Raw genomic sequence first — 49,151 nt, forward strand, 5'->3', positions numbered from 1 at the left:
CGTCCCCGGTGCCGGCCGTCCCCGGTGCCGGCCGTCCCCGGTGCCGTGCCGTGCCGGGCCGTGCCCGGCGCCGGCTCACCCCGCCGCCGGCTCCGGCGGGTTCGCCGCCAGGTCGACGAACAGGGCGGCCGACCAGCCGAAGCCGGAGGTCGCCCGGGGCGCGCGGGCGCCGGTCAGCGGGTTCCAGTACTCGTAGAGGCCGCCGGCGTCGCGGACCATCGCCAGCGTCCGCCGGTGGAGCTCGTCCGCGGTGGCGGTGAAGCCGGAGCGGCGCAGGCCCTCGATCAGCAGGTAGTTGATGTTGAGCCAGACCGGCCCGCGCCACATCGCCTCCGGGTCGAAGGCCGGATCGTCGAACGCCACGGTGGGGACGGGGTGTTCGCCCCAGAAGGCAGCGGACCGGAGGGTCTGCTCCAGGGTGGCGGCGACCTCGGCGGGCAGGCGTCCGGTGAACAGCGGCATCAGGTCCAGCGCGGTCCGGACCGGCACCGGCGTGTCGTCGGCCAGGGTGACGAACCGGGTACCGTCCCAGCGTTCGGCGACCAGCAGGTCGGCGTGGGCGGCGGCGCGCTCGCGCCACCGGGCGGCCTCCGCCGGCCGGTCCAGGGCGTCCGCGATGTCGGCCAGCCGGTCGGCCTGGTGGATCAGGTAGGCGTTGAGGTCGGGGGGTTCGGCCCGGGGACCGTAGTCCCAGACGGGGCTGTCGTCCAGGCCGGACGAGTACGGGTGCAGATAGGCGGGGAGCCCGTCGCCGTCCGGGTCGGAGGCGGTGAACCACCAGGTGTGGGCGCGGACCAGCCCTGGGTAGACCGCGGCGAGGAAGGCCAGGTCCGGGTCCGCCTGGTGGATCTTCCAGACCGCCCACGCGGCCAGCGGCGGTTTGGTGACCGGCACCGGGTCCGGGGAGGGCTCGGTGCCGTTGGCCCGGCCGACGTGTTCGCTCAGCCGGGCGTGGTCCGCGCGGGGCAGGTCGGTGGTGGCGGCGAGCACGCCCCGGTCGTGGACGACGTCGGGGAGCCGGCCGTCGGGGAGCTGGTGGTCGAGCAGCAGCAGGACCTGGTCGCGGGCGAGCGCGGGCGAGGCGTGCCGCAGGGCCACGGCGTGGAAGAGCGCGTCCCAGTTCCAGACGCCGACGTAGCCGTACTTGGACGGGACGAGCCCCTCGCGGCCGCCGATCGGCAGCAGGTTGACGGCCAGCGTCCACCAGGCCGTCCGGGCGGGTGCGGCGAGGTCGGCCGGCACCGGCGGCATCCGCGCGAACCAGGCGTCCCACCGGGCCTCGGCGGCGGCGCGCACGGCCGGCTCCGACCAGGTTCCCGGCGGGCCGGTCAGCACGTGGCACCCGGTGAGCGCGAGCGACTGCTCCGCGCCGTCGGGCCGGCGCCAGAAGGCCTGGGCGCCGTGGCCGGTGATCACCAGCGTCGAGGAGTCGGCGAACAGCAGCGACACCCCGCCGGCGAAGGCCACCTCGGTGGGCGTCGCCCGGACCACCGGCAGCCCCCGCCCGCCGCGGTCGCGCACGACCAGCCCGCTCAGCTCCACGGTCTCGGCGAGCGGGGTCTCGTACTCGGCCCGGGCCACCCGGAGCCCGTCCGGGTGGGCCGTCACCAGCAGGCGGGAGCCGCGCTCGGTGAACGGCCGCTCCACGAGGTCCAGCGTGAACATCAGCGCCCTCCCAGGCCCGAGGAGGCCATGCTGTCGAGGATCTTGCGCTGCCCGACCAGGAAGGCGATCAGCATCGGCACCACGGTCATCGCCGACAGGGCGGCGGTCATGCCGTAGTCGATGCCGCCGTGCTGGGCGTTGAAGGAGTCGAGCAGCAGCGGGATGGTGAACAGGTCCGGGGTGTTGAGGAACACCAGCGGGAAGAAGTAGCTGTTCCAGCTGGCCAGGAAGACGATGATGCCCAGCGTCCACAGGCCCGGGCGGATGTTGGGCAGGATGATCCGCCAGAAGATGGTCCAGCGGTTCGCGCCGTCGATCCGCGCCGCGTCCTCCAGCTCGACCGGAACGGCCCGGATGAACTGGCGCAGCAGGAACACCGCGAACGGGTTGGCCACGGCCGGCAGGATCAGTGCCAGGTGCGAGTCGATGAGCTGGAGCTTGGCCAGCATGATGTACAGCGGCACGATGGTGACCTGCGCCGGGACCATCTGGGTCGCCAGGAAGAGACCGAACACCGGCCCCGAGCCGCGGAACGGTATCCGGGCGAAGGCGTAGGCCGCCATGGCGCCCGTGAACAGGGTGGCGGCGACGGTGATCGCCGCGATGTACATGCTGTTCCAGTAGGCCCGCCCGATCGGTACCTGCCGCAGGACGTCCGGGTAGTTCCGGGTGCGCCACGGCCCGGGCAGCCAGGCCAGCGGCTCGTTGATCATCTGGCTGACGCCCTTGAAGGAGGTCAGCATCATCCAGATGAACGGGAAGAGCATGAGCAGTCCGCCGAGAGCGAGCGCGGCGTGCAGGAGGAGCTGCTTCCGGATGGTCATGCCGGCCTCACGACTCGTAGTGGACGAAGCGCTTCTGCGCCTTGAACTGGACCGCCGTGACCAGGAGCGTCAGCACCAGGAGGATCAGCGCGGCGGCGCTGGACAGGCCGAACCGGAACTCGCGGAAGCCCTGTTGGTAGACCTTGTAGACGATGGTCTGGGCGCCTTCGTTGTGGTCGGGATTGACCAGGACGTAGATCAGGTCGAAGGCCTGGAAGGAGCTGATCACCGACACCACGACGGTGAAGAAGACGGTCGGCGAGAGCAACGGCAGGATGACGGAGCGCAGCGTCTGCCACGGCCCGGCCCCGTCGATGCGCGCGGCCTCCAGCAGGTTCGACGGGACGGTCGCCAGCCCCGCCAGGAAGATCACCACGTTGAGGCCGAGCGAGGACCAGATCGTCACCACCGCGATGGCGGGCACCACCCAGTCCGGATCCGCCAGCCAGTTCGGCAGCGTGACGCCGAAGAGGTCCCGCACGGTGCCGTTCAGGATGCCGTCGGTGCCGCCGCCGAGGATCATCTGCCAGATCACCGACACCGCGACGGAACTGGTCACGACCGGCAGGAAGTAGATCACCCGGTAGGCGGTCCGGCCGCGCACGCCGTGCAGGGCGAGCGCCAGCAGCAGGGCCAGGACGAGCCCGCCCGGCACGGTGATCAGGCCGATCTTGAGGGTGTTCCACACCGCGCGGCCGAAGTACGGGTCGGTCAGCTGGGTCCGGAAGTTGTCCAGTCCGACCCAGGTGGCGTCGCCGAGGCCGTCCCAGCGCATGAAGGACAGCACGATCGCGAAGCCCAGCGGGCCGACCAGGAAGGCCAGCAGCCCGAGCAGTTGGGGGGCCAGGAAGAGCGCGGCCCACCAGCGCTCGCGCCGGCGCCAGAGCGGCTCGCGGCCGGTCCGGGCGGCGCGGGCCCACCGCCGCGCCGGGGCCTGGGTGACGGCGCTCACCCCTGTCGGCCCGTCATGTCGCCGACCAGCTTCCGGAGCTGGGTCATGCCCTCGTCGAAGCCGGTCTTGCCCTCCCAGATCTTCATGAGCTGGTCGTTGATGGCCTTGGTCAGACCGGGGACGGCCACCTCGTCGGGGTAGTTGGCGTAGCCCTTGTCGCGCAGGTCGAGGAAGGTCCGGGCGTGGGCCGGGTAGCCGCCGGCCGTCACCACGCTCTCGGCGCCCCTGATCGACGGCACGGCGCTGCCGCCCTTGAGCCGCAGCTCCTGGCCCTCCTTGCTGACGAACTCGGTCAGGAAGGTGAAGGCCTCCTTCATGTGCCCGGTGTCCTTGTTGATGGTCAGGTAGGAGGCCGCGACCGCGCCCGGGAGCGGCTCCCCGGACTCGGAGGGGAAGGGCACGATGTCGTAGTTCTGGAGGTCGCCGCCCTTCTGGACGCCCTCGACGACCCAGCGGCCGCCGGCGTAGAAGCCGGCCTTGTGCTTCACGAACTGGGTGGCCGCGCTGTTGCCCTCGGGCAGCAGGTCGGCGGAGGCGAAGGTCTTGTCCCGGTACCCGTCGTAGAGGGTCTTCAGGGCCTGCCGGGCCTTCGGGTCGGACGGCGCGACGAACCTGCCGCCGTCCCAGACCTTGCCGCCGAAGCCGTTGACCAGGCTGTAGTTGGCGCCGTACCAGTTCCAGAAGATGGAGCCGTACTTGTCCGCGGCCTTGAGCTTGGCGTTCATCTCCAGGTACGTCGCCATCGTCCACCGGCCGGCCTCGTTCAGTGCGGCCGGGTCCTCGGTGATCCCGGCGGCGGCCAGCGCCTTCTTGTCGTACCAGAGGACCTCGGGGTTGGTGTCGTTGGGGACGCCGAAGGTGACGCCGCCCTTCTTCGCGCCGCCGTAGATGCCCTCGAAGAAGTCCGCCGGCCGGCTCTTGCTGGTCGGTCCGGCGAGCTGCTCGTCGAGCGGGGCGAGCACACCGTCGGCGACGAGCTTGCCGATGTAGTCGTCACCGACGTAGAAGACGTCGGGCGCGGTCTTCGAGGTGAGCTGGGTGAGCAGCTTGGGGTGGTAGTCCTCGTAGGAGGCGACCGGTTCGAGCTTCAGGGTGATGTTCGGGTGCCGCTTGGTGAAGTCCTCGGTGAAGGTCTTGAAGACCTCCATGTCCTCGGCCGATCCCCAGGTGGACCAGCGCAGGGTGACCTTGCCGTCCTGGGAGCCGCCGGCGGAGCCCGCGCCGCCGGTGCCGCCGCACGCGGACGCGGACAGCGCGATCGCCACGGCGACCAGGAGTGCTCTGCTCTTCACAGCCGACATCGGGTGCCTCCGGGAGAGTTCATGAGGGTGGGGGAGTGGTGGAGCGGGGTCGGGCGGGGGTGGAGCTCGGTGGAGCGGGGTCGGGCGGGGGTGGAGCCGGTGCGGCGGGGTCAGGCGAGGCCGCCGCCGTCGACGACGAGCGCGGAGCCGGTGACGTAGCTGCTGGCGTCGCCGGCCAGGAACAGCACCGCTTGGGCGATCTCCTCCGGTGAACCCGCGCGCCCCATCGGCCGGTCGGCGGCGTCCTTCTCGAAGGCCGCCCAGTCGGCCCGGAGCTGGCGCGCCTCGTCGCGCAGCATCGGGGTCATGGTGTCGCCGGGGTTGACCGAGTTGACCCGGATGCCGGCGGCGGCGTGGTCGATGGCCAGGGCGCGGGTCATGTTGACGACGGCGGCCTTGGAGGCGCAGTAGGACAGCGCGTTGGCGCCGCCCTTCAGGCCCCAGCCGGAGCCGGTGTTGATGATGGAGCCGCCCTCCGTCATCGCCGGGACGGCGAAGCGGCACATCAGGTAGACCGACCGGACGTTGACGGCCATCACGTGGTCCCAGTCGTCGGCGGAGATCTCCAGCGCGCTCTGGCGGCGGATGATCCCGGCGTTGTTGAACAGGACGTGCAGGCCGCCGTAGGTCTGTACGGCGGTGTTCACGATCCGCTCGCAGTCGGTCTCGGAGGAGACGTCGGCGCGCAGGGCGGTGGCCCGGCCGCCGGCGGCCTCGATCTCGCGGACGAGGCCGGTGGCGTCCGCCAGGTCGGCGACCACCACGGCCGCGCCCTCGGCGGCGAACCGCCGTGCGGTGGCCCGGCCGATGCCCGAGGCACCGCCGGTGACGACGGCGACCTTGTTCTGCAGGGTGTTCATAGGTCCTCACTCGCTGACTGGATGCGGTACATCACGGAGGTGCGGTGCCCGGTGACGACCCGGGCGGGTCCGTTGAACGCGGCGTCGGCCGCGGCGTCCCCGCTGTCCACCAGCAGGGGCCGGCCGCCGAGCGCGGCGAGTTTCTGGGGGGTGGCGACCACCACGAGCCCGGCCAGCCGGTCCAGTACGCGCGGACTGAACTGCTGGTTGCCGCGGCCGAGCAGGAAGCCCTGCCCGCCGATGACGGACAGCACGCCGTACGTGACCTGTGACATGGCAAGGGTGAGCAAGCGGTGCTCGGTCACGTCGGAGGCGAGCAGGGCGCCGTCCCGGACGACGTCCACCCCCAGCGGGGTCAGCTCCAGGCCGAGCGCGCGCCCCACCGCGAGGGTGGTCGCGCCGGGCCCCAGCGCGTAGGCCGCGCCGGGCAGCATGGCGGCCACCACCGCCCGGGCGATCGACTCGGCCGACCCCGGCGGCTCCGCCGAGGAGCCGGTCTTGCGCCCGCTGAGCCGCGCCCTGGCCGCCGGCACCCGGAGGGTCCCGTACAGCCGGACGCCGACCGGTCCGGACCGGTGGGCCGCCTCGTCCAGGTCGACGACCTCCGCGTCGAGCGTCCTCCCGTCGAACCCGGCGGCGGTCGCCCCCGCGGCGAACGGGCTGAGGGCGAAGCAGCCGGAGTAGACCTTCACCCCGGCCGGGATCCCGAGCACGGCGCCCGCCGGCCCGGCGTCCAGGACGTCGCGCGCCGTCCCGTCGCCGCCCGCGAACAGCAGCAGGTCCACCCCGCCCAGGGCCCGCACCGCCGCCCGGGTGTCCGCCGCGTCGGTGCCCCGCGCCCCGGGCCGGGGGCGGTACGCGATCTCGTGGGGAACACCGGCCGCGACGGCGCAGTCCTCGCCCATCGGGCCCGCGACGGTGCGCAGCCGGATGCCGGGGCGCCGGCCGTGCAGCGCCCGCAGCGCGGCGGCCGCGCGGGCCGCCGCCCGTGGCTCCGCGCCCAGGGCGAGGGCCCTGGCCTGGATCTCCGGCCCGTCGCTGCCCTTGAGGCCGGCGGGTCCGCCCAGGCCCGCCACCGGGTTCACCAGCAGGCCGACGATCACCGGCGGTGCTTGCGGCAGTAGGCGCGCCAGGTGGGGGACCACTGCCCGGGATCGTCCAGGGAGGTCGGGTCGATCCGGTGGACGGCCTGGCGGTAGGGGGCGTTCCTGACGAACTCCGGGTCCTCGCGGGCCTCGGAGGCGACGTGCGCGAGGATCGCGGCGTACTCGTCGAGGTCCTCGCGGGAGTAGGACTCGGTCGGCTCCAGGGTGAACGGCTCGGGGACCACGTAGGGGTGGTGGCTGGTCCAGTAGTGCACCCCGAAGTCGGCGGCGCGGACGCCGATCTCCTCGGAGTGGACGCCGGTGTCCTCGGCGAGCCCCTGCCAGGAGTAGCGGACCTGTTCCACCCGTCGCCGGTCCGCCCACGGCACGGAGGCGCCCGGGATCCGCAGGACCTGGTGCATCAGGTAGTTGTTGTTGAGCACCGCCGTCTCCGCGACCTCCCGCAGACCCTCCGCGCCGAGTGCCATCACCCAGGCGTAGGCGCGCACGACGTTGGGCGTGACGCCGAGGAACGGGCGGATCTTGCCGACCGAACGGGCCGGGGCGGCCAGCGTGTACGCGTCGCCGTCGCGGTCGACGACCGGGCCGGGCAGGAACGGGACGAGCGCCTCGGAGACGCCGCACGCGCCCGCCGCCGGCCCGCCGCACGCGTGCGGCGTCGAGAAGGTCTTGTGCAGGTTGAAGTGGCAGAGGTCGAACCCGGCGTCCCGGGCCCGGGTGATGCCGAGGATGCCGTTCGCGTTGGCCTGGTCGTAGCAGGCCAACCCGCCCGCCCGGTGGACCAGTTCGACGAACTCGCGGATCCTCGGGTTGAAGATCCCGGTGTCCTCCGGGTTGGTGATCATGAGCGCGGCGGTGCGTGGGCCGACGGCCGCGCGCAGCGCCTCGATGTCGGGGCAGCCCTCGGCGTCCGGCATCAGGGTGATGACCTCGTACCCGGCGACCTTCGCGCAGGCCGCGTTCGAGGGGTGCGAGAACATCGTGGTGATGACCTGGTCGCGCTGTTCGCCCTCGCCCCGGGAGGCGTGGTAGGCGCGGATCATGGCGATGTTGGCGTAGATCGCCGCCGAGCCCGCGCCGGGCTGCAGCGAGACCCGGGCCATGCCGGAGATCTCCTTGAGGATCTGCTCCAGGCGCCAGTAGATCTCCAGCACGCCCTGCACGGAGTCCTCGGGCTGCAGCGGGTGCAGCTCGGCGATCCGCGGGTCGCGCACGAAGGTGTCGTTGACCTTCGGGCTGTACTTCATGGTGCAGGTGCCCTGGCCGACGTCGATGTTCAGGTCGGCGCCGAGGGTCTCCTGCGAGAGCCGCAGGTAGTGCCTGACCACCTGGTTCTGCGACAGCTCGGGCAGCGCGGGCGGGGTGGCCCGGCCGACCCCCTCGGGGAGTTCGACCAGCGGTGCGTCCGGGGCCGGGACGCCGATGCCGCGCCGGCCGGGCCGGGAGAGTTCGAAGATGATCTCCTCGTCCCAGCGGGCCTGGTGGTACCGGCGCAGGGCGGGCTTGGGGGCGACCGGCAGTTGTGCGAAGGATTCCTGCTGCGCGCTCACTTGGTGACTCCGGTGGCTGAGAGGGCGTCCTTGACGGCCGCCGCGAGGGTGTCGATGTCGGCGATGGAGTGCCGCTCGGTGACGCAGACCAGGACCACCCGGGGCCCGAGGCGCACGCCGCCGAAGATGTTCGCGAGGCGCAGCGCCGCGAGCAGGGCGTCCGCGTCCGGCACCTCGACGGCGAACTCGCGGAAGTGCGGCGCGTCCGGCTCCCGGACCACGGCGCCGGCGGCGGCGAGCGCCCGCATGGCGTAGCGGGTCCGGGCCAGGATCGTCTCGCCGACCTCGCGCATGCCCTGCGGACCCATCAGCGCGAGGTAGACGCCGGCGGTGATGCCCCACAGCGCGGCCGCGGTGCCGACCCACTCCTTGCCCTCCTCGCGCAGCGCGAAGGACGTCCGGTCGTAGAAGACGTCGCCGAACCCGTACTCGCCCGCGACCGAGGTCGGGGCGATGCCGAACAGCCGGGACGGGAACTCCGCGACCAGCCGCTCCTCGTCGTGGCTCGCGATGAACCCGGCCTGCCCGCCGCCGTACTGCTGGTGCATGCCGAGCGACTGGATGTCCCCGCAGACGAGGTCGGCGCCGTAGGACGCGGGCGGCGCGAGCACACCGAGCGAGATCGGGTCCGTCCCCACCACCAGCAGGGCGCCGACACCGTGCGCGAGCTCGGCCAGTTCGCGACCGCGGGTCTCGATGACGCCGTGCACGTCGGGCGTCTCCAGGTAGAGGGCGGCGACGGTGTCGTCCAGGGGGAGATCCCGGGCACCGCCCGGGGCGAGGACCACCTCGACGTCCGGGGTCAGGTAGTCGCGGATCTTGGCCAGCTTGTCGGCGGCGATCGCGCTGCCGATCACCACCCTGGCCCGGCCGGTGCGGCGGGCGGCCATCCGCAGCGCCGTCCCGGCGGCCTGGAAGCCGTCGTAGGTGGGCACGTTGACGACGTCCATCTCCAGGAGCTCGGCCATCATCGAGACGTACTCGAAGAGCGCCTGGAACCGGCCGTGGTCCTCGTAGGGCTCGCCCGCGTACGCGGTCAGGAACTCGCCTCGGCCGTTGACCTCGTCGCACACCGCCGGCACGTGGTGCGGGTAGCAGCCGTGGCCGAGGAAGCTCAGCGCCTCCGTCGTGTCGGTGTTGCGGGCCAGCAGGCCGCGCAGGTGCCGGACGAGGCCCTGCTCGTCGGCGAAGGGCGCGGGCAGGTCGAGCGGTCGGGCCGGCCGGAGGTCGGCGGGGATGTCGCCGTAGAACTCGGCGACGCTCGAAGCCCCGATCGCGGCGAGCATCGCCGCCCGGGTCTCGGGCCCCGCGTTGGGGATGTAGGGATGGGTCACGGGTGCTCCTCGGTACTTCGGAACGTCAGAAGGTCGGAAAGCCGGAGTGTCGGAATGTCGGAATGTCGGAGAGCCGGAGTGTCAGAGCCTCAGGACGACGGCGTCGCGCGGCGCGATGGCCACCGAGCCGCTCAGGGGACGACCGGTCAGCAGGTCGGCCCCGGGGGCGGGCAGGGTGACGGTGGCCGGCGCGGCCCCGTGGTTGAGCAGGAACAGGTGGTCGCCGCGTCGGCAGGCCTCGACCCCCTCCGGCAGCGGCGCCCCGGTGACGCCGGTGACGCCGGCCGCGTCGAGCACCTCGTCGAGCACCGGCGTCGGGTCGTCGAGCACGCAGCCGAGGTAGGTGACGGCGCCGCGTCGGGTGACGGCCGGCCGGCCGTCCAGCGGGCCGCCGCGGTAGCGGGCCAGGACCTGCGCGTCGTCGAGCTCCAGCCATTCGCTCCAGGTCCGGGCGACCAGCCGGGTGCCGTCCTCGGCCAGGACGTCCTGGGCACGGCCGTCGGGGATCGGCCAGCACTCCTCGGTGCGCAGCCCGAGCAGCTCCCGCAGCGGCCCGGGCGCCCCGCCGGGGTGGACCTGGTCCGCGGCGTCCACGACCCCGCTGAACGGTCCGACGACCAGCCGCCCCGGGAAGGCGGCCAGATCGGCGGCCTGCTCCGTGGTGCACAGGTAGAGGTTCGGGGCGATGACGACCCGGTAGTCGGACAGGTCACGGCCGTGCGGTGCCAGGTCGACGGCGATGCCGCGCCGGTGCAGCGGGGCGTACCAGGAGAGCAGCAGCTGGTGCAGCCGCAGCCGCGCGGACGGCAGGGACTCCGGCGCTTCGAGCCCCCACCAGCTCTCCCAGTCCAGCAGGAGCGCGACCTCGGCCCGGGTACCGGTCCCCGCGACCCCGGCCAGCCGTCGCAGGTCCGCGCCGAGGGCGAGCGTCTCCCGCCACTGGCGGGTGTCCGTCCCGCCGTGCGGGAGCATCGCCGAGTGGAACTTCTCCGGGCCGTACCGGGCCTGGCGCCACTGGAAGAACATCACGCCGTCCGAGCCGTGGGCCAGTGCCTGCAGGCTGTGCAGGCGCATCACCCCCGGTTCCTTGGGGACGTTGACCTCGCGCCAGCTGACCGCGCTCGGCGCCGACTCCAGGAGCAGCCAGGGCCGCCGCTTCAGCGAGCGCATCAGGTCGTAGCTGAGCGCGGCCTTAAGCGGGGCCAGCGGGTCGGCCGGGTCGGGGTAGGCGTCGTCGCTGACGAGGTCCTCGGCGGCGGCCCACTTCCAGTAGTCGAGGTGGTGCAGGAGACTCATGAAGTTGGTGGTCACCGGGATGTCCGGGGTGACCTCCTTGAGCACCTCGCGCTCGGCCTCGAAGCAGGCGAGCAGCGCGTCGCTGGAGAACCGGCGCCAGTCCAGGACCTGGGCGGGGTTGACCGGGCCGGGGGCCTTGCGGGGCGGTGCGGGCTGCGTCCAGTCGGTGTAGTGCTGGCCCCAGCAGGACGTCCCCCAGGCGGCGTTGAGGCCCTCCAGGGTGCGGTACCGGGCCTGCAGCCAGCGCCGGAAGTCCCGGGCCGACTCCTCGCAGTAGCACTCGACCGTGTGGTCGCCGTACTCGTTGCCGACGTGCCACAGGACGAGCGCGGGGTGGTCCCGGTAGCGCTCGGCCATGGCCCGGGCGAGCCGGACGGTGGCCTCCCGGAAGACGGGGGAGGAGGGGCAGTACCCCTGCCGGGAGCCGAACTCCAGCCGGGTGCCGGCCGCGTCGACGGGCTGGATCTCGGGGTGGCGCCGCACCAGCCAGGGCGGCGGCGTCGCGGTCGCCGTCGCGAGGTCGACGGCGATCCCGTGCGCGTGGAGCAGATCGAGGACCCGGTCGAGCCAGCCGAAGTCGAGGACGCCGGGCGCGGACTCCAGCCGGGACCAGGAGAACACCGCCACGGTCACCACGTTGACGCCCGCCTCGGCCATCAGCCGGACGTCCTCCTCCCACACCTCCTCGGGCCACTGTTCGGGGTTGTAGTCCCCGCCGAACAGCAGCCCGGGCACCCGCGTCGGACCCATGTCGACTCCCTCGCCCAGTCGCTGGCATTTTGTATTCAGAATGCATAGTGCAGTACTCTGTAGGTGGTCAAGGGCTGTGGTGGAGATTCGGAGAAGGGGGCCGCGGTGGCGATCGAACGTCGTCCGTTGCGCGAGCAGATCCGCGACGAGCTGATGGAGCGGCTGACCCGCGGCGAGTTCGCCGCCGGTACCGACGTCAACGAGGCAGTGCTGGCAGCCGAGTTGGGCGTCAGCCGGACCCCGCTGCGGGAGGCGCTGATCACCCTGGCGGGCGAGGGCGTGCTGGAGAGCAGTCAGGGCCGCGGCTTCCGCTTCGCGCCCGTCAGCCGCAAGGAGTTCCGCGAACTGGTCGCGATCGTCGCGGCGTTGGAGTCCCTGGCGCTGGAGTCCTCCGACCCGGTGCACCTGCGCGGGATCGCCCCGGAACTGCTGCGGATGGCGCAGGGGTTCCCCGACGCGGTGGCCGAGCACGCGACCGTCGACCGGCGCGACGACGAGTGGCACGGCCTGCTGCTCAGCGGCTGCCCGAACGAGCGCCTGCTCGACCTGCTGGCCGGCGTCAAGGCCGGGATGCGGCGCTACGAGAACCTGGTCGTCGCGGAGGACGAACCGGTGGCCCGCGAGTCCGAGGAACACTGCGAGATCGCCCGCAGACTGCTGGAGGACGACCTGGCCGGCGCGATCGAGGCGCTCAGGGCCAACTGGGTGGGCGGCATGGAGCGCATGCTCGCGCACCTTCCGGAGGAGTGACGGACCCCGCCCCGCCCGGGCCGCCGTTCTCGCCGTGCCGTGCCGTGCCGTGCCGGGGTCGTGCCCGGCCGGGCGAACCCCCGTGACTACCGGGCGTCGCCCCGGTCGGGTTCGCCCTCGCCGGTGGTCCCCTCGGCGGCGCGGTAGGCGGGAGCCAGCAGGTCGAGGAGCGCCGCCACACTGAGCCCGGTCTCCGCCGGGTGCCGGAGCCAGGTGCCGGAGGCGATGCGGTAGCGGTTGCGGCGCCCGGCGCGGGAACGGGTGAGGTACCCGGCCTGTTCGAGGTCGGTCACGATGGCTTGGACGGCGCGCTCGGTCAGCTGGACCTCCACCGCGACGTCCCGCAGCCGCACGCCGGGGTCCCGCGCGATCGCCGCGAGCACCCGGGCGTGATTGGTCACGAACGTCCAGCCCGTTCGCGCCGGTTCGTCGAGGGCCATGCCCCCATCGTAGGAGCGCCGGTTCGCGCCTCGCCACCTACGAATTGTCATTCCCGTATCTGTTGACGTGAGAAGTAATGCGTTCCACGCTGGAGACGCCCGCCTTCGTCGCTCGGAGGAGGAGATCATGCCTGACGATCCGCGTGCGAGCCGCTCCGGCACCCCGCCCTCCCCGCCGACGGTGGTGGACGGGAGCCGGCCGCCCGGAGCCCGGCGCCTGGCCGACGACCTGTGGATGGAGTCGGAACCCGTACGGGACCGGGTCCGGGTGCGGGTGTACGGCGAGATCGACCTCGACATCGCCGGGGCCTTCCACGACGCCCTCGACGAAGCCCTGCGTGCCAGCCGCACCGGTCTCGACCTCGATCTGTCCGCCGTCACCTTCTGCAACAGCACCGGGCTCAACACCCTGCTGCGCCTTCGCCTGGCCGCCCGCGGTTCCGGCCGCGACGTGGTGGTCACCGCGGTCAGCGCCCCGGTGGAGCGCCTCCTCGCCGTCACCGACACCGGCGGACTCTTCGCCCCCGGCGGCGGCGGGGGCGCCGGGCGCCCGGGCGGCGACGAGACCGGCTCTCCCTGACCTCGGACCCCGTGGCGCCCGGGAGCCGTGGCCTCGTCCGGTCGGGGCACGGTTTCGTCCCGCCGCGCGTGTGTAACGGCGCGTGGGCGGGGAACCCGCCGGACCAGGAAGATGAGAAGGGCGGACCGGGTGGCACCGGCCGGCGCCGTCGTGCGGAGCGCGACCGTCGCCGAGACCAGGATCCGGCCGCCCGACAGGGTCCTGCGGTGCCGAGTGAGGGCGTGCGATGGCTGTTCCCCCCGAGCCCCGGCCGGCCGGCGCGCGGCAGGTCAGAAGGCTGGCGCTGTACGGCAGCGACGGCGCGGTGCGCCGCTGCCGGGACTTCACCCGCGGCGCGCTGGCCGACTGGGAGTGGTTGCCGGCCCACGACGAGGACCGGCGGGCCGCCGCCGAGGACGTCCTGCTGATGGTCTCCGAACTGGTCACCAACGCCTGTCTGCACGTCGCGGGCGGACCGCGGGAGCTGCGGCTGTGCTGGGACGGCGTCGTGCTGCGGGCGGAGGTGGTGGACCCGAGTCCGGTGGCGCCCCTGCTGCGGCACCCGGCGGACCCGGGGCGCCCGGGCGGGTACGGGCTGCGGGTGGTGAACAGGCTCGCCCGGGCCTGGGGTTCGCTGCCGGAGGGGGAGGGCAAGACGGTCTGGCTGGAGGTGCTCGCACCGCCTGCCCCTCGCGAGGGGCGCTGACCGTTCCGTCCCGGGCTCCGCGGGTCGGGTCCCGCGCCGGGCGGTGCCGGTTCGTCGGCCGGGCCTGTCCGCGCCACGTCCTGGCCACTCCTCATCAGCGGACGACGAGCACTTCCGGGTGGGTGGGGGACGGTCCGCCGAAGAGGGGAGTGGGTCGGTGGCGGAGCTGGAGGTCGAAGTAGGCCGCGAGGTAGGTGCGTTGGGCGGCGAGGGCGCGGGAGCCGTCGAGGGTCCCGAGGAAGTGGTCGAACTGGTCGGCGGGCCAGGAGACGGCCGACCGGGCGGCGGGGAGGAGTAGTTCGAGGTCGGTGAACGACCCGTGGCCGGAGCCGTCGAGGGTGAGCTGGCGGCGCCAGGAGGAGAGGCGGGGCCAGAGCGCGTCCCACATGGCGTCGCGGGCGGGTCGCACGTCGGAGGCTCCGAAGAGGAGCAGCGGGCGGTCGAGGCCGTCGGCGGCGGAGCCGAAGACCGGGCCGTCCAGGGTGGCGGCGGCCAGCACGCGCGGGTCGTCGTGCAGGGTCTGGACGGCGGTGGCGCCGCCCATGGAGTGGCCGACCATGCCCACGGCGGCGAGGTCCAGGGAGGTGCCCAGGCCGGGCGGGAGGGGGCGCTGTTCGGCGTCCGGGTCGACGCCGGCCGCGAGGTCGGCCAGCCGGTCCAGGACGAAGCGGGTGTCGGCGGCGCGGTAGGCGACGATCTCCTCGTCGGTCATGGCGAACACGGCGGGCTTGTTGCGGACCTCCAGCCGTCCGTCAGGGAAGGCGACCTCGCCGGAGTCGAAGGTGTGGTCGATCGCGACGACCACGTACCCGCGCGAGGCGAGGTCCTCGGCGGCGAGGGTGCCGAAGGAGCGGTCCGCGCGCGAGCCGGGGGAGTAGAGGATCACCGGGTGGCGGGCGGTGCGATCGGCCGGCGCGTCCTGTCGGGAGTGGGTGAGCGGCCAGACCAGCCGGCCGGGGGCGGCGCCGAGGTAGTCGGATTCGAGGTGGGCCCGTTCGGCCGCCCCGATCCACGGCGCGAGCCGGTGGCCGGGGGAGCCGCAGGCGGCGGACGGGTACCAGACCTGAGCCATCAGCTCCCGGGGACGCGGGGTGGGCGCCCAGCGGTCCGGGCGCCGGGGATCGACGAGGTGCAGCGTGGTGGTGCCGACCGGCTGCGGCCCGGTCGGCGCGGGCAGCGTGAGCGCGATCGGCGCCGGCGTGGCCGTCGCGGCGGGCACGGTGGGCGCGGGTGCGGCGTGCGCGGCCGGGGCGGCGGTGGCGAGCGCGCCGGCGGCGAGCAGCGCGGCGAGCGCGGCGACGCCCGGACGGGGGCGGGGACGGGTGGTCATACGGGGGCCTCCGGTGGGTGACGGTGTGTCGGCGGGTGCCGCTCCACGGTCGCCGTCCCGCCCGCCCGGCGCGTCCGCCCGCGGGCAGACGACCGTGGACACCCCTCCGAAGGCGTACGACCGGGGGCATACGACCGTAGGTGGATGCCCGGCCGCCGCACCCGTGGCTAACCTGGCCGCGTGCAGACCGACCCACCGGGCGACGTGGCCCCGCCCCCCGCCCGGGCGCCGTGGACACGGCGGTTGGCCCCCACGCACTGGCTGGTGGCCGACGCGGTGGCCGGGGCGGTCGGCGCCGCCGTGACGGCCGCCCGGGTGGTCGCGGCCGCCCGGGAGTTCGACCCGCACGGGCGCGGGAACCCGCCGCCGGACGGTCCTGCGGCCCTCGCCGTCGCGCTGCTCGCGGTGGCGGCGCTCGGCGCCGCGGTCGCGGTCCGGCGCCGCCGCCCGGCCGGGGCGTGCGTGCTCGCGGCGCTCGCCTGGACCGGTCTGTCGGTCGGTTGCCGCCAGCCCGCGATGGGGCTGGTCGCCGGGTTCTGGGCGGTCGTGGCCGGGATGCTGGTGGCGTACACGGCGGCGGCCCACGGGCGGCGGGCGGCCCGGACGGCGCTCGGCGCGGCGGTGTTCGGCTGGGCTGTGACCCTGGCCGCGCCGGGCGAGGTGCGGGGCAACGTGCTGCTCGCGGTGGTCGGCCAGGCGGCGGCCTGGGCGGTCGGGGACGCCGTCCGCCGCCACCGCGCGCACCTGGCCGGCGCGGCCGCGTACCGAGCGGCGCTGGACCGTGCCGCGCGGGACGGCGAACGCCTGCGGCTGGCCCGGGAGGTGCACGACATCGTCGCGCACGGTCTGGGCGTGGTCAGCGTCCAGGCGGGCTTCGGTCGGTACGCGTTGGCGCGGCGCCCGGAGGAGGCCGATGCCGCGCTGGCGGCGATCCGGGTGGTGAGCGGGGAGGCGCTGCGGGAGACCCGGGCGCTGCTCGCCGTCCTGCGGGAGGACGCCGCTGCGGTGCCCGCCGTGCCGCCGCCGGCGCCGGGTCTGGCGCCGGCCGACCTGGAGCGGCTGGCGGCCCGGACAGCGGCCGCCGGGGTCGCGGTGGCCGTGACGGTACGCGGGCCGGTGCGCGCCCTGCCGCCCGGTGCCGGCCTGGCGGGCTATCGGGTGGTGCGGGAGGCGCTGGCCAACGTGATCCGGCATTCGGGCGCGGCGCGGGCCACGGTGGAGGTGGAGTACCGGGAGGCGGAGGTGTGGCTGGAGATCACCGACGGCGGCGGTGGCGACCCCGGCCAGTCGGGCGGCGGGAGCGGAGGCACCGGTCTGGCCGGGATGCGCGAACGTGTCGCGCCGTACGGGGGCTGGTGCGTCGCGGGGCCGCTGCCCGGCGGCGGGTTCCGGGTCACGGCGGTGCTGCCGGTGGAGCTGGAGGGGGTGGGCGGGGCATGACCGTTCGGGTGCTGGTGGCCGACGACCAGGCGCTGGTCCGGGCCGGGTTCGCCGGCATCCTGCGGCTCGCCCCGGGCTTCTCGGTGGCCGGGGAGGCGGCGGACGGTGCGCAGGCGGTCGAACTCGCCCGCCGGAAACGGCCGGACGTGGTCCTGATGGACATTCGGATGCCCGGCCTGGACGGCATCGAGGCGACCCGCCGGATCACCGCCGGCGCGTCCGGTAGCAAGGTGCTGATCCTCACCACCTTCGAGCTGGACGAGTACGTGCGCGGCGCGCTGCGGGCGGGGGCGAGCGGCTTCCTCCTCAAGGACGCCGAGCCGGTCGAACTGCTGGCCGCGACCCGCGCGGTGGCCGCCGGCGGGGCGGTGCTCGCGCCGAGCGTCACCCGGCGGCTGATCGACGGCCTGCTCGCCGAGGGCACCCCGGCACCCGCCGACCGGGAGCCCTTGGTCCCGTTCCCCGGCTGGCACTCGGACGGTGACCCGGATCCGGTTCCGGACCCGGCGAGGGAGCGGGCCCGGGCCGCCGTCGCGGCGCTGACCGGCCGGGAGCGGGAGGTGCTCGCCCTCGTCGGCGACGGCCTCACCAACCAGGAGATCGCCACCCGCCTGCACATCACCGAGGGCACCGCCAAGACCCACATCGGTCGGCTGCTCCACAAGGTGGCCGCCCGTGACCGCGTCCGCCTCGCCATCCTGGCCCACCGCGCGGGCCTCTCACGCTGACCGGCCGGCGGGCGACTCCTGGTCCACCGTCGGCTCTGCGGTGCCGGGCGTCTCCCCGGAGCTCCGGTAGCACCGGGCGGAACAGAAACGGTCGCGCCGCCGGACGCCCGGGTGGTGGTAGGCGTGTCCGCAGTGCACGCAGATCCGTGCGGTGTCCTGGCCGGGGTCCGGGGTTTCGGCGTCCTCGCCGTCCAGGCCGAGCGCCTGGAGCAGGGCCCTGCAGTCCTCACGGTCGTGGGAGCGGGAGGCCACCAGGAGCCGTGCCCGGGTCCGGACGGAAGCCGGGGCGACCTCGGTCACCGGCTCGATGATCTCTCCGAGGGTCGTCAGATCTCGATCAGCATGTTGCACGGGACTGCACCCCCTGGGACACCGGGACGCGACCGAACTCTCCAGTGTACTGCGGCGGCGGGGCGGACGCGTCCCCGACGTGGCGCCGGCCGACCGGTGCGCCTGGTGGGTGGGCGCCGCACCGTTCTCGGCGGTGCTCAGTCGGGGCGCTGGACGGGGTGGCGGGTGGCGCCGAAGCCCGTCTCGTGGTCCCAGACGTGGGTGCAGGAGGGGCACTGGAGGTGGAGCACGCTGCCGGTGTTGGACAGCAGGTAGCGCCAGTGTTCCCGGCAGTTGCGCCGCTCCGCGCAGCCGGCGCAGCCGCGGGAGTCGTCGCAGCCGGGGCAGGCCGCCCAGGCGCGGCGCCCGACGTCGGCCTGCGGGTCGATCGGCAGGCGTCCCGGGCCCGGTCGCAGGCGTCGTGCGAGGGCGGTCGGGTGGGTGGCGGCGGGCAGGTTGCGGAACATGGACGTGAACTTAGGTAAGGCTTGCCTATCTGTCAAGCGTGCTGGGTGCGGTCCGGACCCGGCGGTGGCCGGAGTGGTGTCAGTGGGGGTGGGCGGGAGCGGCCCGTGCGGAGCCGTGGACCCGGGCCAGGTCGTCCAGCAGCCCGGTCAGCCAGAGGGTGATGTCGACGGTGTGCAGCGAGGCCGGGTCGGCGGGTGTCCGGGTGGCCGTCACGCGGTCCTCGTGCAGCGCGGCGCGGACGTCGGCCAGTGCGCGCTCCGCGCCGCCGAGCCGGGCGGGTTCGAGCAGTGCCGCGCCCTGGCGGCGGAAGGCGGCGGCGACCTGGTCCGCGCGCCGCACCAGGTCGGCCGCCCCCTGCGGCCCGGTGGCGGCGGTCCCGGGCCGGACGCGGGCGAGCAGGGGTTCGGCGCCGCGTACGGTGTGTTGGCCGGTGAGCACGGCGGCCTGCCAGTTCGGTCCCTCCCCGGCCCGTTGATGCCGCTCGCTGCGGTACTGGGCGTACAGCGCCTCGGTGAGCAGCGCGCAGTGCCGGGCCTGTTGCAGGGCGCCCCGGGCGGGGCCCGAGCCGGTGAGCACGGCGACGGTCTCGGACAGTGCCGCGGCACTGCGGTCCAGCAGCTCGGCGGCGCGGCGCCGCAGGTCGTGGCCGCCGCCGCGCGGCCAGGCGCAGAGCCCGGCGAGGATGCCGATCGTCGCACCGGTGGCCACGTCGATCAGCCGGGCCTCGGCCAGTTGCCAGCCGGCCGGGGTGAGCTGGGTGAAGACCATGGCGATCACGACGGTGAACGTCCCCTGCGCCCAGGCCAGTCCGAGGACCGGGCTGACGGTGAACGCGAACAGCATCACCGGCGGCAGCGCCGCCGCGTAGAAGACCGGGTGGTCGCCGACCGCGAACAGCAGCAGAGCGGTCACGGCGGCGCCGCCGGCCGTGCCGGCCAGGGCCGGGCGCAGCGTCATCCGGGTGTCGACGGCGCTGGTCCGCATCAGGGTGAGGGTCGCCAGAAGGACCCAGAAGCCGTGGGTGAGGTCGAGAGCGCCGGCCACCAGGCGGGCCGCGCTGAGGGCGCCGGCGGTGCGCAGGGCGTTGCGGAAGTACACCGAGCGGGTGGTCAGGTTCCCGCGGACCCGGCGCCACCAGAGCATCGGCGCCGACTCGTAGGCGTACCAGAACGGGCCGGGCCGCTGCTCGGGGGGCGTGCGGTCGGGCGGTGGCGGCAGGCGGCGGGCGGTGCGGGTGGCGAGGGTGAGGAACCGGGTGCCCTCGGCGGCGCTCAGGGCGAGGGTTCCGAGCGCCAGCCGGGCCACCGTCGTTCGCGGGGGGCGCCGCGCCGCGGTGGCGCGGGGTTCGGTGGTGCCGGGTTCGGTGGGGTCGGCGGGGTCGGTGGCGCGGTCGGCGTCGAAGGCGGCGATCCGCGCCTCGATCGGCGCGACGGAGGGGACCGGCCCGTCCGTCCGTACCCCGGCCCCGGCCGCGCGCAGGGCGTCGGCGGTGGCTGCGGCCATGCCGGCCACCTCCGGGTAGGGGCCGCCGACGGGCCCGAGCCGGCGGACCCGCAGCAGTTCGGCGGCGGTGAAGTGCAGGGTGGTGGCGCAGTGGGTGAGGGCGCGGTCGACGGCGCCCGGTCCGGCGGGCCGTTCCATCATCGGGATCCGGGAGAAGCGCAGGTCGTCGAGGAGGGTCAGGGCGTGCTCCTCGGCGGGGGTGCCGGGCGGCGCAGGTCCGGGCCGGTCCGGCGCCGCCGTGGGCGGGCGGCCGGCGCAGTCGACGGCGGCGAGATCGGCCAGCCCGGCCACCGCCCCGGCGGCGCGGGCCAGGCGGTCGCGGTAGTCGGTCGGTGGCGGCTCGGGCCACAGCAGCCGCTCCGCCGCGGCGAGCAGCAGCAGGCCCGCGGTCACCCCGCCGAGTCGCTGCGGCAGGGTGTCCGGGGCGTAGGGCGGGAAGCACGGCAGGATGTAGAAGAGCTGGAGCCCGTTGGTGAGCCCGACCAGCCGCGGCCCGCCCACCGAGGCGAAGGCCACCACGAATCCCACGCCCGCCATCCCGAGCGCCGCCGTCCAGGCGTGCACGGCCAGGGCGGTGCCCAGGCACACCAGCACCCAGGCGAACGGCAGGGTCCGCAGCAGCGTGCGCACCCGGGTCCGCGCGCCGCCCTCCACCCGGGCCAGCAGGCCGACCGCGACCGCCCCGAACAGCGCGTAGGTCGCCGTCACCGGCTGGTGCAGGCCGTAGCGGAAGGTGTAGAAGCCCGCGCACGCGGCGGCGGTGACCCGGACCGCGCGGTGCACCACCGTCGCGTCGGGACGCGCCCGGCGCGGGGGCGCCGGCCGGTCGGGCAACTGCCGCATCGCACCTCGCTCCGGTGGGGAGTTCGGAACCGGGTGGGCCTGACCTCCCGGGGCCCGGCCGACCCGGTGGCGCGCGCCGTGGGCGAGGCGGTCCGGACGCGACCGGCCCGGTCACCCGTCGCTGCGACGTTCGTCCGGGTGGCGCCGCACACCTCCACCCTAGGGCCCGTGGTCGAACTCCCGCCTGCGGGACGGACAGCGGGTGTGTGGCGGACGACGGGTACGCGGAGGACGACGGGTGTGTGCGGACGACGGGCGGGGCTGCGGCGGGGTCGGCCCGGAGCGCTGCGCGGTCCGGCCGGTGGGTGGATCCCGCCTGCCGAGGGGTGCGCCGCCGCCCGGGCGCGCCGCTGTCGCCCGGGCGTGTGCGGTGTTCGGGTCCGCAGACCTTCGGCCCTTCGGCCCTTCGGCCCTTCGGCCCTTCGGCCCCTCAGACCTTCAGGCCGTGGCGGGTGACGTACCGGTAGTGGAAGACGAACAGCGCCGCCAGCACGACCGGCCACTGCAGGCCGTTGACCAGCGGGACGGAGTCGACCGGCAGCGTCTGGGCGAGGACCACCCTGATCACGGCGTCCACCGTGAACCCGGCGCCCCAGACCGCGGTGATCACGCGGATGTGCCGGCGGAAGTCGGCCTCCCGGTGCCAGCGCTCCATCCACTCGCGCGCGCCCTCCTCGCCGATCTTCGAGGCGACGACCGTCCGTCCGGCGCTGAGCATGAACGGCCGTTGGGTGGCCAGCGTGCCGAGCACCCACAGGCCCACCACGCCGAACAGCCAGCTGTCCCGGACGAGCAGGGTCCTCGGGTCGCCGGTGACCATCGACATGAGGGCGCCGACGACCAGCAGCGTCAGGGTGAACACCGGCATCGCCTCGACCCTGCGGCGTTTCACCATCCCGTACGCGATCCACGGGGCGAGCAGCAGACCGCTCACGGCCAGGGCCGCCCACTGGCTCGCCCCCAGGCCCTTCAGCACGTAGTAGCCGGCGAGCGGCACGGCCAGTTCGAGGACCAGTGCCCGGGCCGCCGCCAGGCGCCCGGCGCGGGTGGCCCGCGCCTTCGGCGGCGTGGGCGCTGATCCGGGTGCCGCGATGTCCCGCACGATGTCCCCCTCGGTGGTGCTGACGACGGTCGCCATGTCCTGTTCCCCCACAGTCCTTCGGTGTCCTCGCGGTCGTGGCCGCGCTGTCGTGCCCGGCGGGCGGGCGCTACGGTGTCCGGCGGGTGGCCCGGTCGAAGATGTCGGCCAGCTCGCGCCCGCAGGCGGCCACGTCCAGCCCGGGGTCGGCGGCCGCGCGCAGGACCACCCCGTCGACGGCTCCGCGCATCGCGGTGACCATCACCCGGACGTCGAACTCCCGGAACTCCCCGGCGGCCTGGGCCTCGCGCATGCGCTGCTCCTGGACATCCATGATCGACTTCAGGGAGTCCGAGAACCCGACGCGATGCGGGTCGTCGCCCTTGAGGTTGGTGACGACCTCGGTCAGGGCCGGCAGGTGCTTGGGGTGGGCCGCGAGCAGCTCGACGTTCGACTCCAGGTAGGCCCGGAGCCTGCCCGAGTACCCGTCGGCGGCGCCGATCCGGGGCAGCATGAATGCTTCGGACACCCGCATGACCTCGGCGACCACCTCGTGCATCAGGTCGTCCTTGCCGGCGAAGTGGTACGAGATCATCCCGGTGCTGCTCAGTCCGGCCTGCTTGGCGATCTTCGCGAACGAGGTCTTGGCGAAGCCGACGTCCGCGAGCACCACGATGGCGGCCTGGACGATCTGGGCGCGTCGCGCCGATTCGGTGAAGGTGCGTCCCGACCCGGAGCCATCCTGCTCGCTCGTGCTGCTCTTTGCTTGCATGAGCAAAACTGTAGAGCTTCTTGCTCGGCTGAGCAAGACCCCGGAGGCCGTGGTGGGCCCCGCTGCCGTGGAAGCGGTTCCGGTCGGCGGTGGGCTCCTTGGGGGTGGAAGGTCGAAACGGCCTGCGAGGAGGCACTATGGCCAGTTCATGCCAAGATTCTGGATGGGGTTCGTCCCACCCCGACCGCGCGGAGCGGTCCCGGACGACGGGGCGGTTGCACAACGCCGTCGCGCTCTCCGCCGCCCTGCTGTTGCTCGCCCTCACGGTCGCCGTCGTCCTGTTCGTCGCCAGGATCGGCCAGGCCGTGCAGCACTCCCGCTCCCCGGTCTGTCTCGGTCTCACGATCGGCGGCACGACGACGGGGGACGGGCCGAGGGTGGGGGGCGGCACGACGACGGGGGGCGTGGCGAGGGCGGCGGAGGTGGCGGGGTGAGCGCGCGGGTGGGCCCGGGCGACCCGCGCCGCGGTGCGCGGGCGGGGTTCGCTAGGTTGGGGAACCGACGTGCGCGATCCCGGCTCCGCGGAGGGGTATTCACGATGGTCGATCAGACGGCCCACCAGCTGTTCTCCTACGGGACGCTGCAACTTCCCGAGGTCCAGCTGGCCCGGTTCGGCCGGCTCCTGGAGGGACGCTCCGACGCGCTTCCGGGCTTTCGCCTGACCTGTGTCACCATCACCGACCCGGAGGTGATCGCGGCCAGCGGCAGCGATCGCCACCCCCTCGTGGTCGCCTCCCCGCAGGGCGCGGACGCGGTGCCGGGCAGTGTCTTCGCGATCACCGACGCCGAGCTCGCCGCGGCGGACGACTACGAGGTCGACGACTACGCCAGGACCGAGGTCGTCCTGCGGTCGGGTGCCCGGGCCTGGGCCTATCTCGCCGCGCGCCCGGAGGAGGGCGCGGCGAGATAGGGCCTCGCCCAGGCGGGAGGCGCGGCAGGTGGGGGAGCGCGGGAGGCGCGGGAGGCGCTCACCACCCTCGTGGGCGGGCCGTGCGATCCGGTTAACTCCCCGATCCACCCACTGTGACGGCACCGAAACGCGGGCTTCCTAGGGTCGCGACCGTGGGATCCTCCCACCACGTGATCCCTGGGAGGGAGTCCCGGTGACGGCACCAGGTTCGAAGGCGGACGGCGTGCGGACGGTCTGCTCGTACTGCGGTGTCGGCTGCGGCATCGTGCTCGACATCGGCCGGGACGCCGCGACCGGCAGGCGCACCGTCGGCAAGGTGTCCGGGGACCGGAGCCACCCGACGAACGCCGGGCGGCTCTGCACCAAGGGCGCCACCGGTGCCGAACTGATGGCCGCTTCCGGGCGGGCCGGTACGGCGCTGATCCGCACCGAGCGGGGCGCCGAGCCCGCCGAGGTGGACGTGGACGCGGCGATCACGGCGGTCGCCGGGCGCCTGCGGGCGATCCTGGACGAGCACGGCCCCGACGCGCTCTCCTTCTACGTCTCCGGACAGATGTCCCTGGAGGCGCAGTACCTGGCGAACAAGCTCGCCAAGGGGTTCGTGCGCACCGGCCGGATCGAGTCCAACTCCCGGCTGTGCATGGCGTCGGCCGGCTCCGGCTACAAACTGTCGCTGGGCGCGGACGGGCCGCCGGGCTCGTACCGGGACTTCGACCACGCGGACGTCTTCTTCGTCATCGGGGCCAACATGGCCGACTGCCACCCGATCCTGTTCCTGCGGATGATGGACCGGATCAAGTCGGCCGGGGCGAAGCTGATCGTCGTCGACCCCCGGCGCACCGCCACAGCCGCGAAGGCCGACCTGTTCCTGCAGATCAGGCCGGGCACCGACCTGGCGCTGCTGAACGGGCTGCTGCACCTGCTGGTGGCGGACGGTCACCTCGACGAGGCCTTCGTCGCCGAGTACACCGACGGCTGGGAGGACCTGCCGGCCTTCCTGGCGGACTACCCGCCCGCGACGGTCGCCCGGATCACCGGGATACCGGAGGAGGACCTCCGGCGGGCCGCGCGGTGGATCGGCGAGGCGGGCGAGTGGATGAGCTGCTGGACGATGGGCCTCAACCAGTCCACCCACGGCACCTGGAACACCAACGCGCTGGTCAACCTGCACCTGGCCACCGGCGCGATCTGCCGCCCCGGCTCCGGCCCGTTCTCGCTGACCGGCCAGCCCAACGCGATGGGCGGCCGCGAGATGGGCTACATGGGACCGGGCCTGCCCGGCCAGCGCTCCGTCCTGGTGGACGAGGAGCGTGCCTTCGTCGAGGAGCTCTGGGGCATCGAGGCGGGTACCCTGCCCACCGAAACCGGGCGCGGCACGGTGGAGATGTTCGAGCGGATGGCCGCCGGCGAGATCAAGGCCTGCTGGATCATCTGCACCAACCCGGTCGCCTCCGTCGCCAACCGCAGGACCGTCATCGCCGCCCTGGAGGCCGCCGAACTGGTCATCACCCAGGACGTGTTCACGGAGACCGAGACCAACGCGTACGCCGACGTGCTGCTGCCCGCCACGCTGTGGGCCGAGTCCGACGGCGTCATGATCAACTCCGAGCGGAACCTCACCCTCGTCCAGGGCGTCGTGGACCCGCCCGGACAGGCCCTGCCCGACTGGCAGTTGATCGCCCGGGTCGCCTGCGAGATGGGCTTCGCCGACGCCTTCGGCTACGCGAGCGCCGAGGAGGTCTTCGAGGAGCTCAAGCGGGCCTGGAACCCGAAGACCGGCTGGGACCTGCGCGGTGTGAGCTACCGGCGGCTGCGCGAGGCACCGGTGCAGTGGCCGGCCGCCGCCCCGGACGGCCCCGACCGCAACCCGATCCGCTACCTCAACGACGGCGTCAGCCAGAGCCTGCTGGAGCGCGCGGACGGGAGCAGGCCCCGGCTGGCGTTCCCCACCGCCACCGGTCGCGCGCGGTTCTTCGGCCGGCCGCACCTGCCCGTCGCCGAACTCCCCGACGACGACTACCCGTTCGTCCTCAACACCGGCCGCCTCCAGCACCAGTGGCACACCCTCACCAAGACCGGCAGGATCGCCAAGCTCAACCGGTTGGACCCGGGCCCCTTCGTCGAACTCCACCCCGAGGACGCCGCCGCGATGGGGGCCGAGGACGGTGACCGCGTCGAGGTCGCCTCCCGGCGCGGGCGCGCCGTCCTGCCCGCCGTCGTCACCGACCGGGTCCTCCCGGGGACGTGCTTCGCGCCGTTCCACTGGAACGACCTCTTCGGTGAGTACCTCGGCATCAACGCCGTCACCAACGACGCCGTCGACCCGATCTCCTTCCAGCCCGAACTCAAGGCGTGCGCCGTCGCGTTGCGCGTGGTGCCCGCCGCGGCGCCCGAGGAGACCGCACCCGTGCCGGTGCACGCGGGCCCCGCCGTGCCGTCCCGCCGGCGGCCGGAGGCGCCCGTACCGCCAGGGGCGGCCGGTTCCGCCGTCGGCGGTGGGCCCGAGGCCGTGCCCGCCCTGGCCGCCCTGTTCGGCATCGCCGATCTGACCCCGCCGACGCTCGCCGAAGCGGAGCGCCGCTACCTGGCCGGGTACCTCTCCGGCATTGCCGGCGGTACCGTCCCGGTACCGCCGGGCGTGGTCCCGGTGCTGCCGGCGGGCGCGCCGTTCGCCCCGGGGACGGCGCTGTGGGTGAACGGTGTGCTCGCCGGCATGTTCTCCCGCGCCGCCGCGCCCGGCGCCATGGGCGAGCCGGCCGGGGGCCCCGCCGCCGCTGCCGCCCCCGGGCCCGCGCCGGCCCGGGACCTGCTCGTGCTGTGGGCCTCGCAGACCGGCAACGCCGAGGAGTTCGCGGCCACCGCGGCCGCGCGCCTGACCGAAGCCGGACGCGCCCCGACCCTGCTCGCGATGGCCGACACCACACCCCGACAGCTCACCGCCGGCACCGATCTGCTGATCGTCACCAGCACCTTCGGCGACGGGGACGCGCCCGACAACGGCGCTGCGTTCTGGCAGGGCCTCAGCGCCGCCGACGCCCCGCGGTTGGAGGGCCTGCGCTACGCCGTCCTCGCCTTCGGCGACTCCAGCTACGACGACTTCTGCGGGCACGGCCGACGCCTGGACGAGCGCCTCGCGGACCTCGGCGCCACCCGGCTGCACCCCCGGACCGACTGCGAGCCGGACGACGACGAGCCCGCCGGGAAGTGGCTCACCCAGGTCGCCGGCACCCTCGCCGCGCCGGTCGCGCCCGCTCCGGCGGCGCCCCCCGCGCCCCGGGCCGCCGGGCCCGCCGGTCAGGCGAAGACGTCCCCCTTCGCCACCCTCCTGATCGGCAACCGGCTGCTCAGCCTGCCCGGATCGCAGAAGGAGGTGCGGCAGTTCGCCTTCGACACCCGCGCCGGCGCGCTCGCCTACGAGGCCGGTGACGCCCTCGGCGTCCAGCCGGCCAACAGCTCGGCACTCGTGGCCGAATGGCTGGCCCTGACGGGCCTCGACCCCGGGGAGCGGGTCCGGGTGCCCGACGGCGGCGACCTGCCCCTCGTCGAGGCCCTGCGGACCCGTCTGGACATCGCCCGGATCACCCCGGACCTGCTCGGGTTCGTCGCCGAGCGCACCGGTGACCGCGCCCTGAAGCGGCTGCTGCGCCCCGACAACAAGGGTGAGCTGGCGAAGTGGAGCTGGGGCCGGCAGGCCGCCGACGTGGTCGGCGCCTTCCCGCTCCGGGCGTCCGCCGCCGAATGGGCCGGGGTGCTCAGACCGCTCCAACCCCGGCTGTACTCCATCTCCTCCAGCCCGCTGGCGCACCCCGGAGAGGTCCGCCTCACGGTGTCCGTCGTCCGGTACACCAACGACCTCGGCCGGGACCGCGCGGGCGTCTGCTCCTCGTACCTGGCCGACTGCGCCGACGACGGCCCGGTGCCGGTGTTCGTCCGGCGTTCCCCGCAGTTCCGTCCGCCGACGGGCTCCGCCACTCCGATGATCATGGTGGGCCCCGGCACCGGCGTCGCGCCGTTCATCGGCTTCCTGGAGGAGCGGCAGGCGCGCGGTCACACCGGCCCGAACTGGCTGTTCTTCGGCGAACAGCGCTCGGCCACCGACTTCTACTACCGCGAGGACCTGGAGACCTTCCGCGCCTCCGGTCACCTGGACCGCCTCGACCTCGCCTTCTCTCGGGACCAGCGCCGCAAGGTCTACGTCCAGGACCGGATGCGCGAGCAGGGCCCGCGCCTGTGGCGCTGGCTCCAGGACGGCGCCCAGCTCTACGTCTGCGGCGATGCCGGCCGGATGGCCAAGGACGTCGACCGGGCCCTGCGGGAGGTTGTCGCCGCGCACGGCGGGATGGACGAGGAGTCCGCCGCCGGGTACGTCCGGCAGCTGGCGAGCGACAAACGCTACGTCCGGGACGTCTACTGAGCGGGGGCCGGCCCGGTCAGACCGCGGACAGCCGCAGCGTGAACGGCGAACCGGCGGTGCCGGGCGTCCAGCCCTTCGACCGCGCGTCCCTGTCCGTCGCCAGTCTCCCCGCCCGGCCCCACGCGTGTCACCGGGTCTCGCCCGGTGGTTCGGCGCGGTCCCGTGGCGTCCGGCGGCGAGATCGGCCGGACCACGGCCCAACAGCTTGCACCTGCGAGGCCACGATGAGTAGCGGGCTCGCAGATGCAAGCCCGGAATGAGTCCACTCCCGTTGGTTGATCATCCAGCCCGGACGTGGATCACTGGTGTTCAGCACCACTCGTCCCCACCGTCACCCCGTTGCTTCAATCACCGTATCGAGCTACCCGGACGGTGGAAGAGCATGGATCTGAACACGGTGACGGAGGTACGCGATGCCCGCCGTCGCGAGGCATGGCAGCAGGGTGACGCCTGGCTGGGCGGAGGCACCTACCTGTTCTCCGAGCCGCAGCCGCACATCCGTCGGCTGATCGACCTCAGCCGGACCGGCTGGGAGCCGCTGGAGGTCACCGCCGACGGGGACCTGGAGATCGCCGCCACCTGCACGATCGCCCAGCTCTCCCGCCTGCCGAAACCGTGGACGGCCGGCCCGCTCTTCGAACAGTGCTGCCGGGCCTTCCTGGCGTCCTGGAAGATCTGGAACATGGCCACCGTCGGCGGCAACCTGTGCAACGGGCTGCCCGCCGGGCCGATGATCTCCCTCACCGCCGCACTGGACGGCGTCTGCGAACTGCTCTCCCAGAGCGGCTCGGTGCGCAGGGTGCCGGTCGCGGACTTCGTGATCGGAGCCGGCGTCAAGGTCCTGCAGCCCGGTGAACTGCTCCGCTCGATCACCCTGCCGGCCCGCGCGCTCGCGAGCCGTACGGCCTTCCGGCAGGCGTCGCTGTACGGGCTGGGCCGCTCGGGTGCGCTGCTCATCGGTGCGGTCGACCCGCTCGACGGCACCCTGACGCTCACCATCACCGCCTCCACCGTCCGGCCGATCCAGCTGCGCTTCCCGCTGCCGCCGAACGCGGAGGCGGTCCGGGAGGCGGTCGAGTACGCCGTCCGGCCCGAGGAGTACTACGACGACATCCACGGGCTGCCCGCCTGGCGACGGCACATGACGTTCCGCTTCGCCGAGGAGATCCGCCGCGAACTGATCGATCCCGCGCCGGCCGGTTCCCGGTCGGCCACGTCCTCGCCGGCCGCGTCGGCGCCGGCCCGTTCCGCACCGACCGAGGAGGCCGGACGATGAGCTTCGAGATCCGTGTCAACGACCAGGACTTCGACGTCGAGCCCCGCCCGGGCCAGTGTTTGCGGACCTATCTGCGCGACCGGGGCTGGTTCGGGGTGAAGAAGGGCTGCGACGCCGGTGACTGCGGCGCGTGCACCGTCCAGGTCGACGGCAGGCCCGTGCACAGCTGCGTCTACCCGGCGGTGCGGGCCCGGGGGCACGCGGTGACCACCGTCGAGGGGCTGGCCAAGGACGGCGAACTGCACCCCATGCAGCAGCGGTTCCTGGATGCCCAGGGCTTCCAGTGCGGCTTCTGCACCGCCGGGTTCCTGATGACCACCTCGGCCCTCGACGCGGAGCAACTGACCGATCTGCCCCGGGCGTTGAAGGGCAACCTGTGCCGCTGTACCGGCTACCGGGCGATCGAGGACTCGGTGCGCGGGGTCAAGCACACCGAGCGGCCGTGCGCCGGGCAGGCCGTCGGGCGCAGCCTCGGGGCGCCGGCCGGACCGCAGGTGGTCACCGGCACCGCCCGGTACACCTTCGACGTCGAGGTGGAGGGCCTGCTGCACATGAAGCTGCTGCGCTCCCCGCACCCGCACGCCCGGATCGTCTCGATCGACACCTCGGCCGCGCTGCGGGTGCCCGGTGTCCAGGCGGTGTTCACCCACCACGACGTGCCGGACAAGCTGTACTCCTCGGCCCGGCACGAGCACCCCACCGAGGACCCGGACGACACCCGGGTCCTGGACGACGTGGTGCGCTTCGTCGGGCAGCGGGTGGCCGCCGTGGTCGCCGACAGCGAGGGGGCCGCCGAGGAGGGCTGCCGCCGGATCGTCGTCGCGTACGAGGAACTCCCCTACGTGGTCGACCCGGAGCTGGCGATGCTGCCCGGCGCGCCGGTGATCCACCCGAAGGGCCCGGAGTCGCGCATCTTCCGCGCCCGGGACAACGTCTGCGGCGAGGTGCACGGCGAGCTGGGCAACGTCGAGCAGGGGTTCACCGAGGCCGCCGTCGTGTACGAGGAGACCTTCCAGACCCAGCGGGTGCAGCACGCCAGCCTGGAGACGCACGGGTGCGTGGCGTGGTTCGAGGAGAACGAGGAGAGCGGCGAGGAGCGGATCGCGGTGCGCTCCAGCACCCAGGTGCCCTTCCTGACCCGCCGGGCGCTGTGCGACCTGTACGACCTGCCGATGGAGAAGGTCCGGGTGGTGGCCGGCCGGGTCGGCGGCGGGTTCGGCGGCAAGCAGGAGATGCTCACCGAGGACATCGTGGTGCTGGCCGCGTTGAAGCTGCACCGGCCGGTGAAGCTGGAGTTCACCCGGCCCGAGCAGTTCTACGGCGCCACCACCCGGCACCCGTTCAAGGTCACGGTGAAGGTCGGCGCCCGGCGGGACGGTGTCCTGACGGCGCTGCAGTTCCGGGTCGTCGCCAACACCGGCGCGTACGGCAACCACGGCCCGGCGGTGATGTTCCACAGCGTCGGCGAGTCGATGGGCGTCTACCGGGCGCCGAACAAGAAGGTGAACGCCTACTCGGTGTACACCAACTGCGTGCCGGCCGGGGCGTTCCGCGGCTACGGGCTCGGCCAGGTGACCTTCGCCCTGGAGTCGGCGATGGACGAGCTGGCCCGCCGGCTGGACCTCGACCCCCTGGTCCTGCGCGAGCGGAACGTCATCGGCCCCGGCGAGCACATGGAGGGCCCCCTCGGCGAGGAGGAGGACCTGCACGTCGCCAGCTACGGCCTGGACCAGTGCCTCCAGGTGGTCCGGGACGCCCTCGCCGACGACCGCAGCGCCGAGCTGGCCCCGCCGGGCTGGCTGGTCGGGCAGGGCTTCGCGATGTCCGCCATCGCCACCGGCCCGCCCGGCGGCCACTTCGCGGACGCCACGGTGAAGCTGCTGGAGGACGGCACCTACGACATCGCGGTCGGGACCGCGGAGTTCGGCAACGGCACGACCACCGTCCACAAGCAGATCACCGCCGGCGCCCTGGGCACCACGGTGGACCGCATCGCCATCCGGCAGTCCGACACCGACGTGGTCAAGCACGACACCGGCGCGTTCGGCTCGGCGGGCACGGTGGTGGCGGGCAAGGCCGTGATGAAGGCCGCCAACGCCCTCGCCGAGCAGATCCTCTCCTTCACCGCCGAGTACGCCCGCACCCCGCGCAGCCTGGTCCGGCTGAACGCCGAGGTGGTGGAGTGCGACGGCCGGTCCGTCCCGCTCAAGGAGGTCTTCGAGGCCGCGCGCGGCCAGGGGGTCGAGCTCACGGCCGACGGTCACTGGGGCGGCTCACCGCGCTCGGTGGCGTTCAACTCGCAGTGGTTCCGCGTCGCCGTCGACCCCGACACCGGGGAGATGCGGATCCTGCGCAGCGTCCACGGAGCCGACGCCGGCAAGGTGATGAACCCGCTGCAGTGCCGCGGCCAGGTCGAGGGCGGCGTGGCCCAGGCGCTCGGCGCCACGCTGTTCGAGCAGGTGCTGGTCGACGAGCGGGGCGAGGTGACCACCGCGGCCTTCCGGCGCTACCGGCTGCCCGCCTACGCCGACGTGCCGCGCACCGAGGTGCACTTCACGGAGACCTCCGACGCGATCGGCCCGCTCGGCGCCAAGTCGATGAGCGAGAGCCCGTTCAACCCCGTCCCGCCGGCCTTCGCCAACGCGCTGCGCGACGCCACCGGCATCCGCTTCACCGAGGCGCCGTTCCTCCGCGACAAGGTGTGGCAGGCCATCGCCCGCTACGGCGGGGGGACGGGTCCGGCCCGCGCGTGAGCGGCGGGCGGGCCACCCCGGCCGCGCACCCGTCCGTGCGCGGCCGGGTGCGCGGGGCCGAACCGGGCTTCCCGGTGGCGTAGTTCGGCCGCGACCGGTCTTGTAGGATCGACGGTCATGGTTGATCTCTACCCTCCCACCGATCCCTACGACAGCGGATTCCTCGACACGGGCGACGGCAACCGCGTCTACTACGAACAGCTGGGCAACCCCGGGGGCAAGCCCGCCCTGTCCGTCCACGGCGGCCCGGGGGCGGGCGCGTCGCGGCAGCCGATGAGGGCGTGGGACCCCGCGTGCTACCGCCTGGTCCGCTTCGACCAGCGCAACTGCGGTCGCAGCACCCCGCACGCCAGCGACCCGGCGGCGGACATGAGCCTGAACACCACACGGCACCTGATCGACGACATCGAGCGACTGCGTGAACACCTCGGCATCGAACGCTGGTTGCTGGCCGGCGGCTCCTGGGGCGCGACCCTGGTCCTGGCGTACGCGCAGCAGCACCCCGAGCGGGTCAGCGAGATCTCCCTCCAGGCGGTGACGATGACCCGCCCCTCCGAGACCTACTGGCTCTACCGGGGCGCCGGGCGCTTCTACCCCGAGGCGTGGGACCGGTTCCGCGACGGCGTCCCCGCCGACGAGCGGGACGGTGACCTGGTCGCGGCCTACGCGCGGCTGATGGAGCACCCCGACCGGGCGGTCCGGGCGAAGGCCGCCGCCGACTGGCTCGCCTGGGAGGACGCGGTCATCTCGAACGAGCCCAACGGCGTGCCCGGCATGTACAGCGATCGCGAGGTCGACGCGCAGATCGCCTTCGTCCGGATCTGCGCCCACTTCTTCAGCCACGGCGCCTGGCTGGAGGAGGACCAACTGCTGCGCGACGCCCACAAGCTGGCCGGCATCCCGGGCACGCTGGTGCACGGCCGGCACGACATGGGCAGCCCGGTGGAGTCGGCCTGGGCGTTGGCGAAGGCGTGGCCGGACGCGCGGCTCCAGATCTTCGAGGACGCCGGGCACACCGGGAGCGAGGCGATGAAGGTGGCGGCCAGGGCGGCCGTCGAGGCGTTCAAGCACCGGTGACCCCGGGGGCCGCGACGGCCCGCCCACACGAGGGTCCCGCCGCCGCGACGGCCCGCCCACGCGAGGGTCCCGCCGACCGCGCGATCGGGCCGGCGGGACCGGGCGGTCCGTCAGCGCGACCGGGCGGCACCGAGAGCGAAGCGGCTCGCGGCCGGGTGGCCCTCGACCAGGTCCGCGGCCAGCTCGCCGAGCACCGGCGCGAACTTGAAGCCGTGCCCGGAGAACCCGGCCAGGACGGTCACCGGGCCGCGCCGGTCGATGACGAAGTCGTGGTCCGGAGTGGTGGTGTACAGGCAGGTGCTCGCCGTCGGGGCGCTGTGGTCGACGCCCGGCAGCCAGCGCCGCGCGTACTCCCGCACCTCCTCCACCGCGGCCCGGTCGGGGCGGTCCACGCGGTGGTCGGGGTCGACGACCGGTCCGACGCCGTGGAAGCCGACCTTGACGCCGTCGGCGCTGCCGAGCCCGTACACACCGGCGGCCGAGGCCAGCCGCGCCCCGCCGTGGTGGATGAAGCTCGGCCAGTCCAGCGGCGCGGCGGCCGGGAAGTGCACCGGTCGCTCCTCGGTCACCCGCATCGGCGGCAGGCCGGGCACGAGGTCCGACAGCAGGCCCGGCGCCCACCCGCCGACCGCCACCACGACGTGCTCGGCGCGGATCGCCTCCGCGTCGTCGGTCACCAGCTCGACGCCCCGGTCGCGCACGGTGAGCCGGCCGATCCGGACGCCGTGCCGGACGACGGCGCCGTGCCCGACGGCCGCGCGCTGGAACGCCGCCACGCAGTGATCGGCGTGCAGCCGCCCGGCCTCGGGGTGGAACAGTGCGGAGGTGTCGGCCCGCAGTCCGGGCCATCGCTCGGCCACCTGTGCGGGGTCGAGCAGCTCGGCGGGCCGCCCGGCGGCGGTCAGCGCCCCGTACAGGTCCGAGGTCACGGCTGCCGGACCGTGGTCCACCGCGCCGGTGAGGGCCAGGAGTTCGGCGTCCGCCTCCTTCTCCAGCCGTCGCCAGAGCGGCAGCGCCCGGACGGCGAGGTCGACGTAGAAGGCCTCCGGGTAGGCCAGCCGGAAGATCCGCGAGCTGCCGTGCGAACTGCCCCGGTCGTGTCCCGGCGCGAACTGCTCCAGGAGCGTGACCCGGTGGCCCCGCGCGGCGAGCCGCCAGGCCGCCGAGGAGCCCATCACCCCGCCCCCGACGACAACGACATCACCGGTCATGCGTACTCCGTGACATGCGGACTCCGTAAGGTGTCGGGCGGCCCGTGGGGCCCGCGTGGCGCCGGCGCCCCCGGGAGGGAGCGACCGCGCTCCCCGACCGGCGGACGGCGCGCTCCGGTCGCGGTCACCGGAGACTACCGTGGGCCGGTGCTTCGGTCGACACCCGTCCACCGGGGGCCCGGCACCGGACCGGCCTACAACGCCGGGACCGTCCCGAGCAGTTCGCCCAGCCGCTGGATCGTGGCGGGAGCCTCGCGGTGCAGGCCGGCGACGTCCAGGCCCTCGTCGCCGAGGATCATCAGGAGCGCCTGTTCGCCGATCGCCAGCACCACTACGTAGCCGCCGTTGCAGCGGGTGACCACGTCGCGCAGGCCGCCCAGGCCGACCTCGGCGGCGGTGCGCCGGCCGAGTCCGAGCATGGCGGCCGACAGGGCGGAGGCCGACTCGGGGTGGACCGCGGCCGTGTCGGCGGCCACCAGCAGGCCGTCGGCGGTCGAGATGACACTCTCGGAGATGCCCATGACCCGCTCACGGAGGGTCTTCAACTCGTCGACGAGTGCTGCGGGTGACGTCTGGCTGCTCATGGTGCGCTCTTCTCGGTCTCTTCGGTCGTCTCGGTGCGCTCGGCGCGGTGATCGTTCGGGGGTTCGTCGGAAGCGGCGGCCGGGCCCTCGGGCCGGGCGGGCGGCCCGGTGAGGTCGGTGGGCGCGGCGGGACCGCCCCGGCCCTCGGGACCGCGCCGTCCGGGTGTGCGGCGCGGCAGCGGTCCGGTGGCGGCCGGCGGCGGGCCGGTGTGCGGTGCGCGCGGCGCCACGCTCGGCACCGCGCCGGCGGGCAGCGCCGGTTCGCGGTGGAGCAACTGCCGGGCGTCCATCCGGACCAGGTCGAGCAGCACCGCGAACAGTCCTCGCCCGAGGGTGAACCCGATGTCGCGCGCGGTGCGCCGGCCGGTGGCGGCGACCAGGATGTCCCGGTAGCGGCCCGGGATCAGCGGCGCCTTCGACTCGGCCTGGGCGGCGGGGCGGATCCGGCGGCGGGCCAGTTCGCCGGGCGGGCCCCAGAGGTCGGTCACCAGGGCCACCCGCCGGCCGGTCTCCTCGAACAGCCGCCGGGGTTCGATCCCGGGGCGCAGCGCGATCCGCGCGGGGGCGGCCGCCTCGACCACCTCCCAACTGCCGGGCGGACTCAGCACCAGGGCGAAGGCGCCGTCGAAGGCGGCGGCCGCGCACACGGTCTCCAGCTCGGCGGCGCCGATCGACCCCTGCGCCACCAGCGCGGCACCGAGGTCGCCGGCGCGCGGCCCGGGCGCGGCGGCCGCGGTCGTCGCGGCGGCGGCCCAGTCCGCCTCGCCTACGCGCCGGGACTTCAGCAGCAGGGTCTCGACGGTCGGGGCACCGGGCGTGTCGATCGCGGTCACCAACCCCTGCTCCAGGTGGATCGTGCCGCCCGGCGCGCTGGAGACGACGACCGAGCCGGTGAAGTCGTCCTGGCGCAGGGTCAGCAGCAGGGCCGGGACATTGCGGACGGCGGGGGCCACCGGCGTGGCCGGCCGAGGGGTCGGGGTGCCGTCCGTCATGCCAGCAGGTCCCGTGCGTGGTCGGCGCTCTGGCGGATCGCCAGCGCCAGGTTGGTCCGCTCGCGGTCCAGCACGGTGGCCAGCAACAGGGGGTCGCCCTGCCGGTGCACCACCTGGACGACGTGGTGATGGCGGGTGCTGGTGACCACCAGGCTCTCCAACTCGCCCTCCGCTCCGGCCTCGCACAGCCGCTCGCTGATCAGACCGGTCAGCTCGGCGAGCTCGGCACCGGTCCCGAGCAGTCGGTGCTCCCCGACCGACCGGTGGTCGAGGCCCGTGACGGCGTCGACCAGAGCGGCGCCGACCACTCCGGGGGAGTCGAGCACATCGGAGAGGGAAGCTTCGAGCGCGTGCACCAGTACCCCTTCACATTCTGAACCGCTGGCAGCGTACTTTATTTCACCATTTCCGTGCGGTGGCCACACCACATGACCTTCTTGCTACTTTGTTCCTGCACACGGGGGTTCCGCCCGGACGGCACGCAAAGGACGAACGGTTCATGAACATTGACGGCGCGCTCACCGACGCGATGAGTATCGAGGGTGCCATCGGGGTGGCCCTGGTCGACTACGAGAGCGGTATGGCGCTCGGCCTTCTCGGCGGGAACCAGCAGCTCGACCTGGAGATCGCGGCGGCCAGCAACACCGAGGTCGTCCGCGCGAAGATGCGGGCCATGGCCGCGCTGTCGATCGACGACGTGATCGAGGACATGCTGATCACGCTCGGCGGCCAGTACCACCTGATCAGGCCACTGTCGGGCGCCCGCGGCTCCCTCTTCCTGTACCTGGCGCTGGACCGCTCGCGGGCCAACCTGGCGCTCGCCCGGCACGGCCTCAAGCGCATCGAGGCCGGGCTGGACGTCTAGCCGCCCGCCGTGGGCGGGCGGCCCCCGCCCGGGGAAATCCGGCGGACCGCGCGTCACCCGGCAATGGCCGGGCGGAATGTAGACGATGCGTGATGAACCGACTACCGCGATCGGCCCGTGGAAGAGGGGTCGGGATGTCATGGACAAGCACCGGACGGGTAATGGCGTGACTTTCCGATGACAGGGCGTCATATTCTTCCATTGTTCCGGCGCGCGGCCGGAACCCCGGAGTGCGGGGAGCCCGGAAATCGGCGCGGCGAATAGTACGCACGGTGTTTCCGCGGTGACGCAGAATCAGCGGTGCCGCACGGGGCCGGCGCCCCGTGGGTCGGCGCGCGGTCGCCGGTCGCCACCCGCGTGCCCGACTGCCGGGCCGCCCCGCGCCGGGCTGTTCCGGTCCGGTCGGCCGGCGGCCGGCGGTGGACCTCGGAGGACCGGACAGGTCCGGCCAGGGCGGCGCGCCGACGGGGGAGACCTTTCGACAGTTGACCGGGCCGGTGCGGTCGGCACCGGCCCGGTGGTGGGGCTGGGGAGCACCGAAGTTCCCACTGTTATCCCGAAGTTGGCCACCCTGGGTGGGGCGGACCGGTAGGAATGGGGGCGTTCGGCCCGCCCGGGCCGGGCGGCGGGGGAGGCCGGGTGCGGAGACGGCCGCACCCGGGCACCGCGGGGCTGTCGCCCCCGCGTCCCTCCCGCCGACTGCCAGCTCTCCGATCGAGGGGCACCATGCGTGCGTTCACCAAGACCCTGCCCGTCCTGCTGGCCGGCGCGGCACTCACCGCCACGGCCCTGGCACCCGCCGCGACGGCGTCACCCGGCGGGGCCGCCCCGGTGACCGGCGACAGACCGCGGGGCCTGGAGGTAGCCGTCCCGGCCTACGTCCTACCGGGCGATCCGATGCTGGCCGGCCTGTCGGCCGCCCGCCCGGCGCCGTCGATCGTGATCCTCAACCCGTTCAACGGCTACGCCCCGTTCGACGCCACCTGGCAGGCGCAGGCGGACGCCCTGCGGGCCGGCGTCACCGCGCACGGCGGCCGTACCCGGGTCCTCGGCTACGTCGACACGGCCCACGGGACGATCCCGCAGGCCACCGTCCGGGCCACGGTGGACAACTACCTCAGGACCGCCGACCACCGGTTGCACGTCGACGGCATCTTCTTCGACCAGACCCCGCGGGACTGCGGGGCGGGCAACGCCGCCCGCGACTACTACGCGAACCTGCGCGCCTACGTCCAGGAGACCGTCTACGCGGTGTCACCGCAGGCCCAGGACCTGGTGGTGGACAACCCGGGCACCGCGGTCGCGGACTGCTACCTGGAGCCGGGCCACCGCACGGCGGACGTCTTCGTGACCTTCGAGGGCAGCCACGCCGACTACACCGGTGGCTGGTTGGGCGGCAACGTCTTCAACTACACCACCGGCTACTACTCCGGCGCGACTCTGGACCCGAGCGGGACGGCGTTCTGGCACCTGGTGTACGACACCCCGGACACCGCCGCCATGCGCGCCACCCTGGACACGGCGTTCACCCGCGGCGCCGGCTACGTCTACGCCACCGACGACGCACTGGACATCCCCTGGGACGCCACCCCTGGGTGGGGCTTCGGCACCGAGACCGGCTACGCGGCCGCCAAGGGCTGACGGGGCACCCGGTCGGTCGCCGCCCGTCAGGGCCGGATCCGGTAGGCGGCGACGTACCGCGCGGGGTCGCCCCGCAGGTCGCTCTCCCAGCGGGCGAGGCACTGCTCGGCGAAGGTGCGGCCGGTCGCGAGGATCTCGTCCAGCGGTTCCAGGTGGCCGAGTACCCCGGGGGGTTCGAGTCCGTCCCGGACCCGGGCGGTGAGGCCCGCGCGGGCCAGTCGGACCAGTTCGGCGGCGAGTTCGCCGACCGGCGATCCGCCGAGACGCGCGCGCGGGCCCTCGTACGGGAGGGCGTCCAGGAGGGCCTGGTACTCGGCGGCGGTGTGGTGGCGCAGCAACTGCCAGGCGGCCCGGCAGGACGGCGGGTGGTAGCCGAGCCCGACCCACAGGGCGGCGAGGGCGGGGATGCCTCGGTGGGGCGGTCCGTCGGCGCTGCGGAGTTCGAACGTGCGGCGGACCCGGACGTCCGTCCAGATCTGCGAGAGGTGGGAGTTCCAGTGGGCGGCGGTCGGCACCGAGCCGTCGTCGAAGCCGTCGGCCAGCAGCTCGGCGAACGGTCGGTCCGGGGCGATCCGGTAGCGGCCGTCCGCCGTCCGGTAGTAGATCATCGGGATCCGCAGCGCCCAGTCGACGATGTCGTCGACGCTCACGTCCGGGTGCAGGGCCGGACGCAGGAGGCCGCAGCGCCGAGGGTCCATCCGCAGCCACCCGTACGAGCGGTGCGACAGCATCCCGTTGGAACGCCCGCCGGTGAGAGGTGAGTTGACGAGCAGGGCGGCCACCACCGGGGCGGCCGCGACGAGCATCCTGAGCTTGTGGGCGAAGTCCTCGGCCGAGAGGTGGTCCAGGTGCACCTGGGTCGAGAGCGACATCGACATGATCGTGGTGGCCCGGGCGGCGGGCTCGCCGGTGCGGGCGAAGAAGTCCCGCATCACGGCGCCCCGGCTCATCGGGACCCAGGGGACGGTCTCCAGCCGCTCGAAGGGGAGTTGGGCGCCCGGCAGCAGTGCCAGGCCGAACCGGTCGGCCAGGGCCGCCAGCCGGCGCAGCGCCGCCTCGGCGTCGGCGACGGCCCGGCCCAGGCCGACGACCGGCGCGGAGGAGTACTCCAGCTGGCCGCCGTGCTCCAGGCTGAGCCCGCTGCCGTCGGGCAGGGCGACGCCGGTCAGCGTGCCGGCGTCGGCCCGGGGCTCGCCACCCCACTCGGCGAGCGCCGTCGCCAGGACGGACCGGACGCCGCGGGCCCCCTCGTACCGGGCGGCGCGGCCGGTCTCCGGGTCGACCAGGCCGGTCTCGATCTCCAGTCCGACCCGTTCGACGGGCGTGGCGGCGCGGGCGAAGGGGGCCCGCAGGGCCTCGCCGTCCAGCGCGGGCGGCCCGGGGGTGTGCGGCCCGGGGGTGTGCGGCCCGGGATGGTCGCCCCGGGCGGGCGCGCCGGTCACGCCGCCCTCGCGGTGGCGCCGAGCGCGACCTGGCTCCCGCGGTCGAGCAGCCGGCCGACCACCGTGAGGGCCGACTGCGCGGCGCCCTGGCACCAGGCGTGCGCGCCGGACAGGTGCTCGCCCGCGAAGTAGATCCGGGGGTCGTCCAGCGGATGCGGGTCGCCGAGCACGGCCAGGTGGCGCAGGTGCTCGCCGGGTGCGAGATGCGCGAACGCGCCGCCCACACCGGCCTGTTCGTCCCAGTTCCAGTGCACGATGTCGTCCACGTCGGAGCGGATCCCGGGGTGCAGCTGCTCCAGGCAGTCCAGGACCAGCCGGTCGCGGTCGGCCGGCGCCAGCGCGGTGAAGCGCCGCGCGTTGGCGCCCCAGAGGTAGGCGCCGAGCAGGGCCGCGGGCTCCTCGGAACGCCGTCGGTCCCGTGCCACCCAGTGCGGGCCGCCGTCGTCGATCCGGTGGGTCACCTGGCGGGCGTTGTCCGAGGGGTACCAGCACTGCTGGATCGGCAGGTCGGTGAAGCTGCCGCCGCCGAAGATCCCGTCCTGCGACTCCCACCGGCGGTGGGTCAGGTGCAGCAGGGTCTTCGCGCTGCTGGCGTAGCTGATGCCGCGGATGGCGTGGCGCTGCGGGTTCGGCAGCCCGGGCCGGACGGTGATCCGTTCGAGCACGGGGGCCGGGACGCAGCACACCGCGAAGTCGGCGTGGTCGGTGAACGGCCGGTCCAGCCGGGTGCCCCGGACCGTCACCCCGGCCGCCGTCACCGCGAGCTCGTCGACCCGGGTGGACAGCAGGAGCGTGCCGGGCGGCAGTTCCCGGACGAAGGCCCGGATCAGGGCGTCCGTGCCGTCGACGAGCTCCAGCTGGCCGGCGTGGAAGAGGCCGAAGTAGTCGACCAGCACCTCCAGGAGGGAGGACTGTTCGTAGTGGGTCAGTCCGGTGGCGTGCCCGACGAAGTCCCAGGCCTCCTGGGAGAGGTGCTTGCTGACGAACTGCCAGAGCGACATCGAGATCAACTGTTCGAGCGCCGGGTCGTCCCAGTGGCCGCGCAGCACGCGCAGTTGCCGGGCGACGCCGAGCTGCGCCCAGACGGTGCCGAGCAGCCGGTCGAGCTGTCCGGCCGGAGGCTGTTCCTCGGTGGGGCGCAGCGCGAACGCGGGGAAGAGCGCGCGGGCGTCGCGCATCCGGCTCCGGCGGCCGCGCAGGTGGTAGAGGGCGGCCGGGTTGTGGTTGACGAACGGGCGGGTCGCGAGGCCGAACCGCCGCACGTAGTGCAGCACGCAGTGGTGGTTGGCGGGGATGCGCATCGCGCCGAGGTCCGCGTGCGTGCCGTCCCAGAACCGGTGGGTCCGGACCCGGCCGCCCGGCCGGCTGGAGCCCTCGTACAGGGTGACGTCGAAGCCGCGACTGTGCAGTTCGTAGGCGCAGACCAGACCCGCGACGCCGGCGCCGACCACGGCGACCCGGTGGCGGGCGTGGGCCGTGCGGCCCAGCAGGTGGTGCGGATACGCGAAGCTCTCGTCGAACATCGGCACCTCTCGGCTGCGGCGGGGTCTCGGACACGGCTCAGCCTGGGACAGGCCGCCGGTGCGGGCCACCCGGGGCCGCTCACTCGGCGTGACGGCCCCGGGCGCGACGCGCGGCGCTGCCGGGCCCTCCAGCGGGACACCGGGGCCCGGCGGCCGTCCGCCGTTCGGGGGAGGCGCCGTCCGGTGGGAGCGCCGGCCCGGCGGCGGAGCGTGTCGTTCGTGTACCGCGCCGCTCGGCCCGCCGCGCCGGCCCCGGCGCGGGGGAGCGCCGTCGGCGTCCTCGGGCCGGCCGGCCGGCGCGGGTGGCGGTCATCGGGCGCGCTGCGCGGCCGCCCCGGATCGGCGGGTGGCCGGGCGGCGCGGCCGAGGAGGTGAACGGCGGCCTCGTCCGGTGCCGGGGTACCGGAGCGCGGCGGGCGGTCGTGCTACGGGTTGCTCCACCGCCGCGGACGCGCGCGGCCACCCGGACGTGATCGGAGAACAGCGGACATGCCATCGAACAAAGGCCTGTTGGTGCGCATCGAGGCGCGGGCGGAGCACGCGGAGGAGGTGGCGGCACTCCTGGCCGGGGCGCTGGACGCGGCCCGCGCCGAGGAGCGGACGGTGACCTGGTTCGCCTTCCGGGAGGGTCCTACGGTGTTCGGGATCTTCGACACCTTCGCCGACGACGCCGGCCGGGCCGCGCACCTGGAGGGCCCGATCGCCGCCGCGCTGATGGAGGTCGCCCCGAGGCTGCTGGCGAGCGGGCCGAGCATCAGCGCCGTCGACGTCCTGGCCGCGAAGCCCTCCTGAGCGAGGCCGGTGCCGCCCCCGGCCTCCGGGCGGTGGCGGCCCGCGGTGGCGGTCCACCTGCGGAGCACCGACGAGACCCTCAAGGCCGCGGCCCACGTGCAGAACGTCGGTTGGAAGGGCACGAACCTCTGGTCGTACGACCAGTGGAGCGGCAGCATCGGCGAGAACCGCTGGACGGAGGGGCTCTGGATCGACATCCGAGCCCGCTCGGCACGTCGCACCGCTGAGCCCGCGAGGACCGGCGGACCGGCGGGCGGCCACCGGGAGCGACGGCGGCTGAACCCGGGCGGGCCCGGGACCCTTCGAGGTCCGGGGCCCGCCCGTCGGGCTGCTCCGATCGGTCGCGGCGGTGTTGCCCCGGCCGGGTGACGGCTGCGGCCGGTCGCCGATGGCCCGGGCGCGGCGGGTGATGCGGTGGGGCGCGGGCGGTGCCCGTACCGCCCCATCCACCGGCACTGCCCCCAGGAGCTCCCCATGCCGCTGACGCGTCCGCGCCTCCGCCCGCTGTTCGCCGTGCTGACCGCCGCCTCGGTGCTGGCCCTGGTGCCCGGTCCGGCCCGGGCCGGCCAGGCGTACGACGAGGCCCGGCTGCAACGGCGTCTGGAGGAACTGGTCGACCGGGCGGACGGCCCGCCCGGAGTCATCGCCGTGCTCCGGCACGGTTCGCACCGGGAGGTGCTGCGGGCCGGGGTGGCCGAGCTGGGGACCGGCCGGCCGCCGCGGCCGACCGACCACATGCGCATCGCCAGCGCGGCCAAGGCCTTCAGCGGAGCGGTGGCGCTCGGCCTGGTCGACCAGGGTCGGCTCGGGCTCGACGACACGCTGGCCCAGCGCCTTCCGGCCCTTCCCGCGGCCTGGGGGGCGGTGACGCTGCGGCAGTTGCTCAACCACACCAGCGGGCTACCGGACTACAGCGGGTCGCCCGAGTTCCGCGCGATCATCCAGGCCGACCCGCACCACCGGTTCGACCCGCACTGTCTGCTCGACTTCGTCGCCGGCCAGGAGCTGGAGTTCACCCCGGGCTCCCGGTACGCGTACTCCAACTCCGACAACATCGCGGTCGCCCTGATGGCCGAGGCCGTCTCCGGCGACCGCTACGAGGACCTGCTGCGCACGGTGGTCTACCGTCCGCTCGGGCTGCGGCAGACCAGCCTTCCGTCGGGCTACCGCCTGCCCCGGCCCTACCTGCACGGCTACGCCGTCCGGCCGCCCGAGGCGCCCGAGGACGTCAGCACGCAGTTCGGGGCCTCCGGAGCCTGGGCCTCCGGCGGGATCGTCTCCACCCCGGACGACCTGGCACGCTTCATGGGCGGGTACGCCGGCGGCCGGCTGATCGGTCCCGTCGTCCGCGGGCAGCAGCTCACCTTCGTCGACGGCGCCTCCGAGCCCGCCGGTCCCGGCCGCAACGAGGCCGGGCTGGCGATCTTCCGCTACACGACCCGGTGCGGCGTGGTCTACGGCCACACCGGCAACACGGCCGGCTACACGCAACTGGCGGTCGGCACGCCCGACGGCAGCCGCTCGCTGGCGTTCTCGGTCACCTCGCAGGTGAACCAGAGCGGTGCCCCGGTCCTGCTGGCCGAACTCCGGGACATCCAGGAGGACTTCGTCTGCGCCTTGCTGGCGCACTGAGGCGGCGGCCCGGTCCGCACCCCGGCCGCCCGGCGCGGCTCCGACTCCCGCACCGGCCGGCCGGACTCGTCCCGGGCCATCCGTGGACCCCGGAGCGGCGGGGCCCGGTGGTGACCCGGTGCGACCGCGGTTGCGCCCTCGGTCCAGCAGCGGAAGCCTGGAATCGCGGGACCTTTCACGATCGCGGGGTGATCAACCATGGCGAAGTTCATGCCCAGGTACGAGGAGGACGACCACCGGATCGAGTTCTGGGAGGTCGAGTTCACCAAGGAGGACTGGGACGAGTTCCACAAGGCGCCGCGCGCGTTCCTCAAGCGCATCACCGAGGCCGAGGGGCGGGAGGTCAACCGCCTCCTCGTCGACGCGTCGCTGTTGGAGGTCGCTCCCGACGGCAGCATCTGCCACGGGCACATCACGAGTTTCCACATCAGGACCGGACCGGAGCGGTCGACCACCGGTTACAGCTGCTCCGGCCTCTGGGAGTAGCCCGCGGCCGACTCCGGCGGCCCCTGCCGCGCTTCGAACGCCCGACACGGCGGGCAGCCGGCGGCACGGACCGCCGCCGCCCGGCCGGACCGGACGGCCGGTGCGACCTCATCTTCCGGTCGTAGCACGACACATCGGGAGACCTCCGGAAGACGGAGGGCGGCCCCCGCCCTGAGGAGGAGGGCGACGGCGGAGGGCGGATGCGAACGTGGCGGTGGAAGGCCCGGTCCGCGGGCCTCGGGAGGGACTGCCATGACCACCGCCCCGTCGCGGCGCCGGTTCGGCGTGCGGATCGCCGCCGCCGTCGTCGCCGGTACCACTGTGCTCGCGCTCGCCCCCGCCGCCGCAGCCCGCTCTTCTGCCACCGCCGCGCGGGCGGAGCCCCGTACGGTCGGTCGGCCGCCGGGCACCGGCCTGCGCGTGGACCTGCGCGGTGAGGTGGAGGCCCTGGTGCGCCAGGGCGGCAGTACCGCCGCCCTGGCCGAGGTCCGCGACCGCGGCCGGGTCGTCTGGCGCGGCACGGCCGGCACCGCCGACCTGGCCCTCGGCGATCCGGTGCGCGCCGACAGCCGGTTCCGGACCGGCAGCGTCACCAAGACCTTCGTCGCCACCGTGGTGCTCCAACTGGTCGGCGAGGGAAGGATCCGCCTGGACGACCCGATCGGGCACGGGCTGCCCGGCGAGGTACCCGGCGGCGACGCGATCACGGTGCGGCAGCTGCTGAACCACACCAGCGGCCTCGCCAACTACCTCGACGACCCCCGGTTCGCCTTCCGCGACGAGGCGAGCGTGCGCCGGTACCTGGCCGAGGGCCGCTGGACCGACTACCGGCCGCAGCAGCTCGTGGACATCGCCAACAGTCGCCCGCCGTACTTCGAACCGGGCCGGGACTGGCACTACTCCAACACCAACTACGTCCTGCTCGGCATGCTGATCGAGCGGACCACCGGCCGGACGTGGCGGCAGGAGGTGAGCGAGCGGGTCCTGCGGCCGCTCGGTCTCCGGGACACCTTCCTGCCGGTCTCCGACACCCGCGTCCCCGGCCCGCACGCCCACACCTACGTCCAACTGCCGGAGGGTCCGGCCGACCTCACCCGGTTGAACCCGAGCGTCGCGGACGCCTCCGGCAGTGCGATCTCGACCGTCGGCGACCTCAACCGGTTCCACGCCGCGCTGTTCGGCGGGCGCCTGTTGCGCCCGGCCGAGTTCGCCGAGATGACCACCACCGTCCCGGTGGCGGAGCTGCGCGGCGGGTACGGCCTCGGCGTGGCCCGGATCGACACCCCGTGCGGCGAGATCTGGGGCCACACCGGCGACATCCGCGGTGCGGAGAGCGCGGTGTTCGGCACCCGCGACGGCAGCCGGCAGTTCGCCCTCTCCTACCAGGCCTACGACCGCGGGGATCCGGGCGCCACCGACCGCGCGTACGAATCCTTCGTGACCGCCGCCGCGTGCGCCCTGGTGGCGCGGCCCGCGGCGGGCTGACCGCCCCTACCGACCGGGCGCCCGCGCCCTTTCCCCGTTGCCCTGTGGCCCCGTCCGCCCGGGCCTCACGCGGCCCGTGACGGCCCGGGAGCCCCTGCGGGCCCTCCGCCGACCGGGTGCCGCCGTGCCGTGCGGCGCCACCCGGTCGGCCGAGCGCACGAAGGGGGACGACCGCCGGGCTCCGCTCCGCGCGCCGCCGTGGGCGTTCTGGCTCACATCACCATGGGTAGCAGAACGGCTACCAGAGGTAGTGGCAACGGTCGCGCACCGCCGCGTACCACCCCCGGCGACCGTACCGGGGACGGCGCGAAGGCCGGCGGTACGACGGTGGGCGTGACGAAGGCCGGCGGTACGACGGTGAGGAGCGGCGGTGTCGAAGCAGTGCCACCCCGGCGGGCAGCCCGGCGCCGGCGACGACGCGCCGGAGCCGGGCGCGCTGCCCGCCCAGCGGCCCGCGCCGTGGCCGGACCGGATGCGGCCGTTGGTCCGGACACCGATGGCCGAACGCCCGGTCGCCATCGGCGCCGGGCCGCAGGAACGGCCCGGCCCGGCCGAGGCCTCGCGCGTCCTCGACCTCGCCCTGCGGGTGGGCGAGTCGCTGCTCGCCAGCGGCGAGTCCGCCGAGGACGTGGAGGGCGCGATGCTGGGCGTCGCCCACGCCTACCGGATCTACCCCTGCGAACCGCAGGTGACCTTCACCCTGGTGGCGATCTCCCACCAGCCGACACCGGACGATCCTCCGCTGACGGCCGAACGGGCGGTCCGCCGCCCGGCCAGCGACTACACCCGGCTCGCCGACGTCTTCCGCCTGGTCTCGGCCATCACGGCCGGCGAGCTGGTGGCGGAGCGCGCGTGCGAGCGGCTGACCGCCCTCACCGCGCACCGCCGGCCGCCGTACCCCGAGTGGCTCCTGGTGCCGGCCTCCGGGCTGCTGGCCGGCTCCGCGACCCTCCTGGTCGGCGGCCGGGCGGACGGCCGGGCCTGGCTGGTCTTCGCGATCGCCTTCGTCGCCGCGCTGGCGGGGGACCGGCTGGCCGCCCTGGTCGCCCGGCACGACCTGCCCGAGTTCTACGGGTTCGTGATCGCGGCGACCCCCGCCGCCGCGATCGGCAGCCTGCTCTCGCTCAACGGGCTCCACCTGTGCGGTTCGGTGGTGATCACCGGCGGGCTGTTCGCCCTGCTCCCCGGCCGTCCCCTGGTGGCCGCCGCGCAGGACGGCCTGACCGGTTTCTACCTCACCGCGGCCGCCCGGCTGCTCGAAGTGCTCTACCTGATGGCCGGCATCGTGATCGGCGTCATGACGGTGCTGTACCTGGGCGTCAGTGGCGACGCGGACCTGACCCCCGACGCGAGGCCGGGCAGCACGGTGAACCTGCCGCTCCAACTGGCGGCCGCGATGCTGGTGGCCCTGGCCTTCGCGGTACTGCTGCGCACCGACCGCGCGACGCTCGCCCTGGTCGTCCTCAACAGCGCGGTCGGCTGGACCACCTACGCCGTCCTGACCGACGCCCGCGTCGAGCCGATCGTGGCCACCGGGCTCGCCGCCGGGCTGGTCGGCCTGTTCGGCCAGTTGATGGCCCGCTACCGGGCCATGTCCGCGCTGCCGCACGTCACGGCGGCCCTCGGCCCGCTGATGCCCGGCGCGGCGCTGTACTTCGGCATGCTCGCCTTCGTCCAGGGCCGCCCCGAGGCCGGGTGCAGCTGGGTCGGCCGCGCGTGTGCCACCGCGATGGCCCTGGCCATCGGGGTCAACCTGGGGGGAGAGGTGGCCCGGCTCTTCCTCCCGGCGTCGGGGCGGGCGTTCACCTCCCGGCGCCCCGCCGGCCGCCACCGCCGGCGCGGCCGCCGCCGCCGCGTACGGAGGCCGTCGCCGCGCGTGGAACCCGCCCCGGCCGCCCGCCGCGGCTCGGCCGGTGCTTCTGCGGCCGGTGCTTCCCCGGCAGGCGACGCGCGGCCGACCGACGTAGGTTTTCGGCGATGACCGAGAACCCGACGGCGACCCCGCGGCGGGTGACGGCGGCGGAGCGTGGCAGCGGGTGACGGGGGTAGGAAACAGGGGCACGCCGCGGGACCTCGACCGGCGAGCCCGGGCGACCGTGCCGGAGGAGGCGAGCGGTGACGGACCAGGGGCCCGGCGGCCCGGCGGCGTCCGGTCGCCACGAGACACCGCAGCAGCGGGCGGACCGTCTCTGGAACGAGACGCTCCAGGAGGTCAGGGTGGCCCAGACGGGCGCCCAGATCCTCTTCGGCTTCCTGGTCGGCGTCGCCTTCACCCCGCGCTTCGCCGCCCTGCCCGACTTCGACCGGAACCTGTACGTGGTCGCCGTCCTCCTCGGCGCCGTCGCCACCGGCGCACTCGTCGCACCGGTGGCCTTCCACCGGTTCCTCACCGGCCACGGCCTCAAGCCCGAACTCGTCCGGGTCGCCGGCCGCCTGATCGCCGTCGGCCTGGTCGCCCTCGCGCTCACCATCACCGCCGCGCTGCTCCTGCTGCTGCGCACCGCGACCGGTGACGCGGCGCTGGCCTGGACCCTCAGCGGCGTCGTGTTCGCCTGGTTCACCGCCACCTGGTTCGTCCTGCCCCAGGTGGTGCTGCGGCGCGCCGGAGCGCCCCGGCGCTGACCCGGCCGGGGCCGCGACCGCCCCGGCTCCGGCGAGGCGCCGGGGCCGGGGCAGCGGGAGGAGGGGCGTCAGGAGAGCAGGCTCCAGGACTGCCCCGCCGCCGATCCGTCGGCCCGGCCGAGGACGACGGGGGACCCGGCGGCGGCCTGCGGGGCGGCCAGGACGAGACCGGTGGCGACGTTGGTGACGGTCAGCGCGCCGGTCGCGGTGTCCTGGACGACGTACCACTTCTGGGCGGGCTCGCCGGGGTCGTAGGCGTTCCGCACCCGGGCGGGCGCGCCCGCCGGTCCGCCGGTCAGCGTGCCGTGGTTCTGCGTACCGGTGTAGCAGTTGTCGGTGATGCGCACCGTGCCGTCCGGGTTCGGGGCGAAGTTCCACTGCTCCGAGGTGTGCGTGCTCCACCAGGTGTTGAGGAGTGCGCGAGTGGGGGGGGTGGGGATCGGCAGTCCATCGCTGTTGAGGTCTGTCTGGAATCCCAACAGAAAGCAACGCAGCATAGGCATAGGGGAAAGCCGCTCTCAAGTGCCTTGCACGGACTCGCCGATGACCGGACCTCAGGCCGGACGGCCCGGTGGAGAGCCTTGGTGGCGTCCTCGTGTCACAGCCGGAACTCGGCCCGACGAGGCGCTTGACGCGCGCCTTTGAGTTGTGTGACATTGCACAGTGCGTTGAAATGAGTTCGGTTCTGATCGCTTATCGAACACGCGCTCAGCTCTTGCCGGGGCCTGGGTGGGGCCGGGCCCCGCTCCCGGGCGCGGGGGGGCGCCCCCCGGGCGCGGGCCCCCCCCCCGCCCCCCCCCGCCCGCCCCCCCCCCCCCCCCCCCCCCCCCCCGAACCGCCGGGCGGCCCGGAACCCGCCCC

General features: G+C 74.4%; 42 protein-coding genes. 19 read left to right on the plus strand and 23 right to left on the minus strand.

Translation table 11 applies throughout. From position 1 onward, the window contains the following. Positions 1-75 precede the first annotated feature (75 nt). From ACFXHB_RS06685 to ACFXHB_RS06725, 9 genes are all read right to left on the minus strand, one after another. Positions 76-1,665 carry an amylo-alpha-1,6-glucosidase gene (locus ACFXHB_RS06685; protein WP_380572673.1) on the minus strand — a complete coding sequence of 530 codons (1,590 nt, stop codon included), beginning with the start codon at positions 1,663-1,665 and terminating at the stop codon, positions 76-78. Continuing rightward, on the minus strand, positions 1,665-2,489 hold the full coding sequence (locus tag ACFXHB_RS06690; protein WP_380572675.1) for a carbohydrate ABC transporter permease: 825 nt from the start codon (positions 2,487-2,489) through the stop codon (positions 1,665-1,667). The genes ACFXHB_RS06685 and ACFXHB_RS06690 overlap by 1 nt, the downstream gene beginning before the upstream one ends. A 7-nt stretch (positions 2,490-2,496) precedes the next feature. Then, positions 2,497-3,441, minus strand: coding sequence for a carbohydrate ABC transporter permease (locus tag ACFXHB_RS06695; RefSeq protein ID WP_380572676.1), 945 nt, complete (start codon positions 3,439-3,441; stop codon positions 2,497-2,499). After that, entirely contained in the window at positions 3,438-4,742 is a 1,305-nt protein-coding gene (locus tag ACFXHB_RS06700) for an ABC transporter substrate-binding protein (protein ID WP_380572677.1), read from the minus strand. The genes ACFXHB_RS06695 and ACFXHB_RS06700 overlap by 4 nt, the downstream gene beginning before the upstream one ends. A gap of 110 nt (positions 4,743-4,852) precedes the next feature. After that, positions 4,853-5,602: an SDR family NAD(P)-dependent oxidoreductase gene (locus tag ACFXHB_RS06705; RefSeq protein ID WP_380572678.1), complete on the minus strand. Its 750-nt coding sequence runs from the start codon at positions 5,600-5,602 to the stop codon at positions 4,853-4,855. After that, on the minus strand, positions 5,599-6,747 hold the full coding sequence (locus ACFXHB_RS06710) for an ATP-NAD kinase family protein (RefSeq protein WP_380572679.1): 1,149 nt from the start codon (positions 6,745-6,747) through the stop codon (positions 5,599-5,601). Before ACFXHB_RS06710 ends, ACFXHB_RS06705 begins: the two co-directional genes overlap by 4 nt. Continuing rightward, on the minus strand, positions 6,702-8,258 hold the full coding sequence (gene gcvPB, locus ACFXHB_RS06715; RefSeq protein ID WP_380572680.1) for an aminomethyl-transferring glycine dehydrogenase subunit GcvPB: 1,557 nt from the start codon (positions 8,256-8,258) through the stop codon (positions 6,702-6,704). The genes ACFXHB_RS06710 and gcvPB overlap by 46 nt, the downstream gene beginning before the upstream one ends. Further along, on the minus strand, positions 8,255-9,592 hold the full coding sequence (gcvPA, locus tag ACFXHB_RS06720; RefSeq protein WP_380572682.1) for an aminomethyl-transferring glycine dehydrogenase subunit GcvPA: 1,338 nt from the start codon (positions 9,590-9,592) through the stop codon (positions 8,255-8,257). Before gcvPA ends, gcvPB begins: the two co-directional genes overlap by 4 nt. Positions 9,593-9,673: 81 nt before the next feature. After that, on the minus strand, positions 9,674-11,638 hold the full coding sequence (locus ACFXHB_RS06725) for a beta-galactosidase (RefSeq protein WP_380572683.1): 1,965 nt from the start codon (positions 11,636-11,638) through the stop codon (positions 9,674-9,676). 105 nt (positions 11,639-11,743) lie between these two features. Here ACFXHB_RS06725 and ACFXHB_RS06730 point away from each other — a divergent pair, with 105 nt between their 5' ends. Next, on the plus strand, positions 11,744-12,388 hold the full coding sequence (locus ACFXHB_RS06730; RefSeq protein WP_380572685.1) for a GntR family transcriptional regulator: 645 nt from the start codon (positions 11,744-11,746) through the stop codon (positions 12,386-12,388). 86 nt (positions 12,389-12,474) lie between these two features. Here the strand turns inward: ACFXHB_RS06730 and ACFXHB_RS06735 are convergent, their stop codons facing one another. Next, entirely contained in the window at positions 12,475-12,828 is a 354-nt protein-coding gene (locus ACFXHB_RS06735) for a helix-turn-helix transcriptional regulator (protein ID WP_380572686.1), read from the minus strand. A 127-nt stretch (positions 12,829-12,955) separates the two neighbouring features. Between ACFXHB_RS06735 and ACFXHB_RS06740 the strand changes: the two genes are divergently transcribed. Both ACFXHB_RS06740 and ACFXHB_RS06745 read left to right on the plus strand, forming a co-directional pair. After that, positions 12,956-13,408: an STAS domain-containing protein gene (locus ACFXHB_RS06740; protein ID WP_380572688.1), complete on the plus strand. Its 453-nt coding sequence runs from the start codon at positions 12,956-12,958 to the stop codon at positions 13,406-13,408. A 226-nt stretch (positions 13,409-13,634) separates the two neighbouring features. After that, positions 13,635-14,093, plus strand: a complete 459-nt coding sequence (locus tag ACFXHB_RS06745) for an ATP-binding protein (protein WP_380572689.1) — start codon at positions 13,635-13,637, stop codon at positions 14,091-14,093. Positions 14,094-14,187: 94 nt separating this feature from the next. Here ACFXHB_RS06745 and ACFXHB_RS06750 read toward each other — a convergent pair whose 3' ends face one another. Further along, positions 14,188-15,423, minus strand: coding sequence for an alpha/beta hydrolase family protein (locus ACFXHB_RS06750; protein ID WP_380572690.1), 1,236 nt, complete (start codon positions 15,421-15,423; stop codon positions 14,188-14,190). Positions 15,424-15,603: 180 nt separating this feature from the next. On the opposite strand from ACFXHB_RS06750, the gene ACFXHB_RS06755 reads away from it, so the two are divergent. Continuing rightward, positions 15,604-16,863 carry a sensor histidine kinase gene (locus tag ACFXHB_RS06755; protein ID WP_380572691.1) on the plus strand — a complete coding sequence of 420 codons (1,260 nt, stop codon included), beginning with the start codon at positions 15,604-15,606 and terminating at the stop codon, positions 16,861-16,863. Next, on the plus strand, positions 16,860-17,591 hold the full coding sequence (locus tag ACFXHB_RS06760; protein WP_380572693.1) for a response regulator: 732 nt from the start codon (positions 16,860-16,862) through the stop codon (positions 17,589-17,591). The genes ACFXHB_RS06755 and ACFXHB_RS06760 overlap by 4 nt, the downstream gene beginning before the upstream one ends. Here the strand turns inward: ACFXHB_RS06760 and ACFXHB_RS06765 are convergent. From ACFXHB_RS06765 to ACFXHB_RS06785, 5 genes are all read right to left on the minus strand, one after another. Continuing rightward, positions 17,583-17,891 (minus strand): hypothetical protein, encoded by a 309-nt coding sequence (locus ACFXHB_RS06765; protein WP_380572694.1) that lies wholly within the window; start codon positions 17,889-17,891, stop codon positions 17,583-17,585. The genes ACFXHB_RS06760 and ACFXHB_RS06765 overlap by 9 nt on opposite strands. 188 nt (positions 17,892-18,079) lie before the next feature. Next, positions 18,080-18,388 carry a hypothetical protein gene (locus ACFXHB_RS06770; RefSeq protein ID WP_380572696.1) on the minus strand — a complete coding sequence of 103 codons (309 nt, stop codon included), beginning with the start codon at positions 18,386-18,388 and terminating at the stop codon, positions 18,080-18,082. A gap of 79 nt (positions 18,389-18,467) precedes the next feature. After that, the gene (locus tag ACFXHB_RS06775; protein ID WP_380572698.1) at positions 18,468-20,735 is read right to left on the minus strand and encodes an FUSC family protein; all 2,268 of its coding nucleotides are present in this window, start codon (positions 20,733-20,735) and stop codon (positions 18,468-18,470) included. 430 nt (positions 20,736-21,165) lie between these two features. Next, the gene (locus ACFXHB_RS06780; RefSeq protein WP_380572700.1) at positions 21,166-21,873 is read right to left on the minus strand and encodes a VC0807 family protein; all 708 of its coding nucleotides are present in this window, start codon (positions 21,871-21,873) and stop codon (positions 21,166-21,168) included. A gap of 70 nt (positions 21,874-21,943) precedes the next feature. Further along, positions 21,944-22,585, minus strand: coding sequence for a TetR/AcrR family transcriptional regulator (locus ACFXHB_RS06785; RefSeq protein WP_380572702.1), 642 nt, complete (start codon positions 22,583-22,585; stop codon positions 21,944-21,946). Between the two features lie 215 nt (positions 22,586-22,800). On the opposite strand from ACFXHB_RS06785, the gene ACFXHB_RS06790 reads away from it, so the two are divergent. The 6 genes from ACFXHB_RS06790 to pip all read left to right on the plus strand — a co-directional run bounded on the left by ACFXHB_RS06790 (position 22,801) and on the right by pip (position 33,015). Further along, positions 22,801-23,019 (plus strand): hypothetical protein, encoded by a 219-nt coding sequence (locus ACFXHB_RS06790; protein WP_380572704.1) that lies wholly within the window; start codon positions 22,801-22,803, stop codon positions 23,017-23,019. 104 nt (positions 23,020-23,123) lie between these two features. After that, entirely contained in the window at positions 23,124-23,495 is a 372-nt protein-coding gene (locus ACFXHB_RS06795) for a gamma-glutamylcyclotransferase family protein (protein ID WP_380572706.1), read from the plus strand. A gap of 193 nt (positions 23,496-23,688) precedes the next feature. Beyond that, positions 23,689-27,909 (plus strand): molybdopterin-dependent oxidoreductase, encoded by a 4,221-nt coding sequence (locus tag ACFXHB_RS06800; protein ID WP_380572708.1) that lies wholly within the window; start codon positions 23,689-23,691, stop codon positions 27,907-27,909. Between the two features lie 382 nt (positions 27,910-28,291). Beyond that, a complete protein-coding gene (locus ACFXHB_RS06805) occupies positions 28,292-29,185 on the plus strand; it encodes an FAD binding domain-containing protein (RefSeq protein WP_380572710.1) in 894 nt (297 codons plus the stop codon). Further along, a complete protein-coding gene (locus ACFXHB_RS06810) occupies positions 29,182-31,938 on the plus strand; it encodes a molybdopterin-dependent oxidoreductase (RefSeq protein ID WP_380572711.1) in 2,757 nt (918 codons plus the stop codon). Before ACFXHB_RS06805 ends, ACFXHB_RS06810 begins: the two co-directional genes overlap by 4 nt. A gap of 117 nt (positions 31,939-32,055) precedes the next feature. Next, the gene (pip, locus tag ACFXHB_RS06815) at positions 32,056-33,015 is read left to right on the plus strand and encodes a prolyl aminopeptidase (protein WP_380572713.1); all 960 of its coding nucleotides are present in this window, start codon (positions 32,056-32,058) and stop codon (positions 33,013-33,015) included. Positions 33,016-33,125: 110 nt separating this feature from the next. On the opposite strand, the gene ACFXHB_RS06820 is transcribed toward pip, so the two are convergent. The 4 genes from ACFXHB_RS06820 to ACFXHB_RS06835 form a co-directional block, all read right to left on the minus strand. Next, a complete protein-coding gene (locus ACFXHB_RS06820) occupies positions 33,126-34,226 on the minus strand; it encodes an FAD-dependent oxidoreductase (RefSeq protein WP_380572715.1) in 1,101 nt (366 codons plus the stop codon). Positions 34,227-34,420: 194 nt separating this feature from the next. Then, positions 34,421-34,810, minus strand: coding sequence for a roadblock/LC7 domain-containing protein (locus ACFXHB_RS06825; RefSeq protein WP_380572716.1), 390 nt, complete (start codon positions 34,808-34,810; stop codon positions 34,421-34,423). Then, on the minus strand, positions 34,807-35,802 hold the full coding sequence (locus ACFXHB_RS06830; RefSeq protein WP_380572718.1) for a hypothetical protein: 996 nt from the start codon (positions 35,800-35,802) through the stop codon (positions 34,807-34,809). The genes ACFXHB_RS06825 and ACFXHB_RS06830 overlap by 4 nt, the downstream gene beginning before the upstream one ends. Further along, positions 35,799-36,158 (minus strand): hypothetical protein, encoded by a 360-nt coding sequence (locus ACFXHB_RS06835; protein ID WP_380572719.1) that lies wholly within the window; start codon positions 36,156-36,158, stop codon positions 35,799-35,801. The genes ACFXHB_RS06830 and ACFXHB_RS06835 overlap by 4 nt, the downstream gene beginning before the upstream one ends. Positions 36,159-36,301: 143 nt before the next feature. Here ACFXHB_RS06835 and ACFXHB_RS06840 point away from each other — a divergent pair, with 143 nt between their 5' ends. Further along, a complete protein-coding gene (locus ACFXHB_RS06840) occupies positions 36,302-36,667 on the plus strand; it encodes a hypothetical protein (protein ID WP_380572720.1) in 366 nt (121 codons plus the stop codon). A 726-nt stretch (positions 36,668-37,393) separates the two neighbouring features. Further along, complete coding sequence (locus tag ACFXHB_RS06845) at positions 37,394-38,308, plus strand: spherulation-specific family 4 protein (protein ID WP_380572722.1); 915 nt, start codon at positions 37,394-37,396, stop codon at positions 38,306-38,308. Positions 38,309-38,334: 26 nt separating this feature from the next. Here ACFXHB_RS06845 and ACFXHB_RS06850 read toward each other — a convergent pair whose 3' ends face one another. Continuing rightward, entirely contained in the window at positions 38,335-39,750 is a 1,416-nt protein-coding gene (locus ACFXHB_RS06850; protein ID WP_380572723.1) for a glutamate-cysteine ligase family protein, read from the minus strand. After that, entirely contained in the window at positions 39,747-41,273 is a 1,527-nt protein-coding gene (locus ACFXHB_RS06855) for a flavin monoamine oxidase family protein (protein WP_380572725.1), read from the minus strand. Before ACFXHB_RS06855 ends, ACFXHB_RS06850 begins: the two co-directional genes overlap by 4 nt. 489 nt (positions 41,274-41,762) lie before the next feature. On the opposite strand from ACFXHB_RS06855, the gene ACFXHB_RS06860 reads away from it, so the two are divergent. From ACFXHB_RS06860 to ACFXHB_RS06885, 6 genes are all read left to right on the plus strand, one after another. Then, on the plus strand, positions 41,763-42,065 hold the full coding sequence (locus tag ACFXHB_RS06860; protein WP_380572726.1) for a putative quinol monooxygenase: 303 nt from the start codon (positions 41,763-41,765) through the stop codon (positions 42,063-42,065). Between the two features lie 474 nt (positions 42,066-42,539). Then, entirely contained in the window at positions 42,540-43,697 is a 1,158-nt protein-coding gene (locus ACFXHB_RS06865; protein ID WP_380572728.1) for a serine hydrolase domain-containing protein, read from the plus strand. A 198-nt stretch (positions 43,698-43,895) separates the two neighbouring features. Further along, complete coding sequence (locus ACFXHB_RS06870; protein ID WP_380572730.1) at positions 43,896-44,183, plus strand: hypothetical protein; 288 nt, start codon at positions 43,896-43,898, stop codon at positions 44,181-44,183. A gap of 252 nt (positions 44,184-44,435) precedes the next feature. Next, complete coding sequence (locus ACFXHB_RS06875; protein WP_380572731.1) at positions 44,436-45,668, plus strand: serine hydrolase domain-containing protein; 1,233 nt, start codon at positions 44,436-44,438, stop codon at positions 45,666-45,668. A gap of 370 nt (positions 45,669-46,038) precedes the next feature. Further along, complete coding sequence (locus ACFXHB_RS06880) at positions 46,039-47,649, plus strand: threonine/serine exporter ThrE family protein (RefSeq protein ID WP_380572733.1); 1,611 nt, start codon at positions 46,039-46,041, stop codon at positions 47,647-47,649. 134 nt (positions 47,650-47,783) lie between these two features. After that, positions 47,784-48,290, plus strand: a complete 507-nt coding sequence (locus tag ACFXHB_RS06885) for a DUF6328 family protein (RefSeq protein ID WP_380572734.1) — start codon at positions 47,784-47,786, stop codon at positions 48,288-48,290. A 68-nt stretch (positions 48,291-48,358) separates the two neighbouring features. Here ACFXHB_RS06885 and ACFXHB_RS06890 read toward each other — a convergent pair whose 3' ends face one another. Then, positions 48,359-48,769, minus strand: coding sequence for an RICIN domain-containing protein (locus ACFXHB_RS06890; protein ID WP_380572736.1), 411 nt, complete (start codon positions 48,767-48,769; stop codon positions 48,359-48,361). Positions 48,770-49,151 lie beyond the last annotated feature (382 nt).

It is taken from the genome of Kitasatospora sp. NPDC059327 (assembly GCF_042752535.1).
Taxonomy (GTDB): Bacteria; Actinomycetota; Actinomycetes; order Streptomycetales; family Streptomycetaceae; genus Kitasatospora.

Coding starts and splice junctions, on each gene's coding strand:
- ACFXHB_RS06685 (WP_380572673.1), bottom strand. CDS start 1,665: ATGTTCACGCTGGACCTCGTGGAGCGGCCGTTCACCGAGCGCGGCTCC.
- ACFXHB_RS06690 (WP_380572675.1), bottom strand. CDS start 2,489: ATGACCATCCGGAAGCAGCTCCTCCTGCACGCCGCGCTCGCTCTCGGC.
- ACFXHB_RS06700 (WP_380572677.1), bottom strand. CDS start 4,742: ATGTCGGCTGTGAAGAGCAGAGCACTCCTGGTCGCCGTGGCGATCGCG.
- ACFXHB_RS06705 (WP_380572678.1), bottom strand. CDS start 5,602: ATGAACACCCTGCAGAACAAGGTCGCCGTCGTCACCGGCGGTGCCTCG.
- ACFXHB_RS06725 (WP_380572683.1), bottom strand. CDS start 11,638: ATGGGTCCGACGCGGGTGCCCGGGCTGCTGTTCGGCGGGGACTACAAC.
- ACFXHB_RS06735 (WP_380572686.1), bottom strand. CDS start 12,828: ATGGCCCTCGACGAACCGGCGCGAACGGGCTGGACGTTCGTGACCAAT.
- ACFXHB_RS06740 (WP_380572688.1), top strand. CDS start 12,956: ATGCCTGACGATCCGCGTGCGAGCCGCTCCGGCACCCCGCCCTCCCCG.
- ACFXHB_RS06745 (WP_380572689.1), top strand. CDS start 13,635: ATGGCTGTTCCCCCCGAGCCCCGGCCGGCCGGCGCGCGGCAGGTCAGA.
- ACFXHB_RS06750 (WP_380572690.1), bottom strand. CDS start 15,423: ATGACCACCCGTCCCCGCCCCCGTCCGGGCGTCGCCGCGCTCGCCGCG.
- ACFXHB_RS06760 (WP_380572693.1), top strand. CDS start 16,860: ATGACCGTTCGGGTGCTGGTGGCCGACGACCAGGCGCTGGTCCGGGCC.
- ACFXHB_RS06770 (WP_380572696.1), bottom strand. CDS start 18,388: ATGTTCCGCAACCTGCCCGCCGCCACCCACCCGACCGCCCTCGCACGA.
- ACFXHB_RS06775 (WP_380572698.1), bottom strand. CDS start 20,735: ATGCGGCAGTTGCCCGACCGGCCGGCGCCCCCGCGCCGGGCGCGTCCC.
- ACFXHB_RS06780 (WP_380572700.1), bottom strand. CDS start 21,873: ATGGCGACCGTCGTCAGCACCACCGAGGGGGACATCGTGCGGGACATC.
- ACFXHB_RS06785 (WP_380572702.1), bottom strand. CDS start 22,585: ATGCAAGCAAAGAGCAGCACGAGCGAGCAGGATGGCTCCGGGTCGGGA.
- ACFXHB_RS06795 (WP_380572706.1), top strand. CDS start 23,124: ATGGTCGATCAGACGGCCCACCAGCTGTTCTCCTACGGGACGCTGCAA.
- ACFXHB_RS06805 (WP_380572710.1), top strand. CDS start 28,292: ATGGATCTGAACACGGTGACGGAGGTACGCGATGCCCGCCGTCGCGAG.
- ACFXHB_RS06810 (WP_380572711.1), top strand. CDS start 29,182: ATGAGCTTCGAGATCCGTGTCAACGACCAGGACTTCGACGTCGAGCCC.
- pip (WP_380572713.1), top strand. CDS start 32,056: ATGGTTGATCTCTACCCTCCCACCGATCCCTACGACAGCGGATTCCTC.
- ACFXHB_RS06820 (WP_380572715.1), bottom strand. CDS start 34,226: ATGACCGGTGATGTCGTTGTCGTCGGGGGCGGGGTGATGGGCTCCTCG.
- ACFXHB_RS06825 (WP_380572716.1), bottom strand. CDS start 34,810: ATGAGCAGCCAGACGTCACCCGCAGCACTCGTCGACGAGTTGAAGACC.
- ACFXHB_RS06830 (WP_380572718.1), bottom strand. CDS start 35,802: ATGACGGACGGCACCCCGACCCCTCGGCCGGCCACGCCGGTGGCCCCC.
- ACFXHB_RS06840 (WP_380572720.1), top strand. CDS start 36,302: ATGAACATTGACGGCGCGCTCACCGACGCGATGAGTATCGAGGGTGCC.
- ACFXHB_RS06845 (WP_380572722.1), top strand. CDS start 37,394: ATGCGTGCGTTCACCAAGACCCTGCCCGTCCTGCTGGCCGGCGCGGCA.
- ACFXHB_RS06855 (WP_380572725.1), bottom strand. CDS start 41,273: ATGTTCGACGAGAGCTTCGCGTATCCGCACCACCTGCTGGGCCGCACG.
- ACFXHB_RS06860 (WP_380572726.1), top strand. CDS start 41,763: ATGCCATCGAACAAAGGCCTGTTGGTGCGCATCGAGGCGCGGGCGGAG.
- ACFXHB_RS06865 (WP_380572728.1), top strand. CDS start 42,540: ATGCCGCTGACGCGTCCGCGCCTCCGCCCGCTGTTCGCCGTGCTGACC.
- ACFXHB_RS06870 (WP_380572730.1), top strand. CDS start 43,896: ATGGCGAAGTTCATGCCCAGGTACGAGGAGGACGACCACCGGATCGAG.
- ACFXHB_RS06875 (WP_380572731.1), top strand. CDS start 44,436: ATGACCACCGCCCCGTCGCGGCGCCGGTTCGGCGTGCGGATCGCCGCC.